Annotated in this window: 53 protein-coding genes (2 of these 53 running past the window's edge); 16 read left to right on the forward strand and 37 right to left on the reverse strand. The window is 72.2% G+C overall.

What is annotated here, in order from left to right:
* The 4 genes in view from AB0B35_RS05950 to AB0B35_RS05965 are tightly spaced (at most 10 nt apart) and all read right to left on the reverse strand, a layout consistent with a single transcriptional unit that may run on beyond the window.
* Positions 1-348, reverse strand: partial view of an ABC transporter ATP-binding protein gene (locus AB0B35_RS05950; RefSeq protein WP_361041225.1) — the 5' end (the start) only. The gene continues 429 nt to the left of window position 1, outside the view; only the first 348 of its 777 coding nucleotides appear in the window; it begins with the start codon at positions 346-348; its stop codon lies off the left edge, out of view.
* Positions 345-1,403 (reverse strand): iron chelate uptake ABC transporter family permease subunit, encoded by a 1,059-nt coding sequence (locus tag AB0B35_RS05955; RefSeq protein WP_361041228.1) that lies wholly within the window; start codon positions 1,401-1,403, stop codon positions 345-347. Before AB0B35_RS05955 ends, AB0B35_RS05950 begins: the two co-directional genes overlap by 4 nt.
* A gap of 1 nt (position 1,404) precedes the next feature.
* On the reverse strand, positions 1,405-2,430 hold the full coding sequence (locus tag AB0B35_RS05960; RefSeq protein ID WP_361041231.1) for an iron ABC transporter permease: 1,026 nt from the start codon (positions 2,428-2,430) through the stop codon (positions 1,405-1,407).
* 10 nt (positions 2,431-2,440) lie between these two features.
* Positions 2,441-3,445, reverse strand: a complete 1,005-nt coding sequence (locus AB0B35_RS05965; RefSeq protein WP_361041234.1) for an ABC transporter substrate-binding protein — start codon at positions 3,443-3,445, stop codon at positions 2,441-2,443.
* A 366-nt stretch (positions 3,446-3,811) separates the two neighbouring features.
* Between AB0B35_RS05965 and AB0B35_RS05970 the strand changes: the two genes are divergently transcribed.
* On the forward strand, positions 3,812-6,553 hold the full coding sequence (locus tag AB0B35_RS05970; protein WP_361041237.1) for an AAA family ATPase: 2,742 nt from the start codon (positions 3,812-3,814) through the stop codon (positions 6,551-6,553).
* A 71-nt stretch (positions 6,554-6,624) separates the two neighbouring features.
* Here the strand turns inward: AB0B35_RS05970 and AB0B35_RS05975 are convergent, their stop codons facing one another.
* Together AB0B35_RS05975 and AB0B35_RS05980 are read right to left on the reverse strand one after the other, a co-directional pair.
* Positions 6,625-7,431: a GNAT family N-acetyltransferase gene (locus tag AB0B35_RS05975; protein ID WP_361041240.1), complete on the reverse strand. Its 807-nt coding sequence runs from the start codon at positions 7,429-7,431 to the stop codon at positions 6,625-6,627.
* A 97-nt stretch (positions 7,432-7,528) separates the two neighbouring features.
* Positions 7,529-8,416, reverse strand: a complete 888-nt coding sequence (locus AB0B35_RS05980; RefSeq protein WP_361041573.1) for an aminoglycoside phosphotransferase family protein — start codon at positions 8,414-8,416, stop codon at positions 7,529-7,531.
* A 138-nt stretch (positions 8,417-8,554) separates the two neighbouring features.
* Between AB0B35_RS05980 and AB0B35_RS05985 the strand changes: the two genes are divergently transcribed.
* Together AB0B35_RS05985 and AB0B35_RS05990 are read left to right on the forward strand one after the other, a co-directional pair.
* The gene (locus AB0B35_RS05985; protein ID WP_361041243.1) at positions 8,555-9,079 is read left to right on the forward strand and encodes a GNAT family N-acetyltransferase; all 525 of its coding nucleotides are present in this window, start codon (positions 8,555-8,557) and stop codon (positions 9,077-9,079) included.
* Positions 9,080-9,216: 137 nt separating this feature from the next.
* Positions 9,217-10,770, forward strand: a complete 1,554-nt coding sequence (locus tag AB0B35_RS05990; protein ID WP_361041246.1) for a glycosyl hydrolase 53 family protein — start codon at positions 9,217-9,219, stop codon at positions 10,768-10,770.
* A gap of 108 nt (positions 10,771-10,878) precedes the next feature.
* On the opposite strand, the gene AB0B35_RS05995 is transcribed toward AB0B35_RS05990, so the two are convergent.
* Complete coding sequence (locus AB0B35_RS05995; protein ID WP_361041249.1) at positions 10,879-12,864, reverse strand: beta-galactosidase; 1,986 nt, start codon at positions 12,862-12,864, stop codon at positions 10,879-10,881.
* A gap of 312 nt (positions 12,865-13,176) precedes the next feature.
* On the opposite strand from AB0B35_RS05995, the gene AB0B35_RS06000 reads away from it, so the two are divergent.
* The 5 genes from AB0B35_RS06000 (at position 13,177) to AB0B35_RS06020 (ending at position 19,979) form a co-directional block, all read left to right on the forward strand.
* Positions 13,177-14,472, forward strand: coding sequence for a sugar ABC transporter substrate-binding protein (locus AB0B35_RS06000; RefSeq protein ID WP_361041252.1), 1,296 nt, complete (start codon positions 13,177-13,179; stop codon positions 14,470-14,472).
* A gap of 4 nt (positions 14,473-14,476) precedes the next feature.
* Positions 14,477-15,403, forward strand: a complete 927-nt coding sequence (locus AB0B35_RS06005) for a sugar ABC transporter permease (RefSeq protein ID WP_361041255.1) — start codon at positions 14,477-14,479, stop codon at positions 15,401-15,403.
* The gene (locus AB0B35_RS06010) at positions 15,400-16,248 is read left to right on the forward strand and encodes a carbohydrate ABC transporter permease (RefSeq protein WP_361041257.1); all 849 of its coding nucleotides are present in this window, start codon (positions 15,400-15,402) and stop codon (positions 16,246-16,248) included. The genes AB0B35_RS06005 and AB0B35_RS06010 overlap by 4 nt, the downstream gene beginning before the upstream one ends.
* The gene (locus AB0B35_RS06015; protein ID WP_361041260.1) at positions 16,248-17,261 is read left to right on the forward strand and encodes a LacI family DNA-binding transcriptional regulator; all 1,014 of its coding nucleotides are present in this window, start codon (positions 16,248-16,250) and stop codon (positions 17,259-17,261) included. Before AB0B35_RS06010 ends, AB0B35_RS06015 begins: the two co-directional genes overlap by 1 nt.
* Before the next feature lie 402 nt (positions 17,262-17,663).
* A complete protein-coding gene (locus AB0B35_RS06020) occupies positions 17,664-19,979 on the forward strand; it encodes a DNRLRE domain-containing protein (RefSeq protein ID WP_361041263.1) in 2,316 nt (771 codons plus the stop codon).
* 82 nt (positions 19,980-20,061) lie between these two features.
* Here AB0B35_RS06020 and AB0B35_RS06025 read toward each other — a convergent pair whose 3' ends face one another.
* Positions 20,062-20,763, reverse strand: a complete 702-nt coding sequence (locus tag AB0B35_RS06025) for a hypothetical protein (RefSeq protein WP_361041266.1) — start codon at positions 20,761-20,763, stop codon at positions 20,062-20,064.
* Between the two features lie 89 nt (positions 20,764-20,852).
* Positions 20,853-21,518 carry a TetR/AcrR family transcriptional regulator gene (locus AB0B35_RS06030; RefSeq protein WP_361041269.1) on the reverse strand — a complete coding sequence of 222 codons (666 nt, stop codon included), beginning with the start codon at positions 21,516-21,518 and terminating at the stop codon, positions 20,853-20,855.
* 61 nt (positions 21,519-21,579) lie between these two features.
* Between AB0B35_RS06030 and AB0B35_RS06035 the strand changes: the two genes are divergently transcribed.
* Complete coding sequence (locus tag AB0B35_RS06035) at positions 21,580-22,743, forward strand: FAD-dependent monooxygenase (protein ID WP_361041272.1); 1,164 nt, start codon at positions 21,580-21,582, stop codon at positions 22,741-22,743.
* Positions 22,744-22,830: 87 nt separating this feature from the next.
* Here AB0B35_RS06035 and AB0B35_RS06040 read toward each other — a convergent pair whose 3' ends face one another.
* Positions 22,831-23,403 carry a helix-turn-helix domain-containing protein gene (locus tag AB0B35_RS06040; protein ID WP_361041275.1) on the reverse strand — a complete coding sequence of 191 codons (573 nt, stop codon included), beginning with the start codon at positions 23,401-23,403 and terminating at the stop codon, positions 22,831-22,833.
* Between the two features lie 152 nt (positions 23,404-23,555).
* On the opposite strand from AB0B35_RS06040, the gene AB0B35_RS06045 reads away from it, so the two are divergent.
* Entirely contained in the window at positions 23,556-25,073 is a 1,518-nt protein-coding gene (locus tag AB0B35_RS06045) for an MFS transporter (RefSeq protein WP_361041278.1), read from the forward strand.
* Positions 25,074-25,136: 63 nt separating this feature from the next.
* On the opposite strand, the gene AB0B35_RS06050 is transcribed toward AB0B35_RS06045, so the two are convergent.
* The 4 genes from AB0B35_RS06050 to AB0B35_RS06065 form a co-directional block, all read right to left on the reverse strand.
* Positions 25,137-25,517, reverse strand: a complete 381-nt coding sequence (locus AB0B35_RS06050) for a hypothetical protein (RefSeq protein WP_361041280.1) — start codon at positions 25,515-25,517, stop codon at positions 25,137-25,139.
* Between the two features lie 90 nt (positions 25,518-25,607).
* Positions 25,608-26,270 carry a transposase gene (locus AB0B35_RS06055; RefSeq protein WP_361041576.1) on the reverse strand — a complete coding sequence of 221 codons (663 nt, stop codon included), beginning with the start codon at positions 26,268-26,270 and terminating at the stop codon, positions 25,608-25,610.
* A complete protein-coding gene (locus tag AB0B35_RS06060) occupies positions 26,207-26,437 on the reverse strand; it encodes a hypothetical protein (RefSeq protein ID WP_361041590.1) in 231 nt (76 codons plus the stop codon). Before AB0B35_RS06060 ends, AB0B35_RS06055 begins: the two co-directional genes overlap by 64 nt.
* Positions 26,438-26,610: 173 nt before the next feature.
* Positions 26,611-27,777 carry an ROK family protein gene (locus tag AB0B35_RS06065; RefSeq protein WP_361041282.1) on the reverse strand — a complete coding sequence of 389 codons (1,167 nt, stop codon included), beginning with the start codon at positions 27,775-27,777 and terminating at the stop codon, positions 26,611-26,613.
* 74 nt (positions 27,778-27,851) lie between these two features.
* Here AB0B35_RS06065 and AB0B35_RS06070 point away from each other — a divergent pair, with 74 nt between their 5' ends.
* Positions 27,852-29,123 (forward strand): Gfo/Idh/MocA family oxidoreductase, encoded by a 1,272-nt coding sequence (locus AB0B35_RS06070; protein ID WP_361041285.1) that lies wholly within the window; start codon positions 27,852-27,854, stop codon positions 29,121-29,123.
* Between the two features lie 74 nt (positions 29,124-29,197).
* Here AB0B35_RS06070 and AB0B35_RS06075 read toward each other — a convergent pair whose 3' ends face one another.
* From AB0B35_RS06075 to AB0B35_RS06095, 5 genes are all read right to left on the reverse strand, one after another.
* Positions 29,198-30,088, reverse strand: a complete 891-nt coding sequence (locus tag AB0B35_RS06075) for a carbohydrate ABC transporter permease (RefSeq protein WP_361041288.1) — start codon at positions 30,086-30,088, stop codon at positions 29,198-29,200.
* Positions 30,085-31,053, reverse strand: coding sequence for a sugar ABC transporter permease (locus tag AB0B35_RS06080; protein WP_361041291.1), 969 nt, complete (start codon positions 31,051-31,053; stop codon positions 30,085-30,087). The genes AB0B35_RS06075 and AB0B35_RS06080 overlap by 4 nt, the downstream gene beginning before the upstream one ends.
* Positions 31,054-31,240: 187 nt before the next feature.
* Positions 31,241-32,281, reverse strand: coding sequence for a substrate-binding domain-containing protein (locus AB0B35_RS06085; protein WP_361041293.1), 1,041 nt, complete (start codon positions 32,279-32,281; stop codon positions 31,241-31,243).
* 215 nt (positions 32,282-32,496) lie between these two features.
* Positions 32,497-32,991 carry an NUDIX domain-containing protein gene (locus AB0B35_RS06090; RefSeq protein ID WP_361041296.1) on the reverse strand — a complete coding sequence of 165 codons (495 nt, stop codon included), beginning with the start codon at positions 32,989-32,991 and terminating at the stop codon, positions 32,497-32,499.
* A 133-nt stretch (positions 32,992-33,124) separates the two neighbouring features.
* Positions 33,125-35,566, reverse strand: a complete 2,442-nt coding sequence (locus tag AB0B35_RS06095) for a DUF6493 family protein (protein ID WP_361041298.1) — start codon at positions 35,564-35,566, stop codon at positions 33,125-33,127.
* A 191-nt stretch (positions 35,567-35,757) separates the two neighbouring features.
* On the opposite strand from AB0B35_RS06095, the gene AB0B35_RS06100 reads away from it, so the two are divergent.
* On the forward strand, positions 35,758-38,334 hold the full coding sequence (locus AB0B35_RS06100; protein WP_361041300.1) for a LuxR C-terminal-related transcriptional regulator: 2,577 nt from the start codon (positions 35,758-35,760) through the stop codon (positions 38,332-38,334).
* Between the two features lie 66 nt (positions 38,335-38,400).
* Here the strand turns inward: AB0B35_RS06100 and AB0B35_RS06105 are convergent, their stop codons facing one another.
* Entirely contained in the window at positions 38,401-39,873 is a 1,473-nt protein-coding gene (locus AB0B35_RS06105; RefSeq protein ID WP_361041302.1) for a thrombospondin type 3 repeat-containing protein, read from the reverse strand.
* An 885-nt stretch (positions 39,874-40,758) separates the two neighbouring features.
* On the opposite strand from AB0B35_RS06105, the gene AB0B35_RS06110 reads away from it, so the two are divergent.
* Together AB0B35_RS06110 and AB0B35_RS06115 are read left to right on the forward strand one after the other, a co-directional pair.
* Positions 40,759-41,292, forward strand: a complete 534-nt coding sequence (locus AB0B35_RS06110; RefSeq protein WP_361041304.1) for a hypothetical protein — start codon at positions 40,759-40,761, stop codon at positions 41,290-41,292.
* Positions 41,289-41,825, forward strand: a complete 537-nt coding sequence (locus AB0B35_RS06115) for a DUF5994 family protein (RefSeq protein ID WP_361041306.1) — start codon at positions 41,289-41,291, stop codon at positions 41,823-41,825. Before AB0B35_RS06110 ends, AB0B35_RS06115 begins: the two co-directional genes overlap by 4 nt.
* A gap of 88 nt (positions 41,826-41,913) precedes the next feature.
* Here the strand turns inward: AB0B35_RS06115 and AB0B35_RS06120 are convergent, their stop codons facing one another.
* The 16 genes from AB0B35_RS06120 to AB0B35_RS06195 form a co-directional block, all read right to left on the reverse strand.
* Positions 41,914-42,534 (reverse strand): SRPBCC domain-containing protein, encoded by a 621-nt coding sequence (locus AB0B35_RS06120; protein ID WP_361041308.1) that lies wholly within the window; start codon positions 42,532-42,534, stop codon positions 41,914-41,916.
* The gene (locus tag AB0B35_RS06125; RefSeq protein WP_361041310.1) at positions 42,509-42,889 is read right to left on the reverse strand and encodes a metalloregulator ArsR/SmtB family transcription factor; all 381 of its coding nucleotides are present in this window, start codon (positions 42,887-42,889) and stop codon (positions 42,509-42,511) included. The genes AB0B35_RS06120 and AB0B35_RS06125 overlap by 26 nt, the downstream gene beginning before the upstream one ends.
* 31 nt (positions 42,890-42,920) lie before the next feature.
* Positions 42,921-43,937 carry a serine hydrolase domain-containing protein gene (locus AB0B35_RS06130; protein ID WP_361041313.1) on the reverse strand — a complete coding sequence of 339 codons (1,017 nt, stop codon included), beginning with the start codon at positions 43,935-43,937 and terminating at the stop codon, positions 42,921-42,923.
* A complete protein-coding gene (locus tag AB0B35_RS06135; RefSeq protein WP_361041316.1) occupies positions 43,937-44,278 on the reverse strand; it encodes a hypothetical protein in 342 nt (113 codons plus the stop codon). The genes AB0B35_RS06130 and AB0B35_RS06135 overlap by 1 nt, the downstream gene beginning before the upstream one ends.
* A gap of 80 nt (positions 44,279-44,358) precedes the next feature.
* The gene (locus AB0B35_RS06140) at positions 44,359-44,760 is read right to left on the reverse strand and encodes a helix-turn-helix domain-containing protein (protein WP_361041318.1); all 402 of its coding nucleotides are present in this window, start codon (positions 44,758-44,760) and stop codon (positions 44,359-44,361) included.
* A gap of 78 nt (positions 44,761-44,838) precedes the next feature.
* Positions 44,839-45,462 (reverse strand): hypothetical protein, encoded by a 624-nt coding sequence (locus AB0B35_RS06145; RefSeq protein ID WP_361041321.1) that lies wholly within the window; start codon positions 45,460-45,462, stop codon positions 44,839-44,841.
* Positions 45,463-45,490: 28 nt separating this feature from the next.
* Positions 45,491-46,651, reverse strand: a complete 1,161-nt coding sequence (locus AB0B35_RS06150) for a globin domain-containing protein (protein ID WP_361041324.1) — start codon at positions 46,649-46,651, stop codon at positions 45,491-45,493.
* Between the two features lie 2 nt (positions 46,652-46,653).
* Complete coding sequence (locus tag AB0B35_RS06155) at positions 46,654-47,052, reverse strand: group 1 truncated hemoglobin (protein ID WP_360538197.1); 399 nt, start codon at positions 47,050-47,052, stop codon at positions 46,654-46,656.
* 282 nt (positions 47,053-47,334) lie between these two features.
* Positions 47,335-48,981 carry a hypothetical protein gene (locus AB0B35_RS06160; protein WP_361041326.1) on the reverse strand — a complete coding sequence of 549 codons (1,647 nt, stop codon included), beginning with the start codon at positions 48,979-48,981 and terminating at the stop codon, positions 47,335-47,337.
* Positions 48,982-49,062: 81 nt separating this feature from the next.
* A complete protein-coding gene (locus AB0B35_RS06165; protein ID WP_361041328.1) occupies positions 49,063-49,446 on the reverse strand; it encodes a VOC family protein in 384 nt (127 codons plus the stop codon).
* A 47-nt stretch (positions 49,447-49,493) separates the two neighbouring features.
* Positions 49,494-50,498, reverse strand: a complete 1,005-nt coding sequence (locus AB0B35_RS06170) for a hypothetical protein (protein ID WP_361041331.1) — start codon at positions 50,496-50,498, stop codon at positions 49,494-49,496.
* Between the two features lie 20 nt (positions 50,499-50,518).
* Positions 50,519-52,366 carry an ABC transporter ATP-binding protein gene (locus AB0B35_RS06175; RefSeq protein ID WP_361041579.1) on the reverse strand — a complete coding sequence of 616 codons (1,848 nt, stop codon included), beginning with the start codon at positions 52,364-52,366 and terminating at the stop codon, positions 50,519-50,521.
* Between the two features lie 184 nt (positions 52,367-52,550).
* Entirely contained in the window at positions 52,551-52,967 is a 417-nt protein-coding gene (locus tag AB0B35_RS06180; protein ID WP_361041333.1) for a hypothetical protein, read from the reverse strand.
* Positions 52,968-52,978: 11 nt separating this feature from the next.
* Positions 52,979-53,401, reverse strand: a complete 423-nt coding sequence (locus AB0B35_RS06185; RefSeq protein WP_361041335.1) for an Imm10 family immunity protein — start codon at positions 53,399-53,401, stop codon at positions 52,979-52,981.
* 225 nt (positions 53,402-53,626) lie between these two features.
* Positions 53,627-54,094, reverse strand: a complete 468-nt coding sequence (locus AB0B35_RS06190; protein WP_361041337.1) for a GNAT family N-acetyltransferase — start codon at positions 54,092-54,094, stop codon at positions 53,627-53,629.
* A gap of 10 nt (positions 54,095-54,104) precedes the next feature.
* Positions 54,105-54,638: a GNAT family N-acetyltransferase gene (locus tag AB0B35_RS06195; RefSeq protein ID WP_361041339.1), complete on the reverse strand. Its 534-nt coding sequence runs from the start codon at positions 54,636-54,638 to the stop codon at positions 54,105-54,107.
* Between the two features lie 112 nt (positions 54,639-54,750).
* On the opposite strand from AB0B35_RS06195, the gene AB0B35_RS06200 reads away from it, so the two are divergent.
* Positions 54,751-55,716, forward strand: a complete 966-nt coding sequence (locus AB0B35_RS06200; protein ID WP_361041342.1) for a GNAT family N-acetyltransferase — start codon at positions 54,751-54,753, stop codon at positions 55,714-55,716.
* On the opposite strand, the gene AB0B35_RS06205 is transcribed toward AB0B35_RS06200, so the two are convergent.
* The gene (locus AB0B35_RS06205; RefSeq protein ID WP_361041344.1) at positions 55,713-56,429 is read right to left on the reverse strand and encodes a GNAT family N-acetyltransferase; all 717 of its coding nucleotides are present in this window, start codon (positions 56,427-56,429) and stop codon (positions 55,713-55,715) included. The two genes, AB0B35_RS06200 and AB0B35_RS06205, sit on opposite strands and share 4 nt — an antisense overlap.
* Positions 56,430-56,558: 129 nt before the next feature.
* Here AB0B35_RS06205 and AB0B35_RS06210 point away from each other — a divergent pair, with 129 nt between their 5' ends.
* Positions 56,559-56,767 carry the 5' portion of a hypothetical protein gene (locus AB0B35_RS06210; RefSeq protein ID WP_361041347.1) on the forward strand. The gene runs 4 nt beyond the window's last position, so the window shows 209 of its 213 coding nt (coding positions 1-209); it begins with the start codon at positions 56,559-56,561; its stop codon lies off the right edge, out of view.

Raw genomic sequence — 56,767 nt, forward strand, 5'->3', positions numbered from 1 at the left:
GTCGCGGTCGTTCCAGGTGCGGAACCAGCCCTGGTGCGGGTACCGGCCCCGGCCGACCAGGTCGGCGACGGTGATGCCGTCCGGGGCGATCGGGGACTGCGGCAGCAGCCCGAGCACCTTGGCGACGTCGAGGGTGCTGAGGCCGGCCATGGCCTTGCCGTCGAGCAGGACATTGCCCGAGCGGGGGCGCAGCAGCCGGGCCAGGCCGCGCAGCAGCGTGGACTTGCCGCAGGCGTTCGCGCCGACGATCGCGGTCACCTTGCCGTCGAGGATGGTGACGTCGAGGTCGCGGACGATCGGCTCGGCGTCGTAGCCGAGGGTGAGGCCTTCGGCGCGCAGTCGGCTCATCCGCCCGCTCCCTTCCGGTTGGTCGTGGCCAGCAGCCACAGCAGGTACGGTGCGCCGACCGCGCCGGTCACCACACCGGTCGGCAGCGCGGTGGGCAGCAGGTGCACGGCGACGAGGTCGGCGGACAGCAGCAGCATCGCGCCGACGAGCGCGGCCGCGACGATGCCGCCGGTGGCGGGGCCGAGCAGCCGGTTGGCGATCGGCCCGGCGACCAGCGCGACGAAGACGATCGGGCCGGCCACCGCGACGGCCAGCGCGACGAGCAGCACCGCCGTGGCCAGCAGCGCGGCCCGGGTCAGCTCGACGCGGGAGCCGAGCGCGCGGGCGGTGTCGTCGCCGAGTTCGAGCACGCGCAGCTTGCGTGACAGGACCACGGCCAGCGGCAGCAGCACGACCAGCGCACCGCCGAGCAGTTTCAGCTCGTCGTCGCTGGCCTGGCCGACCGATCCGGTCAGCCAGTGCATGGCCTGGCGGGCCTCGAACAGCTCCGCCTTGATCAACATGTAGCCGGTGAGGCCCTCGAAGAACACGGCGACACCGATGCCGATGAGGATGAACCGGTAGCCGCTGACCCCGTCGCGCCAGGCGAGCAGGTACATGACCAGGGCCGCGGTGACCGCGCCGCCGAGCGCCAGCAGGCAGACGGCGAGCCCGCCGACCTGGAACAGGACGATGCCGCTGACGGCGGCCAGGCTCGCCCCGGAGGTGATGCCGACGAAGTCGGGTGAGGCGAGCGGGTTGCGCAGCAGCTGCTGGAACACGGTGCCGGACGCGCCGAGGGCGAGGCCGACGGTCAGCGCCGACAGGGCGGTCGGCAGGCGCAGGCCGCGTACCACGAAGTCGACGCTGGGCACGTCGGCCAGGTGCAGCACCGACGTGACGACCTCAACGGCGGTGAGGCGGAAGCTGCCGACCATCATGGTGAGCACGAACAGGGCGGCGACGGCGGCGGTGAGGCCGGTGGTCGCGGCGAACGCGCGTACGGCGCGCCGGCGGCGGGTGGTGCGCAGGGCGGCCGCGGTGGCGGCGCCGGTCCGGGTGGCGGTTGCTGTCATCTCAGGCCTCCGACAACCTGCCGTAGCGGACGATGCCGACGAACACCGGCGCGCCCAGGACCCCGAGCACGACCCCGACCTGCAGTTCCCCGGGCGCGGCGACGACCCGGCCGACGACGTCGGCGAGCAGCAGCACGATCGGGGCGAGCAGCATCGAGTACGGCAGCATCCAGCGGTAGTCGGGGCCGCAGATGAAGCGGGCCAGGTGCGGCACGATCAATCCGACGAACACGATGGGCCCGCAGGCGGCGGTCGCGGCTCCGGCGAGCACGGCCACGACGGCGAACGCGGCGGCGCGGGTGAGCCCGACCCGCTGGCCCAGGCCGCGGGCGGTGTCCTCGCCGAGGGCGAGGCCGTTGAGCGCCCTGCCGCAGGCCAGCGAGAGCACCAGACCGGCGATCAGGAACGGGGCGACCCCGGACAGGATCGGCGCGTACCGGCCGGCGAGCGAGCCGACCTGCCAGAACCGCAGCTCGTTGAGGGCGTCCACATTGGTCATGACGATGCCCGTGGTGAGCGAACCCATGCCCGCGGTGACGGCGGCTCCGGCCAGGGCGAGCTTGACCGGGGTCGCGCCCTCCCGGCCCAGCGACGCGATGGCGTAGACCAGCAGGACCGCCAGGATCGCGCCGCCGAACGCGAACCAGATGTAGAGGTTCACGCCGCGTACGCCCAGCACGGTGATGGCCAGCACGACGAACGCCGCGGCGCCGGAGTTGACGCCCATGATGCCGGTGTCGGCGAGCGGGTTGCGGGTGACGCCCTGCAGGACTGTCCCGGCGACGCCGAGGGCCGCGCCGACGAGGACGCCGAGCAGGGTGCGCGGCACCCGCATCTCGACGGTGACGGTGTGCTCGATGGAGCTGCCGTCCAGCCCGGCCAGCGCGCGCAGCACGTCGGTCAGGCCGATGTCGCGGGAGCCGAGGGTGATGCTGAGGAAGGCGACCAGGGCGAGGATCACGCAGAGCAGGGCGAGCCCGGGCCCGAGGGCCAGGGCTCGCCGCGCACGTACTGTCGAGGTGCTCATGTGCGGAGGGTCAGCTGCCGATGTTCTCGTCGGCGGCCTTGATCGCCGTGGTGAGCTTGTCCAGCTCGGTGGCGAAGTGGCCGAAGGTGTGCAGCCAGTACGCGGGCCAGGACACGACCGCGTTCGCCTTGGCGGCCTTGATCGCGAACCACGTCGGCTGCTTCTTGCCCCACTCGGCGTTGGCGGTGTCGGTGTAGGAGCGGCCGTCCCACAGGATCAGGTCGGGCTGGTACTTGTCGGCGTTCTCCCAGCTCAGGTTCTCCCAGTACGGGAAGCCGGGGTCGGGCTTGTCGGGGTTGACGACCTTCAGGCCCCACTTCTGGAAGTCCAGCAGCTCCGGCGCGTACTCGGGGTTGGCGACGTAGACCTTGTCGTCGGCCGGGGACATCGCCAGCGCGGTGAGGTTGGGCTTGGCCGCGACGGCCGCCTTGAACGCGGTGACGGCGTCCTCGTACTTCTTCTTGGCGGCGGCGATCTCCGGGGCGTCCACCTTGGCGCCGAGGCTCTGCGCGAGGTCCTCGTAGCCCTCGGCGAGGTCGGCGATCGACTTGCCCTGCGCGACGCCGACGATCGGGGCGAGCTCCTTGAGCTTCTTGCTCTTCTCGTCGACGCCCTCCTCGAGGCCGCTGTGGGCCTTCTCGGCGGGCCACCAGTCGGCGACGATCAGGTCGGGGCGCAGCGCGGCGGCCTTCTCGACGTCGATCTTGCCCCACTCCTCGCCGAGGATCTCGATGCCGGTCAGGTCGAGGCCCTTGAGGTTCGGGTCGGTCTTGACCGACTCGTCGGCGTAGATGCCGACCGGCTTGATGCCGAAGGACATGAGCGCGGCGGCCTCGCCGGCGTGCGCGATGATCCGGCTCGGCGTCTTGTCGGCCTTGACGAGCTCGCCGTTGCCGTTGGTGAACTGCCAGGGACCGGACGACGTCGGCGTCGCCGCGGGGGTATCGGTCGAGGCGCAGGCGGCGAGCGTCAGGCTCAGTGCCGCGGCGGCAACGATCGGGCGCCAGATGCGCATGGGGGAAGTCCGTTCTCGCTTAAGGAAGGGCAACCTAAAGTTAGGTAAGGCTAACCGCGCTCACCGCCACGGGGAAGGCCCCGGGTGACTCGGGTCACCTACCGTCCGCTCACCCTCGGTAACCTTGTCCGAAAGCGACACTGGCGCTCACGGTCCGCAGCAGGCACACCACGTGCAGGTATCGGCCGCACCGAATGCCCGGGTCCAACCCCGAGGCTGCGCGGGCTCACCCCGCACGTCGCGACCCTTCTCCCCCGCCGGCCCGGCGGCACCGGTTCGCGGCGCATCGTCTGAGAGCGAGCACACAGGCCAGGACGCCCGAAAAGGGCCCCGGACCTGTCCGGCCGCGCCGGTAAGGTGTCGGCCGTGGGAAGTCAGCGAGGTGGGGTGAGCTCGACGATGGTCGGGCGTGACCGCGAGCTGCGGCAGTTGACGCAGCTGGTGGCGGCACGCCGTCCGGCCGTCGTCTTCGTCGGCGGCGAGCCTGGCATCGGCAAGACGCGGCTGGTCCGCGAGCTGCTGCCGACCCTTCCGGAGCAGGCCGTGGTGCTGGTCGGCCAGGCCGAACCCGACTCCCTGGCCCGCCCCTACGAGCTGCTGCTCGACGCGATCGACGGCGCCGACGGCGCGCAGGTCGACGCCGAGCGGCTGGCCGCGCTGACCGACCCGCGCCGCAGCCCCGTCGAACGGCTGCACAGCGGGCTGGCACTCGTCGCCGACCTGGTCGGCGACGACCCCTCGGTGATCGTGTTCGAGGATCTGCACTGGGCCGACTCCGAGAGCGCCGCACTGTTCGAGCGCCTGGCCGACACCGACGGCCCGCGCCTGCTCATCGGCACGTACCGGCCGGACGAGGTCAGCAGTCGGCACCCGCTCGCCTCGCTGCTGGAGCGGATGGAACGCCGGCACGCCGTGGCGCACCTGCGGCTGGAGCGGCTGACCGAAGCCGAGACCGCCGCGCTGCTGGCCACGGTCACCGGCCGCCCGGTGTCGTACCGCACCGCCGCCGCGCTCTACCACCGCACCGGCGGCAACCCGTTCTTCCTGGAGGAACTGCTCGGCTCCTGCCGGCCCGAAGACCTGGACTCCCTGGTCGAGCAACCGCTGCCGTGGAGCCTCGCCGAGGTGCTGCGCCGCCAGGTGGCCAGCCTCGACGCCGACGCCCAGCGCGTGGTCGAGGCCGCCGCGGTGCTCGGCAGGCGGGCCCCGTTCGACCTGCTCGCCACCGTCACCGGGGCCGGTGAGGACGAGCTGATCGGCATCCTGCGCGACCTAGTCGTGCGCGGGGTGCTGGTCGAGGCCGGCGAGGACGAGTTCAGCTTCCGGCACGCGCTGGTGCGCGAGGCGATCACCGGGCAGATGCTCGGCCGCCAGCGCCGCCGCCTGCACGAGAGCGCCCTGGAGGCGCTGCTCGACGGCGGCGACGCCGACCCGGCGCTCGTCGCCCACCACGCCCAGGCCGCCGGCCGGTACGCCGACATGGTGTCCGCCGCCCGCCGCGGCGCGGTGCTGTACCTGGCCATCGGGTCGGCGTACCAGGCGCTGCAGCTGGCCGAGATGGGCATGGCCGAAGACCCCGAGGACCTGACCCTGCTGTCGGCCGCGGCCCGCGCGGCGTGGCTGGCCGGACTGCTCGACGACGCCGCCGGGTACGCCCAGCGCTGGCGCGACCTGTCCACCGGCCCCACCGACCGCGCGGACGCGCTCTACCTGCTCATCCGGCTCGCTTGGGAGGCCGACGACGAGCCGTGGATGGAGCGGGTCACCGCCGACATCGAACGGCTCATCGCCCAGCTGCCGCCCGGCGCGGACAAGGCCCGCGCGATGACCGCGGTGGCGCAGTCGGCGATGCTGCGCGACCATGACGACGCGGCCCTCGACTTCGCGGACCGAGCCCTGGCGCTGGCCGACGAGTTCGACCTGCCGCAGATCCGGCTGGCCGCGCTGGTCGAGAAGGGCACCGTGCTCACCGGAGACCCGAACCGGTCCGAGGAGGGCCGGACCATCCTGTCCGGACTCGTCGACGAGGCCGAGAAGCTCGGCGAGTGGGTGCTCGCGGCGCGGGCGCTGAACCGGCTGGTCAACATGCCACAGACGTCCTCGCTGACCCAGCAGGCCGAACTGCTGGAACGGATGCGCGGCGACGCCGAGCGCGCCGGTTTCGAGTCGCTCGCGGTCGCCGCGTACTTCCAGGGCCTGGCTCGCCTGGCCATGCGCGAAGGCGACCTGCAGGCCGCGATCGGCGCGCTCGACGAGGGCCGCTCCCGCGACCGCGGCTACCTGCACTCGGGCCGCAGAGCCGACTTCCACGCCGTGTTCCTGGCCGGACTGTGCCTGGAGTCCGGCAACCTCGACCGGGTGCGGCGCCTGATCAGCGACCTGTCCGTGATCGAGAAGGTCGACCCGATGGTGCTCGACGGCCTCGGCTTCCACCTGGCCTGCCGCCGCGGCGACCTCGACGCCGCCGACGCGCTGCTCGACCGGGTCCTCGACGACCTGCGCCGGCAGGCGTGGCGCAGCGGCGAGCAGGCCCACGACCTGCTGTCCGCGGCCCTGCACGCCGGGCTGCCGCTGCCCCGCCTGCGGCAGCTCGCCGACGAGCTGCTCGACGGGCAGGTCTGGGACCACTGGCGGGCACTGGTCGAGGCGCAGCTCGCCGAGGTGTGCGGGCAGGACTCGGCGGCCCTGGACGGCTACCGCTCCGTCGCCGAGTCACCGCTGCTGGCCCTGGCCGTACGCGGCACCGCCCACCTGGGCGCGGCCCGCTGCCTGCTCGCGCTCGGCCGCGACGCCGAGGCGGCCGGCTGTGTCGAACGCGCCGGCGAGCTGCTGCGCCGCTGGACCGGCTGGCGGGTGGAGCAGCTCGGCCAGCTGCGCGCCCAGCTCGGTCTGGCCCCCGCCGACGGCCGCCAGACGGTCACCGGCGTGGCCGCGCTGACCACCCGCGAACGCGAGGTGGCCCTGCTGGTCGCCGACGGCCTCACCAACGCCGAACTGGCCCGCAGGCTCTACATCTCCCCGAAGACCGCCGCGGTGCACGTCTCCAGCATCCTGCGCAAACTCGGCGTCACCTCCCGCACCGAGGTCACCACCGCCCTCACCCGCTGACCCCACCCCCGCTCGCCACGTCCCGCCGCAGCGCGGCGCGCGTGCACCGGTGGTCTGGCGGCGCGGGTGGGTCAGCCGGGCACGCGGCAGAACAGGTGGGTCACTGCCAGCTCGCGGTAGCCGATCTTGGCGTAGAAGTGCCGCGGCCAGTCGTCGGCGCTCGCCTCCAGGAACACCAGGTCGCATCCGGCCCGCCGGGCATGCTCCAATCCGGTGGCGAGCACCGCCCCGGCCAGGCCCCGACCCCGGTGAGCGGGCTGAGTGTGCACGTCCTCGATCTGCGCGACGCCCGCACCCGCGTCGACGTACAGGTCGGCGCGCGCGACGACCTGCCCGCCCTCGCGCACGCCGAGGAAGGCCACCCGCGGCGCGGCCTGCAACCGGGTCACCCGGCGGTCGACCAGGTGATCGATAGCCTCGGCGCTGGCCTGCGGGAGTTCGGCCAGCCAGGACTCGCGGTCGGGTGCGCGCAGCTCGTCCAGGGCGATCTCGTCCACCGCGACGGTCACGCGGGACTCGGGGGTCCGGCCGTCGTGGCGCATCAGCACGTTGCGCTCGTGCACGTGGCCTGACTCGGTCAGGGCCGGGGCGAGCGCCTCGCCGAGCTGCTCGTCGTGCACGACGATGTAGCGGTGGGCGAGGCCCTCCTCGGCAAGCAGCCGTTCCGCCGTTTCCAGCACGGTCGGCACGTCGCCGCCGGTGACCACGAACTTGTTGTGGTCGTAAGAGTGCCGGTAGCGGTTGCTGAACACGGCGAAGCCGACCGGGGTGTCGACGACCCGCTCGGCCTGCCGCCGTTGCGACGCGCGCTGGAAGTCGATCATCCGTACCGTGTCGTGCCGGTCCTGTTCGCTGACCGGTGCCTGCTCGGGGTTCATCTCGCCGCTCCGTCCGTCGGTCCCCACGGTGACGATCCGCCGTGGCCGGCACCATGCTGCCTGTCATGACGGTGGGGGCGCACCCGTGTTTCCGCCGTCACTCCGTGGCCAGGATGCGGGCCAGGGTACGCCGGCCCATCAGGCTCATCGCCGGATTGGTGTCGACGTAGTACCAGGCCGCGCCGAGTGCCTGCTCGAAGGCCCAGGCCTTGCCGCGTTCCCAGGTCAGGTCGTCGCAGCCGAGTCCGGCCCGCAGCACCTCGCGCGGTCCGGCTTCGAGCAGGTGCCACGCGCTCACCAGGTCGAGCGCGGGATCGGCCGGGCCGAGTCCGCCGACGTCGAGCACCCCGGCCAGGCGGCCTTCGCAGACGAGCACGTTGCCGGGGATGAGGTCGCCGTGGTTCATCACATCCGGGGCCTCGCGCGGCAGGTCACGCAGCCGCGCCCAGATCCGCCGCAGTCGCGGCACGTCGAACAGCCGCTCGCTGCGGCCCAGGCAGGTCTGCACCCAGTCCTCGTGGCCGCGCAGGTCACCGCCGCGACCGCCGCCCGCGAACCGGCGGCCGCCGGTGCCGATGGCGCGCACCTCGGTGATGAACCGGACGAGGTCGCGCGCGAACGCCTCCGACTCGCCGGGGTCGTCCTCGGTGGCGATGACCCCGGGCACCCAGGTCTGCACCGCCCACGGCAGCGGGTATCCCGGACCGGGCTCACCGAACGCGACGGGCTCCGGGGTCGGGAAGCCCGTCCGGGACGCCAGCATGCGACCCGCCTCGGCCTCGACCTCCAGCCTGCGGCGAGCCTCCGGGAGGTCGAGCGGCTGCAAGCGCAAACGGGCGGTGAGGCCGTCGCCGATCCGGAAGATCGCGTTGACCGTGCCCTGCGACCGCAGCTCGGTGACCGCCAGGTCCCGCCACTGCGGGAACTGCTCGGCGATCAGGGCACGGACCGCGTCCGGGGACACGGTCAGCTGGTCAGGATGCATCTGCACCGGGGCAGCATTCCCGAACCGGCGACGTGCGGCAACCGCATTCGCGCAGCCCGGGGCACGCGGCGACCCTGGCCCAGCCGGTGAGCCGCAAACCGATCGCCGGTTCGAGGCGATCGCCGTAGGGTCGCGTCCGTGACCGAGGACATGTTCAGCACCGAGCGCCTGCGGGTGCGCCACTTCACGCCCGACGATCTCGACGACTTCGCCGCGCTCTGCGCCGACCCGGCGGTGATGCGGTACGTCGGCGACGGCGACACGCTCGACCGGGCGGGCGTCGCCTACTGGATCGAGGTCTGCCAGGGCAAGTACGCCGACCGCGGGTACGGCACGTCTGCGGTGTTCGAGCGCGCGTCGGGCGACTTCGTCGGCTACTGCGGCGTGGTCCGGGCCCCGGGCAACGACTTCGACGAGCTGATCTACGTCTTCCATCAGCGTTTCTGGGGCTGCGGTTACGCCACCGAGGCGGGCCGGGCGATGCTCGACCACGTATTCGCGATCTCGTCGCTGGACGAGATCGCCGCGACGATCGACCCCGGCAACCACGCCTCGATCAAAGTCGCCGGCAAGCTGGGCATGGTCGAGCAGCCGGGCCGGGTCGTCGACGACGAGCCGACGGCGTTCTTCGCCATCACGCGGGAGCAGCACGCCGCCCGCTGATCCGCCGCAGGTGGCGGTGCCGGCTCTTGACAACACGCCTTCGTCGATGTTTTCTGTGAACGTTCACAGTCGGCCGCCCGGTTCCGCTGTGGACGCTCCCGATGTGTCTGTGAGCGACTCACACATCAGGAGGAATCATGCACAGAGCAAAGGCACTGCTCACCGCGGCGGCCCTCGCCGCGGTGACGGCGCTGGCCGCGCCCGCGTCACCCGCCGCGGCGGCCTCGACGGTCACCAACCCCGGGTTCGAGTCCAACGGGGCGAGCCAGACCCCTACCGGCTGGTCGGAGTCGGGCACGGTCGCCGCGTCGAAGAGCGAGGCCGGTGGGCGCAGCGGCAGCTACCGCGGCACGCACTGGTCCGCGTCGGCGTACACCGTCGAGACGTATCAGACGCTGACCGGCCTGACCACCGGCTCGTACACGCTGAGCGCGTGGGTGCGCTCGGGCGGCGGGCAGTCGGCGGCGTACCTGGCGATGAAGAACTGCGGCGGCGCGCAGGCGCAGGCCGGCATCCCGACCAGCAGCAGCACCTGGGTGCAGGTGTCGGTGACGGCGAACGTCAGCTCGACGTCGTGCACGCTGAGCGTCTACTCGAACGCCGCCGCCAACCAGTGGATCAATGTGGACGACGTGACCTTCACCAGGAACAGCGCGGGCACGTTGCTGCAGGTCAAGGGCGGTGACCTGTCGTCGCTGAAGAAGAACGAGGACTTCGGCGCGCTGTACTACACCAGCTCCGGCACCCAGGGCGACGCGATCGCCATCCTGAAGAACGCGGGCATGAACTACGCCCGGCTCAAGGTCTGGGTGAACCCGGCCGACGGGTACAACAACAAGGCCCGGGTGCTGACCATGGCGCAGCGGATCAAGGCGCAGGGCCTGAAGCTGCTGGTCGACTTCCACTACTCCGACTCCTGGGCCGACCCGGGCAAGCAGGTGCCCCCGGCCGCGTGGTCGGGCTACTCGCTGTCGCAGCTGAACACCGCGGTCTACAACCACACCTACGACGTGCTCAACGCGCTCAAGGCGCAGGGCACCACGGCGGACATGGTGCAGGTCGGCAACGAGATCAACCCGGGCATGCTGCTGCCCACCGGCAGCACGTCCAACTGGGGCAACCTGTCCCAGCTGCTCAAGTCGGGCATCAACGCGGTCAGGGCGGTCAACTCCTCGACGCTGGTGATGCTGCACCTGGCCGAGGGCGGCGACAACGCCGGCTTCCGCTGGTGGTTCGACCAGGCCGTGGCGTACGGGGTGCCGTTCGACGTGATCGGGGCGTCTTACTACTGCTACTGGCACGGGCCGATGTCGGGCCTGCAGAACAACCTCAACGACATGGCGTCCCGGTACGGCAAGCCGGTGATCGTGGCCGAGACGGCGTACGGGTTCACCACCGCACAGGACGACGGCGAGTCCAACATCTTCACTTCGTCACTGGCGAACACCTGCGGCTACCCGGCTTCCGCGACCGGGCAGCGCGACGCGTTCCAGGCCGTGGTCGACATCGTGAAGAACGTGCCCAACGGCCGGGGCATGGGCGTCTTCTACTGGGAGCCGGCGTGGACCGCGCAGGCCGGCGCCGGCTGGGACCCGACGAACCCGTCGTCGGGCAACGGCTGGGAGAACCAGGCCCTGTTCGACTACAGCTCCCGGGCGCTGACCGCGATGTCGGTGTACGGCTCGATGTAGAAAGCGACGCCGCCGGGTGGGCACACACCCGGCGACGCCGCCGTTGACAGCCGACGCGACTGTTGCGAACATGTGAACGCTCACAGACACATCGGCCACAAACCGCCCTCACTTCGAGGCGATCACCCGCACGCCTCCCGCGGGGACGGCGGCCTCCGCCGTGAAGACCGTGCCGTCGAGCACGTCCACCCCCGACACGTCCGGCACGGTGACCGGCTCGTCGCCGTGGTTGAGCAGGAACAGGAACCCACCCCGGCGCACGGCCTCTACCGTGTCGGGCAGCCCGCGCGGGCGCGACACCCCGGCTGTGTCCAGGGCCTGCGACAGCAGCGGCCGCAGCCCGTCGACGCTGGTCGCGACGTACCAGGCGGTGCCGCGTCCCAGCTCGTGCCGGGTGACCGCGGGATGCCCGGCGTCGGGACCGGTGGCGAACTCGGTGACGGTCACCGCGCCGGCCGGGCGGACCCGCTCCGACCAGACCCGGGCCGTGCCTCCGTCGGACAGCGCGACCGTGTCGTGCTCGCGCAACGGGTGGAACTCCTCGACGGACAGTCCCAGGACGTCGCGCAGCACGCCCGGGTATGCCCCCGGGTGCACCGCATCGTGCTCGTCGACGATCCCGGAGAAGTACGACACCAGCAGGTGCCCGCCCGACTCCACGAAGCACCGCAGGTTCTTCGCCGCGGCCTCCCCGAGCAGATAGGCACTGGGGGCGACGATCAGTTTGTACGCCGACAGGTCCGCCGCCGGATGCACGAAGTCGACGGTCGCGTGCTCGCGCCACAGCGCCGCGTAGTACGCCTCGACCCGCTCCCGGAAGCGCAGGTCCACGCTCGGCCGCCACTCCAGATCGAGGGCCCACCAGGACTCCCAGTCCCAGACCACGGCGACCTCGGCGGCCACCCGCGCACCGCGTACCTCCGAAAGGCCGGCCACCTCACCGCCCAGCGCGACCACCTCGCGCCACAGGTCCGAGTCGGTGCCGGCGTGCGGCAGCATCGCCGAGTGGAACTTCTCCGCCCCGGCCCGCGAGGCCCGCCACTGGAAGAACAGCACCGAGTCCGATCCCCGCGCCACGTGGGCGAGGCTGTTGCGGCGCATCTCCCCCGGCCGTTTGGCGATGTTGCGGGGCTGCCAGCTGACCGCGCCGGTCGAGTGCTCCATCAGCAGCCACGGCCGGCCGCCGCCCAGCGAGCGGCTCAGGTCGGCGGCCATGGCCAGGTCGATGTGGTTGTCGGGCTGCTCGGCGTTGAGGTAGTGGTCGTTGGAGACGACATCGACCTCCGGCGCCCAGCGCCACAGGTCCATCGACTTGCAGTTGGTGACCATGAAGTTGGTGGTGACCGGCAGGTCCGGGGTGGCCGCGCGGATCACGTCGCGCTGCGCGGTGAAGCAGGCCAGGTTCTCGGCGGAGCTGAACCGGGCGAAGTCGAGCCGCTGCGCCGGGTTGACCACGGTGTGGTTGGCGCGCGGGGCGTCGATCTCGTCCCAGTCGCCGTAGCGCTGGCTCCAGAACGCGGTGCCCCAGGCGGCGTTGAGCGCGTCGAGGTCGTGATAGGTCTCGCGCAGCCAGTCCCGGAACGCCTGGACGCTGGTCTCGCAGTAGCACTCGCCGAGCGGCGCGCCGTACTCGTTGTGCACGTGCCACATGACCACGCCCGGGTGGTCGCGGTAGTGCTCGGCGAGCCGGTGGGCCAGTTCCACGGTGGCGTGCCGGTACTCGGGTGAGCTGGGGCAGGCGGTCTCCCGGCTGCCGAAGCCGATGCGTACGCCGTCGCGGTCGACCGGCAGGGTGTGCGGATACTTGCGCGCGAACCAGGCGGGCGGGGCGGCGCTGGGCGTGGCGAGGTCGACGCTGACCCCGCCCGCGTGCAGCCGGTCGATGATCTCGTCGAGCCAGCCGAAGTCGTAGCGGCCCTGTTCCGGTTCCAGCAGCGCCCACGCGAAGATGCCGAGGCTGACCAGGTTGACCCCGGCCTGCCGCATCAGCGCGACGTCGGCTTCCTGCACCTCGCGCGGCCACTGCTCCGGGTTGTAGTCGCCGCCGAAGGCCAACCCGCGCAACCGCGGCACCACATGTTCGCTCTCGGACACCACTCCCCCTGACAACCACGGCACGTCTGTGAACGTGCACAGTAACGGACCCGCTCCGTCCCGCAAAGAGCCCGCCGCCCCCGCTCGGCGCGCGGTCCCCCCATGATCGCCCGACTTGCCAGGCAGGTGGGCGAAAAGTCGTTCAAGATACACACAATTGCCAGGCAAGTCGGACGATCATGCGGACCGCGCGGCGCGCCGCCGCGGGCGTGTAACGCCTCGGACACGGGGTCTTGACGGGCTGGATACGTGGCGCGCAGACTGTGCCGCACTGTGAACGTTCACAGAGAATTCGCCTTTGACGGAGGACCTATGCGTACGAAGCGGCTCAGGTTGGTGATGTCCGCAGTGCTGGTCGGCGCCCTGGCAGCGGGCTGTTCGAGCGGCGGGCAGGAGGAGACCCCGCAGGAGACCGGCCCGGTCGAGCTGACGTTCTGGACCTGGGCCCCCAACATGGACAAGATCGCGGCGGTGTGGAACGCGGCGCACCCCGACATCAAGGTCACCGTCAGCAAGCAGGCGGGCGGCGACGAGGCGGCGGCGAAGTTCCTGACCGCGGCCAAGGCCGGCACCGCGCCCGACCTGGTGCAGGCCGAGTACCAGATGCTGCCGTCGTTCGTGGCCGCCGAGGCCGTCGCCGACATCAAGGGCGAGGTCGAGGCCGTGCGCGGCCAGTTCTCCGACGGCATCTGGAACCTGGTGACCCTGGGCACCGACGGCGTCTACGGCCTGCCGCAGGACAGCGGCCCGATGATGCTCTACTACCGCACCGACCTGTTCACCAAGTACGGCATCGCGGTCCCGAAGACCTGGGACGAGTACGCGGCCGCGGCCCGCACCGTGCACGCCAAGGACAAGACGGTCTACCTGGGCGGCTTCTCCAGCAAGGACCCGGGCTGGTTCGCCGGGCTCGCCCAGCAGGCCGGCGGCAAGTGGTGGTCCATCACCGGCGAGGCCTGGAAGGTCGGCATCAACGACGACGCGACGAAGAAGGTCGCCGACTTCTGGGGCGGCCTGGCCAAGGACGGCGTCGTCGACACGCAGGCCCCGTGGACGCCGGAGTGGAACGCGGCGCTCAACGGCGGCAAGATCCTGAGCTGGGCGTCCGCGGTCTGGGCACCCGGTGTGCTGACCAGCAACGCCCCCGACGGCAAGGGCAAGTGGGCCATCGCACCGCTGCCGCAGTGGAGCGCCGGGGAGAACTACTCCGGCTTCTGGGGCGGCTCGTCGATCGCGATCGCCGAGGGCAGCAAGCACAAGAAGGCCGCCGCGCAGTTCGCGTCCTGGCTGAACACCGACGCCAAGGCCCTCGACCTGCTCATCAAGGAGGCCGCGATCTACCCGGCGGCCAAGAGCGGCCAGTCCCTGATGACCACCGCGCCGGAGTACTTCGCCAACCAGACCGACTTCTGGCAGCAGGCGACCACCATCGCCGGCACCGCGCGGGGCTTCACCTTCGGCCCCAACGTGAACGTCGCGTACAGCGCGTACAAGGACGCCTTCGACAAGGCGCTGCAGAACAAGTCCTCCTTCACGGACGCGCTGGGCGCGATGCACGACGCGACCGTCGCCGACATGAAGAAGTCCGGCTTCACGCTGGCGAGCTGAGCGAATGACCAAGGCACACCGGGGCGCCCGCGCACATCGCGCGGGCGCCACCCCCTACCTCTACCTGTTCCCCGCGGTGGTGCTGTTCACCCTGTTCATCGCCGCGCCGATCGGGTACACCGCCTACCTGAGCCTGCGCCAGGTGAAGTTCTCCGGGCTGGGCCTGGGCCGCAAGTCGCGCACCGAGATCTTCGTCGGCCTCGACAACTACCGCACGGCCGTGGCCGACGGGGAGTTCTGGGCAGGATGGCTGCGCGTGCTCGGATACGCCACCCTGGTCCTGGTCCTGATGCTCGGCCTCGCGCTGGTGTTCGCGCTGCTGCTGGACTCGGCGCGGGTGCGGCTGGCCCGCTTCTCCCGCATCGCGATCTTCCTGCCGTACGCGGTCCCAGGCGTGGTCGCCACCCTGCTCTGGGGCTTCCTCTACCTGCCCAGCCTCAGCCCGATCCACGCCACGCTGCGCGCCTTCGGGTTCGACAACGTGGACCTGCTCAGCCCGAGCACCGTCATGTTCTCCATGGTCAACGTGGCGATCTGGGGCGGCACCGGCTTCAACATGCTGGTCCTCTACACCCAGCTGCGGGCCATCCCCCGCGACTACTACGAAGCCGCCCGCATCGACGGCGCGGGCGAACTCGCCATCGCGCTGCGGGTCAAGGTGCCGATCCTGGCCCCGGCGATCGTGCTGACCACGGTGTTCTCCATCATCGCGACGATCCAGGTGTTCACCGAGCCGATGACGCTGCGGCCCATCTCGAACGCGGTCAGCTCCACCTGGAGCCCGCTGATGAAGGTGTACCGCGACGCGTTCGTCACCGGCGACCTCTACAGCGCCGCCGCCACCTCGCTGGTCATCGCCGCGATCTCGGTGGTGCCGTCGCTGCTGTTCATGCGCCTGGTGCGCCGCCAGGCCTTCGGGGAGGAAAGATGACGACCAAGGGGGTACGCAGGCCGCTGGGTCTCGCGCCCACCGCGGTGCTGCTGCTCGGGGCGCTGTACTGCCTGCTGCCGGTCTGCTGGGTGCTCGCCGCGTCGACCAAGACGCGCGGGGAGCTGTTCACCACCAACGCGTTCGCACCGGGCACCGGCCTGTTCGACAACATCGCCGACCTGTCCGCGTACCGGGACGGGATCTTCTGGCAGTGGATGGCCAACACCGCGCTGTACGCCGGCGTCGGCGCGCTGCTGTCCACGGCCGTGTCGGTGCTGGCCGGGTACGCCCTGGCGAAGTTCCGGTTCTTCGGCCGCGACGCGATCTTCACGGTGCTGATCGGCGGCATCCTGGTCCCCGCGGTGGTGCTCGCGGTGCCGCAGTACCTGCTGCTGGCCAAGGCCGGGCTCGCCAACACGTACTGGGCGGTGCTGCTGCCCAGCATCCTGCACCCGTACAGCATCTACCTGGCCCGCATCTACGCCGCCGCGGCGATCCCGGACGCGCTGCTGGAGGCCGGGCGCATCGACGGTGCGGGCGAGCACCGGCTGCTGCGGGTGGTGGCGGCGCCGCTGATGCTGCCCGGCATGGTGACGATCTTCCTGTTCCAGTTCGTGGCGATCTGGAACAACTTCCTGCTGCCGTTCATCATGCTCGCCGACGACGAGCGCTTCCCGCTCACCGTCGGCCTGTACACGCTGCTGGCCACCGGGGCCAACCAGCCAGCCCTGTACAACCTCGTCATCACCGGCGCCCTGCTGTCGATCATCCCCCTGATCGCGCTGTTCCTGACCATGCAGAGGTACTGGCGAACGGACCTGTCCGGCGGGTCTGTGAAATCCTGATGCCTGTGACCAACAAGCGGCGTCCCACGATCCACGACGTGGCCCGTGCCTCGGGAGTCTCCCGGGGCACGGTGTCCCGTGCCCTCAACGGCGACCCGTACGTGAGCACCGCCGCGCTCGCCGCCGTCCGCCGCGCCGTCGCCGAGACCGGATACGTCGTCAACCGCGCCGCGCGCAGCCTGGTCACCCAGCGCACCGGCACCGTGGTCATGGTGCTGAGCGAGCCGCAGGAGAAGCTGTTCGAGGACCCGAACTTCAGCGTCCTGCTGCGGGTCGCGACCCGGCGGCTGGCGCAGCGCGACGTCGCCCTGGTCATGATGGTCGCGGGCGACGACGGCGACCGCGAGCGGGTGGTCCGCTACTTGCGCGGTGGTCACGCCGACGGGGTGCTGCTGCTGTCGGCGCACTCCGGCGACCCGCTGCTCGGCGAACTGGAAGGCCTGTCCATCCCGGCCGTGGCCTGCGGCGCGGTCCTCGGCCGCGAGGGCGTGATCCCGTACGCCGCCGCCGACGATCGCGAGGGCGCCCGCCAGATGGCGCAGTACCTCGTCGACCAGGGGCGTAAGAAGATCGCCACGATCACGGGCCCGCTCGACACCCCCGGCGGGCTCAACCGGCTCGAAGGCTTCTGCGACGTGCTCGGCCGCAAGGCGGTCAAGAAGCTCATCGCCCACGGCGACTACTCCCGCCACAGCGGCGAGGCCGCCATGCGTGAACTGCTCGACCGCGTCCCCGACCTCGACGCCGTTTTCGTCGGCTCCGACCTGATGGCCGCCGGGGCCCTGGCCGTCCTGCGCGAACGCGGCCGCCGCGTCCCCGAGGACGTCGCCGTGGGCGGCTTCGACGACTCCGCCATCGCCGGGTCCACCCACCCGAAGCTGACCACGGTCCGCCAGCCGCTGGAACAGGTCGCCACGGAGACCGTCCGCCTCCTGCTGGAACTGATCGACGGCGCCGACACCGTCGAGAACGTCGTCCTCGCCACCGAACTCGTCCCCCGCGACTCCGCGTAAGGAAGGGCACCTTCCCATCGCCATACGTAGAGGAAGGGCACCTTCTTAACCAGGCTCGGGTGTCTTCGCTGCTCACGGCCAGGGCCGCGGACATCGGCGCGGCGTCTGCCCGAACCTCGACGCTACGGGAAACGAACGGTCCCTCGGGTGCCCGCTTCGCATCGCGGCTGGTCAGGGCTACGAGCAGCCAGAGAGTGTCGCTGCCACGTTCGGTTATCGGTCAATTACTCTGCGTGCGGGCTCGCCGATAGCGAGCGGGCCGAACCACGCCCGTCCATGCGCGTGGACGCCGCATGGACTGAACGGAGCAGCCCTATGTCACTTACGAAACCCGCAGGCAGGTCGCGGGTGCCTCGCGCCGGAGGACAACATCCCGGGGTCGCGCTGCGGCGCAGGCTGCCGGTGGGCGTCTCGCTCGCGGTCCTGGCGGCGTCGCTGGTGGCCGTGCCAGGCAGCCCGGCGTGGGCCGCCACGTACGACACCGCCCTGGTCAGCCGTGCCACCACCGGCACGGCCGGAAACGGTGACTCCTCGGCCCCGTCATTCTCCGCCGACGGCCGCTACGTGGCCTTCGCCTCCGACGCCGACAACCTCAGCGACGCCGACGCCGACAACCACACCAACATCTTCGTCCGCGACCTGACCACGGGCACGACGACCTACGTCAGCCGCGGCGACGGCGCGAACGGAGCGGCCTCGAACGGCCCGTCCACGGATCCGTCGATCTCCGCAGACGGCCGCTACGTCGCGTTCAGCTCGACCGCCGCAAACCTGAGCACGCAGGACGAGGACACCTGCATGTCCCTGTTCTGGGGCCTGCCCGAGCCGTGCTCGAACATCTTCCTCCGCGACCTCCAGGCCGGCACGACCACGTTCGTCAGCAGGGCGAACGGCGCGCAGGGCGCCGCCTCCGACGGCAGCTCGTACTACCCGACCGTGTCCGCGGACGGGACCAAAGTGGCCTTCACCTCCGGCGGGGCGAACCTCAGCACCGAGGACGAGGACGAGTGCTACATCGACGGGGGCGGCCCGCACCCGTGCACCGACTTCTTCGTCCGCGACCTCCAGGCCGGCACCACCGTGTACATCGGCAACGCGCCCATCTACCGGATCGGGCCCTGCGGTCCGGCGATCTCCGCCGACGGGCGCAAGGTCGCCTTCGAGACCGACGGCATCTCGATCGATGACCACAACGGCTACCTCGACGTCGTCGTGTACGACCTGCAGACCGGCACGGCGAGCTACGTGAGCAGGGCCGACGGCGTCGACGGCGCGCTCGCCTCGGGCGGGCCGTCGAGCTGCCCGTCGATCTCCGCCGACGGCCGCCACATCGCGTTCGTCTCCGACGCGTACAACCTCAGCGCCGACGACATCGACTCGTTCGACACCGAGAGCATCTACGTGCGCGATACGCAGGAGGGCCGGACCACGCTCGCCAGCAGGGCCAACGGGGCCGCCGGGGCCGTGGCGGAGCTGCGCTCGTTCGACCCGTCGATCTCCGCCGACGGGCGCTACGTCGCGTTCATGTCGCGGGCCATGAACCTCAGCGCCGACGACCTCGACACCTGCTACGACCCGGGGCAGGGCACCAACCGGCCGTGCCCCGACGTGTTCGTCCGCGACCTCCAGTCCGCGACCACCACCTTCGTGAGCAGGGCGACCGGGGCGGGCGGGCCGGGCGGCGACGAGCGCTCCACGAATCCGTCGATCTCCGGCGACGGCAGGCTGATCGCGTTCGAATCGCCGGCCCGCAATCTCAGCGCCGACGACTCCGACGCCCACCGCGACGTTTTCACCCGCGACTGGGGCGCGGGCCTGCCTCCGGCCCCGATGACCGACCTGTCGTTGACGGTGACCGGTTCGGCCGCCTCGGTGCCGGTCGGCTCCAATGTCACCTTCACGGTCCGGGTCGCCAACGCCGGACCGGCCGGGGCCACGGGCGTGGCCGTCACCGACCAGCTCCCGTCGGGACTGACGTTCGTGTCCGCGACCGCGACACAGGGGACGTACACGGCGGCCACCGGCATGTGGTCGGTCGGCAGCCTGGCAGCCGCCGCGAACGCGACGCTCCAGCTCGTCGCCAGGGTCGCGACCACCGGCCAGAAGACGAACACCGCGCAGGTCACCGCCGCGTCCCCGGCCGACGCGGACTCGACGCCCGGAAACAGCGCGCCCGGCGAGGACGACCAGGCGTCGGTGACCGTCAACGGCACCGCGAGCTGCACGGCGGGCACGGCGACCCGGACCGCCGACTACGACTCGTGGATCACGACGAGCTGGCCCACGACGAACTACGCCAAGGACACGATCCTCAAGGTCCGCAGCAAGGCCAACGCCGACGCGCGTACGCTGGTGCACTTCGCACTGCCGAGCCTGCCCGCCGGTTGCAAGGTCACGAACGCGAAGCTGCGGATGTACGTGTCCTCGGTCGCCGGCACCCGCACGCTGCGGGCGGTTCGGCTCGCCGGGGCGTGGACCGAGACCGGTGTCACCTGGCGCAACCAGCCCGCGACGACCGGCACCTCGGCCACCGTGCCCGCGGTCAAGGGCTGGGTGGAGTGGACCGTCACCGCACAGGTCGCCGGCCTGTACACCGACGGCAACCACGGCCTGCAGATCCGCGACAACACCGAGGGCGCAGCCGGATACGAGCAGCGCCTGCACAGCCGGGAGTACACCAACAAGCCCACGCTGACCGTCACCTTCGGCGCGGCCTGACCCGTATCCCGTGCACCGCCTGCCCGCCGATCGACCGGTGGGCAGGCGGTTCTTCACGTCGGCGTCGCGGCCGCCGCAGGCGTCACACCCGGTCGAGCGCCGATACGAGCCGGTCGTGTTCGTCCTGGGTGCCGATGCGGGCACGGTCTTCGGGGTGGTCGACGTACCACCTGATCGCGTCCACCACGAGATACGGGTGGGTGTCCCAGCCGAGCGGCATGAAGGCTCGGCCGCGCATACGCGCGGGCAGGAGATCGGGCCGGGCGACGGTCAGCGCGAGACTCCAGCTCGACGGCGCGGGACGGTGCGGGAATCCGGGAGTCAGCGCCTCCCAGGGGATGTCCGCGCCGCCGGGTCCGGTCAGCCTGATGCCTTCGGCACGCAGTTCCAGCGCGGGCAGGCCGCGCCAGATCAGCACCGCGACGACCGTGACGCACACGACGGATGTCGTGATCAGCAGTGTCATGCCGGGTCCGTGACCGTCCCACTCACCGAAGGCGGTGCGGCCCGACACGAGCAGCAGCCCGAAGCCCAGCAGCCGCGACATGTGCGACGACGTGACGAACGCCTGCCCCGTCACGGTGAACGCCGCGGCGCTCCCGGAACGGCGGATGAACATGAAGACCAGCACGCCGAGTCCGCCCAGCGGCGCGGCCGCCCGCAACGGCCCTTCCCACAGACTGCCGGCAAGCACGCCGTCAGCGAGCAGCTGACTCGCCAGCATCGCCGCCAAAGTCAGCACGAGCAGAACACGGATGCGCTCCAGCGGCCGGATCGAGATCACGGTGCGCATCGTACCGATCCCCCACCCGCCCCGCCGCCCTCGAAGGAAGGGCACCTTCTTATCGGTATACGTAGAGGAAGGGCACCTTCTTAACCGCGCGCTGCGCGGCGCTCGCGTCGGGGCTGGTGGTGGGCGGGTGGGGTGGTGGTGAGGGCGTGGAGGAGGGATCGTACGGCGGTGGTGAGGTCGGTCCGGCTCTCGGGGGTGCCGGGCGGCGGGGCCGTCAGTGCGCCCGCCCCGGCGAGGCGGTCGAACAGCAGCCCGTCCACAAAGGCCACGAAATGGTCGCCGGCCCGGTCCGGGTCCGCGGCACCCGCGGCGGCCAGCATGGCGCGCGCCTGCACGCGTGAAGCGGTGCCGTGGCCGAGGATGTCACGCAGCTCCGGATGGTGGGTCGCTTCGAGCACGCAGGCGTACCGGGCCAGGGCACGGCTGCGCCCGTCGGTGAGCCACCGGTCCAGCAGCGCGCCGGTCGCGGCCGCGATCCCGTCCAGGTCCGCCTCGCTCAGTTCCGGGGCGTATGCCGGCACGTCGTCGCTCGGCAGGCTGCCCGCCGAAAGGTCGGCCGCGTCGAGGTCGGCGAGCCGCTGCACGAGCGCCTCGATCAGGGCCTTGCGGGTCCGGTAGTACGCGGAGGTCGTGCCCGCCGGAAGTGCCGCGCGCGCGTCGACCGCCCGGTGGGTCAGGCCGCGCATGCCCTGCTCGGCGACGAGCGCGATGGCGGCGTCGGTGATGACGGCGTACCGGGTGACCACGTGGACCCTCGCTTTCTACGCCTGTAGTATGCCCTTTCTACAGGTGTAGAAGAGGAGTGGCATGGACGCGATCGTCATCGGCGCGGGCATCGGCGGGCTGTGCGCGGCCATCGGACTGCACCGGCGCGGCCGGCAGGTCACCGTGCTGGAGCGGGCGACCGCCTTCGGCGAGGTCGGCGCGGGCCTGACCCTGATGGCCAACGGCCTGCGCGGGCTCGACGCGCTCGGTGTCGGCGACGCCGTCCGGGCCGCCGGACAGGCCGACGCGCCGGGCGGCACCCGCACCTCGTCCGGCCGCTGGATCTCGCGTATCGACGCGGAAGAGATGACCCGGCTGCTGGGCACCACCGCGCTGGGCATCCACCGGGCGTCGCTGCACGAGATCCTGCGCGCGGCACTGCCTGCCGGGACGATCGTCACCGGAGCGCAGGTGACGGGACTCGCCCGACAGTCCGACGTCGGGCATCACGTCGTCTACCAGTACGAGGGCAGGACGGTGACCGCGCAGGCCGCGCTCGTGGCGGCCGCGGACGGCATCGACAGCGCGGTACGCGCACAGCTGTGGCCCGATCACCCGGAGCCGGTCCACTCCGGCTCGACGGCATGGCTCGGCGTCACCGGACCCTGGACCGGTGAACGCGCCGCCGCGATCAGCTGGGGACCCGGTGCCGAGTTCGGCACCGTCCCGCTCGGCGACGGCCGGATCTACTGGTTCGCCGCCGTCAACGCCCCCGCCGGCTTCCGCGTCGACGACGAGATGGCGGCCGTCCGGGCACGCTTCGGCGACTGGCACGCTCCCGTGCCCAGCTTGCTCGATGCCACCGACCCGGCCACGGTGATCCGCACCGACCTGCGCCATCTCGGCACTGCCCTGCCGTCCTATGTACACGGCAACGTGGCACTGCTCGGCGACGCCGCGCACGCCATGACGCCGAACCTGGGGCAGGGGGCCAACCAGGCCATCGAGGACGCGGTGGTGCTCGCCGCGCTCTGCGGACCCGAGGACGACATCCCCGCCGCACTGGCCGAATACGACCGGCAGCGACGTCCCCGGTCGCAGCAGGTCGCCCGCGCCGCCACGCAGATCGGCCGGATCGGCCAGCAGCTGACGAACCCCGTGGCCGTGAGACTGCGCAACACCGTCATGCGGCTGACCCCCGCCCGGGTGGCCCTGCGAGCGATGGCCAGACACGCGGACTGGGACGCGCCCCCGATCCCGCGATGACCGCGGAGATTCTCTGCTCGGCCTGGTAGCCGGGCCTGCCGCGATCACCTGTCGGCCGCCGCTCGACGCCCGTTCCGGATGGGCCTGCTAGGGCTTGTCGCCGCCCGTGAAACGAAGGCCGTCGAGCGCCACCGCCAGCACCTTCTCACGCCGGTCAGGATCGCCGCCCACTCCCGCGACCCCACTGACCAGCCACATGACGTCGACGATGGTCACGTCGGGGCGCACCGCGCCGTCCCGCTGGGCCCTTTCCAGCAGCGGGCTTCCCGCCGCGAACAGTTCGTCGCGGCAGGCCTGGAAGGTCGCCGAGTCGCGGTTCAGTCCGGTGATCAGCGCCCGCTTGGCCCCGACGTAGTCGACATAGCGGCGCAGCCACCTGGTCAGACCCCCCCACGGGTCGAGGCTCGCGCCGTCGACCGCGGCCTGGGCGACCGCCTCCACCTCGGTGATGTAGACGTTCTCGATGAGCTGCTCACGCGTGGGAAAGTTGCGGTAGAGGGTGGCGATGCCGACCCCGGCCCGCCGGGCGATCTCGTCCAGCGGCGCGTCCGCACCCAGCTCGGTGAACGCCGTACGCGCCGCGGCCAGGATCGCGTCGAAGTTGCGTCCGGCGTCGGCACGGTGCGGCCGGGGTGTCCTGAGCCGGGCCAGGTCGTTCACGGTGTCCTTCCCCTCATCGCGTTTGCAAACGGAGACCGGCTATCACTATAGTGATAGTAACCCTCCGGATATGTGGAGGACCACTCTCAGTATATCCGCGGCCGGACGATGCGCCGACGAGCGCTCCCCGCCGCGAGATGAGGACACGCACCATGGCAACTTCTCCTGACCGCTCCACCACCGTCACCTTCAGCCTGCTCGCGCTGGCCGCGATCTCCCTGTCGATGCTGCAGTCGCTGGTCAGCCCCGTGCTCCCGGTGATCCAGCACGACCTCGCGACGACCCAGTCCGCGGTCTCCTGGGTGCTGATCTCCTGGCTGCTGGCGGCCGCCGTCGCCACCCCCATCCTCGGCCGCCTCGGCGACCTGAACGGCAAGCAGCACAGCCTGGTCATCGTGCTGATCGCGATCGCCGTCGGCAACGTCGTCGCCGCGCTCGCCCCGAACCTCGGCGTGCTCATCGCCGGACGGGTCATCCAGGGCCTCGGCGGCGCCGTGTTCCCCCTCGCCTTCGGCATCATCCGCGACGAATTCGCACCCCGCCGCGTGCCTTCCGCGATCGGCGCCCTGTCCGGCGTGATCGCCGTGGGCAGCGGACTCGGCACCGTGCTGGCCGGACCGATCACCGAAGCGCTCGGCTGGCGCTGGCTGTTCTGGATCCCCGCGATCGTCGTGACCGCCACCGCGATCCTGTGCCGCCTGTTCATCCCCGAGTCACCCGTGCGCTCGGGCGGCCGGATCAACCTGACCGCCGCGGCCCTGCTGGCCACCTGGCTGCTCGCACTGCTGCTGCCGGTCAGCCAGGGCCGGGTCTGGGGCTGGGACGCCCCCGTGACCATCGCGCTGTTCGCACTGGCCGTGGTGAGCTTCACGCTCTGGGCCGTCGTCGAGACGCGCACCGCCAACCCGCTGATCGACATGCGGATGATGCGCCAGCCGCTGATGCTGACCACCAACACCGTCGCCCTGCTGTTCGGCGGCGCGATGATCGCCGCGTTCACCTTCCTGCCTCAGTTCCTGGAGACCCCGGCCAGCGCCGGATACGGCTTCGGCGCATCGGTCACCGCGGCAGGCCTGCTGATCCTGCCCATGCTCGTGGCCATGGCAGTCGGTGGACTGGTCAGCGGCCCGATCCACCGCACCGTCGGGTTCAAGGCGCAGCTGGTCACGGGCTCCGCGCTCATCTCCGCCGCGTGTGCCGGCTTCGGTCTGCTCAACGACGCCCCGTGGCAGCTCGCCGGCGGCGGCGCCGTGTTCGGGCTCGGGCTCGGCATCGCGTACGCGGCCCTGACGAGCCTCATCGTCCAGGGCGCCGACCCCGCCCAGACGGGCATCGCCACCGGCATGAACACCAACATCCGCACCATCGGCGGCTCCATCGGCATCGCCGTCGTCGCCGCGATCGTCACCTCGCACACCCAGCCCGGCGGCCTGCCCACCGCGGCCGGCTACACCACCGGTTTCCTGGTGCTCGCCGCCGTCGCCGCGGCCGCGGTGATCGTCGCCCTGCTGGTCCCGACCAACCGGACGACGCCCGAACCGGACCAGCCCACCCGCGGCGACCGCTTCCACGAGTTCGGCCTGTCCGCTCCGGACCGGGACGAGAACCCCGCCCTGGTCCCCGGCCTCGCGACGGCGACCGCGACACCCCCCGGCCGCCACCGCGCCTGACCCGAGGAAGGGCACCTTCCCATCGCCATGCGTGGAGGAAGGTGCCCTTCTTGACCTTCGGGGTCAGTTGAGCAGGGTCACCGTGGGGAAGGTGCCGGTTGCTGCCGGGAGGCGGTCGGTGGTGTTGTTCTTGATGTAGCCGAGGCGGAACTGGGCTCCGGGCGCGAGGCCCACGCTCGCCAGCGGTACGGCGGCCTCGATGACGGTGTCGTTGCGGACGAACGTCATCGCCCCCAGCGGGGTCCAGGACCAGCCGCTGCCGCCGTGGTCGTACAGGTTGGCGTTCTCCAGCATGTAGTCGCCGCCGGACGGGTTGGTCCAACCGGCGGCGTTGTAGCCGGTGCCGGTGTTGTTGTCGGTGTTGAGGAAGAACTGCCCGAGCACGTTCAGGCCGGTGCCCTTGACGCACAGGTAGAGCGTCGTGCCGTTGTTGGTCACCGACACCGACCGCACCCCCGTGCCACTGCTTTCCACATGTCAACTACCCGGCCCTGATGGCCGGGTTTGCGGGTCTCCTCCTCGCTGGCTGCGAGGTCAGGCCGCGTGCGGGCGATTGACTGCGCCCCAGTCCTCAACGCCGCGTCGGGCGATGTTGAGGGCTGCATTGTGATCGGCACGGGCAACGACCCCGCACGATCGACAGGCGAATGTTTCCTGGTCGGGACGGTTGCGTTTGTCGCGGTGCCCGCACCGATTGCAGGTCTGGGAGGTGTATCGCGGGTCGACGTGGACCAGCGGTACACCTGCCCGGCACGCTTTGTAGGTCAGGAACGCGCCGAGCTGGCCGAACGACCATGAACTGAGTGTGACCCGTTGGGGCTTTCGGAGCCGGACCCGGTCGCGGATCCCCGTCAGCTTCTCGACGGCGATGCCGCGGCCGGTGCGTGCAGCCTCGGTCACGATGGTCTTGGCGATGATGTGATTGACGTTCGCGGCGTGCCGCGCTTCCTTACGGCGGTGTCGGGCCAGCAGCCGCTTGGCCGATTTGGTGCCTTTGCGTTGCAGCCGGGCACGCAGTCGTTGTTGCCGGCGGCGGTAGGCGTTGAGGCGGGTCCCGGCGTGGCGATTGCCGTCGGAGTCGTAGGCGATGTTGGCGATGCCCATGTCCACGCCGAGAAAACCGACGGGATCGATCAGCTGCGGATCGGGTGCCTCGACGCTGGCATAGAGGAACCACCTGCCGTCGCGGTGGACCAGGTCGGTCTCCCCGCCCTGATGTTCGCTCTCAACGTCCTGTAGGCGTCGCTGACCTTCTTGATGACGTGCTGGGCCGCCTGCGCACCGAGCCGATAATCGTCCTTGACGGCCTGGTAGACGTGCCTGCGCAGGTCGTAGTTGCGGTACACGCCGGACTGGCGGGCCACGACGGCCACCTGCGACGCCGCGGTGTTGCACGCCCGCAGCGTCGCCGCTAGCGCAGCCGCCTGCTCCGGCGAGGGCTGGAGTTGACCTGCACCACCAGCGTCACCTGGTCACCGTAGCACTCCCGGCGTGCAATGTGGACGCCGGTCCGTTTTCAGCTCTGCGTGCCGATGCATCAACGCCCTGGTCGCACGGGTGCGGCCACTCCGGTGCGCACGTCGAACAGGTGCTCCTGCAGATGTTCCAGCGAGAGTTTCACCGCGCCGAGCGCCACCGACTCGTCGCCGAGCGTCGAGGTGACGATCTCCGGGATGCGTACGCAGCGCTTCTCGATCTCCCGGCGCAACGGTTCGAGCAGCACGTCGGCCGAGCGGGAGAAGCCGCCACCGAGCACCACCAGCTGCGGGTCCAGCGCCAGGACCAGCGCCGACGCGCCCAGCGCCAGCTCCTTGGCGTAGCGGCGGACCACGGCCACCGCCTTGCGGTCGCCCTCGCGGGCGCTCGCGAACACGTACCCGGCCAGGTCGTCGGGGTCGGTGCCGGCGGGCGCGCCGGTCCACGAGCGCAGATGCTCCTGCGCCCGGATCCAGCCCAGCTCGGGCAGCGCCCCGATCTCGCCCGCCGCCTGCGCGAAGCCCCGGTGCAGCTTGCCGTCGATGATCAGGCCGGTGCCCGTACGCAGGCCCGCCAGCAGGTAGACCACGTGCTGGGCGTACCGGGCGACCCCGCGCCAGGTCTCGGCCAGCGCGGCCAGCCGGCTGTCGTTCTCCACCAGCACCGTGCCGCCGACCAGCCGCCCCACGTGCTGGGCCAGCTGCACGCCGGTCCACTCCGGGAACGCCACCGACAGCACGACCCGGCCGGCGGCGTCGACCAAACCGCTGGTGCCGACCGTGGTCGCCCAGATGTCCGCGCCGGTCAACCCGGCCGCGGACAGGCACTGCTCGACGGCCGCGTCGACCGCGCGCAGGCGCTCGGCCCGGCCCGCGGTGATCGCCACGGGCACGCGCACCGTGTGCCCGACCTCGCCGTCCAGGTCGGCGGCCAGCACCCGGATGGTGTGCCCGCCGATGTCGACGCCGAGCACCCGGCCGGCGTCGGCGCGGAACCGGTAGCGGCGGGCCGGGCGGCCCATCACCCCGGGCGCGGGCTGCACCTCCTCCAGCCAGCCCTGGCTCTGCAGCTGCAGCACCACGTCCTCGGTGGAGGGCCGGGACAGGCCCGTGTCGCGCGACAGCTCGGTCAGCGTCAGCGCCGGCCGGCCGCGCAGCACGTGCACCACCGCAAGGGCGTTGAGCTGCCGCAACCGCGAGAGATCCCCACCTGCGAGCTGTTCGGTCACCACCGGCCCCCTTTTGCGCACCGCGTTGCCATGTTACTAATTATGGAGACCTTCAAAAGTAACTCCTCCACGGGATGGCTGAGGTGACTGTAGACGGGGTGCGGCTGGTCGTGGCAGGTGCCGGACTGCGCGGCATCGGATACGCCCGCCGCGCGGCCGCCACGGGGGCGGCCCGGGTGGTGGCCGTCGCCGAACCCGACCCCGCCCGCCGCGCGGCCTTCGCCGCCGAGTTCGGGCTGCCCGCCGACCAGGTCTTCACCGGCTGGGCCGACCTGGCCGCGGCCGGGCCGCTCGGCGACGCCGCGGTGATCGCGACCCAGGACCGCATGCACGCCGACGCGGCCGTGGCCTTCGCCGCGCTGGGATATCACATACTCCTGGAAAAGCCGATGGCCACCACGGAGCCCGACGCGTTGCGCATCGCCGCCGCTGTCGAAGAGGCCGGGGTCATGCTCGCCGTCTGCCACGTGTTGCGCTACACGCCGTACACCCGGGCACTGAAAGGGCTGCTCGACGGCGGAACCATCGGCAAGCTCGTCAACGTGCAGCACCTGGAGCCGATCGGGTGGTGGCACTTCGCGCATTCGTTCGTCCGCGGGCACTGGAACAACTCGGAGACCTCCGCGCCACTGCTGCTCACCAAGTCATGCCACGACATCGACTGGCTGCTGTACCTGATCGGCGCGGCCCCGAGCCGGGTCAGCTCCTTCGGCGGGCTCTCGCACTTCCGGGCCGAGCAGCGCCCGGCCGAGGCGGCCGACAACTGCCTGGACTGTCCCCTCGAACGGACCTGCCCGTACTCGGCTCCCCGGCTCTACCGGTCCTGCCTGGGCGACCCGGCCCGCGAGTTCTGGCCGCTGTCGGCGGTCACGACCGACCACACCGAGGCCGGTATCGACGCCGCGCTGCGCACCGGCCCGTACGGGCGCTGCGTCTACGGCAGCGACAACAACGTCGTCGACCACCAGGTCGTCGCGATGGAGTTCCCCGACGGCGCGACCTGCACATTCACCATGACCGCGTTCACCCCGATGGAGCACCGCCGCACCCGCCTGTTCGGCACCCACGGCTACGTCGACGGCGACGGCCGCCTGCTGCACGTCACCGACTTCCGCACCGGCGAGCAGCACACCATCGACACCGGCACGCTCGACGGCGCGAGTGCCGGTGACGGGCACGGCGGCGGCGACGAGGGCATCATGGACGCCTTCCTGAAGGCCGTGGCCAGCGGCGAGGCGTCGGCGCTGCACTCCGACGCGGCCGCGAGCCTGGCCAGCCACCGCGTGGTCTGGGCGGCCGAGCAGGCCCGCACGTCCGGCACGGTTCACCCGTTCCACGCCGGGTGACCTGACGCGCCGGCCGGGTTCCGGTATCGCACGGAACCCGGCCGATCCTGCGCGAGCGGCCGCCGGACGGACCGCTACCGGCGACCGCGGGGGCGCGGCAGTTGAGCCGCCATCCGGCCGGAGGTCGCCGAGGACGTCGTCAACAGTCGTTGGAAGGCGAGGAAGAACAGCAACACCGGCAGCAGGGACAGCACGCACATCGCGAACATCGGCCCCGGCGAGCTGAGCCCGCCCGCGATCGCGTACTGGTGCAGCCCGGACGGCGCCGTGGAGTCCTCCACCAGCGGCAGGTAGACCAGCTGGGGGAAGAAGTCGTTCCAGGTCCAGATGAACGACAGGATCGCCGTGGCGGTGATCGCCGGGCGGCTCAGCGGCAGGATCACGTGCCGGAACAGCTGCAGCGGGCTCGCGCCGTCGGTGCGCGCGTACTCGTCGTAGTTCTCCGGCAGCGAGCGCAGGAACTGCACGATGAGGAAGATGAAGAACGAGTCGGTGGCCAGCAGCTTCGGCACGATCAGCGGCAGCGGGGTGTTCAGCCAGCCGAGTTCCCGGAACAGCATGTACTGCGGGACCATGAGCACGTGCTGGGGCAGCAGCAGCGTGCCGATGACGACGGCGTACCAGAACCGGCGCAGCGGGAACCGCAGCCGGGCGAAGGCGAACGCGGCCAGCAGGCAGGTGACGACGTTGCCCACCACCGCCCCGGCGGCGACCACGGTGCTGTTGACGAAGAATGTGCCGAAGCCGACCCCGTTGCTCCCGGACCAGCCGGCGGTGTAGTTCGACCAGGTGAACTCCTGCGGCCACAGGCTCAGGCCGGTCGCCGTCTCGCCGACGGACCGCAGCGACGAGGCCAGGATCCACAGCAGCGGGTAGACGAGGACCAGCACGACGGCGACCGTGGCGGCGGTGGCCGCGGCGCGGGCGAGCCGGCCGGGGCCCGGCGTGACGGCGGAGACGCTCACGGTCGGCCTCCCGGGTAGTGGACCCACCAGCGGCTGGTCCAGAAGATGAGCGCGGTGAGCGCCCCCACCGCGACCAGGAACACCCAGGCCATGGCCGAGGCGTAGCCCATCTCCAGCCCGGCGAACCCGCGCAGGTACAGGTACAGCGTGTACGTCAGGGTCGCGTCCTCGGGACCGCCGCCGCCGTCGCCGAACACGAACGCGGCCGTGAAGCCCTGGAACGCCGCGATCGTCTCCATGACCACGGTGAGCAGGATGACCGGGGACAACGTGGGCAGGGTGACGCTGCGCAGGATCCGCCACCGGCCCGCCCCGTCGATGCGCGCCGACTCGGCGTAGTCGGCGGGGATCTGCCGCATGGCGGCCAGGTAGATCACCATCGGACCGCCGAACTGCCAGGCGGCGAGCAGGATCAGCGTGAACAGCGCCGTGTCCGGCTCGGTGGCCCAGGACCGGTCGGGCACGCCGAACACGCCCAGGACCTGGTTGACCGCGCCGCCCGTGTCGAACATGGTGCGCCAGGTGATGGCCAGCGCGACGCTCACGCCCAGCAGGGACGGCAGGTAGACCATGGCCCGCAGCGTGCCCGCGCCGCGGCGGCGGCCGTTGAGCAGCGCCGCGACCGCGAACGCGACGAGCAGTTTCAGTGGCACCGACACGGCGACGAACACGACCGTGACCTGCACCGAGCGCCAGTACCGGGGATCGGCGGTGAACATCCGCTCGTAGTTGGCCAGACCGATCCAGGTGAGTTCGCCGGTGATGACGTTGTAGTCGGTGAAGCTCAGGGCGAGCGAGTAGAGGACCGGCGCGACGGTGATCGCGGCGAGCCCGGTCAGCCACGGGGTGAGCAGCAGGTAACCCGCGACGCTCTCCCGGTGCAGGAGGCTGCGCCGGGGCGGACGGTGCGGCAGCGGCGGCGGCTTGGTCCAGAGCCGGGCGGTAGGCCGGTCAACGACGGTCACAACCGGCTCCCAGGACACGGCCGGCCGTGATGGCAGGGCAACACATGGATCGGTGCTCTCTTCCCGCAGTACGAATACCGACAGGGCGTGCGCCGATTCACGCCGGTTCGCCGCGCGGCGGATCCGCGGGCGTCTTGCTGTGCCGTGCATTCCGGCCGGGGCGGCCGGTCGTCGTGAGGCCGGCCTATCAGAATCCGAAGTGGAGATAGGCGTCGGCGTTGTCCCTGGTGATCGTCTCCGATGCCAGCACGATCTCCTTGGGCACCTCGAACTCGGCCAGGTCGGCCAGGCCCCGCTGCTGAGCGATCAGCCTGGCCAGCAGGATCGCCGACGAAGCCATGGACGGGCTGTAGGTGACCGTGGCCTCCAGCACCGTGCCACCGGCCTTGATCGTCTGCATCGCCTGCCGCGACCCGGCGCCGCCCACCATGAAGAACTCACCCCGCTTGGCGGCCTCGACGGCGGCCAGCACGCCGACGCCCTGATCGTCGTCGTGGTTCCACACGGCGTGCAGGTGCGGCAGGGCCTGCAGCAGGTGCGCGGCCTCGCGCTGGCCGGTGTCCGCCGTGAACCCGGCAGCGCGCCGGTTCGCGACCGACAGGCCCGCCGCGGCCAGCGTGTCCCTGAACCCGCGGGATCGCTCCTGGGTCAGTTCGAGGAAGTCCAGCCCGGCGATCTCGCCGATGACCGGCCGGTCCACCTTCCGGGTCGCGAGCCGCCCGATGATGTACCGGGCGGCGGCCACCCCCATGCCGTAGTTGTCGCCCTTGATCTGCAGCCGGAACGCCGCGGGGTTCGGGAAGGCCCGGTCGAGGTTGACCACCGGCACGCCGGCGCGCATGGCTTCGACGCCGAACCCGTCGAGTTCCTTGCCGTCGTACGGCAGCACGACGATCACGTCGGGCCGTTCGGCGATCAGCGTGGACAGCGCCGCGCGCTGGGCGGCAACGTTCGCGCCCGCCGCGACCATCTTGAACTCCACGTCCGAGAACGTCCGAGCCTGCCGCCTGGCATTGTTGGTGATCGCGGCCAACCAACCGTGATCGGCGGCCGGCGCGGAGAAACCGATCACGACACGCCTGCCCGGGGCGGCGTTCGGGTTGGCGGCGTCACCGGCCAGGATCTGCGCCGCCGGCGGGGCCTGCCCGCCGGTGCATCCGCCGAGCAGCGCCGCCGCACCGACGGCGGCCACGCCGGACACCACCGCACGCCGCGAGTGGCCTGCCATGACGGCCTCCGATTCATCATGATCGAGGCGCCGCCGCGACCGCGCCGACGGCCACCGGGGCGATGGACGCGCCGGACCGAACTCGACCTTGATCAGGACAGACTCGGCTGGGTGTCGCACACGTTACGAGCTTTCACTCACCGTGTCCATATCTTCTACTGCAAATGTTCGAACTTTTATATAGATCGACAAAAGTGCCGGTAGCCTGTGCCGTCCTAACCGGCGGACCCGCCGAAATAGCGGGCCGCGACGGCGGTGTGCAGGCTGAACGCGAGCGGAGTGGTCGCCGTGACCAGTTCCCAGCCCGCCGACTCGGCATTGGCGACCGGCGCGGGCAGGTCGGCGACGTCGCGGGGCGGCAGCAGCCCGAACACGAGCAGGGTGCCGTCCGGGGCGCTGAGCGTGTCGTACAGGCTCACCTCGGCCGCGCCGGCGCGGATGCCCGTCTCCTCCCACAGCTCGCGGACGACCGCCGCCTGCCACGACTCGCCCAGATCAATGAAACCGCCCGGCAGCGCCACCTGGCCCGCCCCCGGCGGGATGAGACGCCGCACGCCGAGCAGGCCGTCGCCGACCGGCAGCACGGCGACCGCGACCGGCACCGGATTCACATAACTGACCTGCTCGCAGGCAGCACACCGGCGCGGCCAGGCCAGGTCTGCGGCGAAGGCGCTCCCGCAGTAGGAGCAGTGCGAATGACGGGCCGACATGCCCGCCACGCTAGCCCGCCCGCGCTCACACCCACCGCTCGGGCCGCCACATTAATAGGCCCGTCGCAGAGCCGGGCAGCACCCCGCTGGCGACGTGACCGCCCCGCCGCCGGATCAAGGGCCGGAACCGCGGCTACGGGGCCAGTGCCGCGGCGAGCCTGCGCGCCTCGACGACCACCCGGCTCGAACCACCGCGGGCGGCTGCCGCGTCCACCGCCGCGATCGGACCGCGTACCCCCAGCGCCACCGCGCAGCGGCAGGCGACCTCGACCACGTCGGCGACCCCGGGCAGCGGGCTCTCGGCGCGCAGCAGCTCCGGCAGCGCGGCCCGGCACAGTTCCCACACCCCAGCGACCGCACCGGCCCGCGCGGCGTCGCCGAGCGCGGTGGCGGCCCGCTTTGCCTTCACCAGCCCGGCCGCACCGAGCCAGCCGAACTCCCGGCCGACCGCGGCGCGGTCCAGGGCCGCGTCGAAGCCGAGCAGGGCGTCGACGACCGCGGCCCGGTCCACGGCATGCCCGGCCGCCAGCGCGTACGCGACCGCCAGCGGCAGCGCGGGTCCGATGGGCCCGCTCATCTCGGCGAGCATCGGCAGCAGCACCGCCATGCCGCGGCCCTCGATGTTCGGCAGCAGCCAGGCGGCCACGGCGTCCCGGTGCGACGGCATCATCGCCGCCCAGGTGGCGGGGTCACCGGACGGCTGGCGGCACACGCGCTGCGGCGGGATGAGAGTGAACAGCCTGCGTTCGACCGGGCCGGCGTCGGCGGGCGGGGCCAGCGCCACCACGCCCCGGGCCGCCGGTCCGACACCCCACAGGTTCGGGGCCTGCACCACGCGGGTGGCGACCGGGTCCGGGTGGCCGTCGCGCAGCCGCCGGGCCAGCGCGATCCCGGCCGGTGAGCGCAGCCGCCCGGCCGCGGCGGCCGCAGCCGGGTCGGCAGACCTGGGCAGCCGCAGCAGCGCCTGCGCCAGGTCGGTCGGCCAGGGCTCGTGGCCCGCCTGTTCGTACCGGGCCAGCCGGCCGGCCAGCTCGGCCGGATCGAGGTGACCGTTGGCCTCGGTCGGGGTGGCCAGCAGAACCGGCACCGGCGCGGCGGGGCCGTGCGCGGCGATCTCGGCGAGCCGGTGCTGCAGCAGCCAGGCGGGGGTGAAGTCGCCGTGCGGGTGCAGCGGCGCGAGCGGGCCACCGGCCTGCGTACGGCGCTGCGCGTCGGCGACCGCCGGCCGGGCCTTGGCCGCCAGCTGCGGCGAGCCGCCCATGACGGCCAGCGCGCACCAGATCAGGGTCTGGTCCATGTCCCGCAGGGGATTCAGCCAGTCCTGTTGTCGCGCTACGACGGGGCCCAGCGCCCGCGCCGCCGCCGTCCTGTCCCCGGCCGCGACCGTCACCAGGCCCGCCATCACCCGCTCCATGGTGACCGGAGTCAGGTCGCCGTGGAGCAGCGCGGCGACCTCCTCGGCGAGCTCGGCGACCGTGCCGACGCGGTGCAGCGCGGGCACGTGCGGCGCGGGCGCCGGCTGCGGCTGCGGCTGCTCGGCGGCCGTTGGCGGGTCGGGCAGGGCGAGCAGCTCGGCGCGGTGGGCGGGACGGCGGCGGGCGGCGGCGCGCAGCCATACCTGCTGGGTCTGGCGCAGTTTCTTCTCGTCGCGGGCCAGCATCGTCGCCGCGACGTCGCGCAGCGTGTCGAGTTCGAGCAGGCCGGCCTCGTCTGCGGCGCACAGGGCGCGTTGGGCCAGCCCGGCGACGGTGCTGTGCGGCGAGTGCAGCAGAGAGAGGTAGTCGGTGAGTCCCGCCGCGAGGTCACCGGTGTCGGCCGGGATCGCGTCGTGCAGGCGTACGTACGGCCGCACTGCGGTGGGCGTACCGCCGAGCAGCAGCCGGATCCGGCAGCCTGAACGCACCACACCCGCGGCCGCCGGGTCGGCGGCGGCGAGCCGGCGCAAGGTGTCCTCGATCCGTGCGCCGTTGCGAGCCAGCGCTTCGCCGAACCCCTCGTGCCGCAGGACCAGCGGGAGCAGCACGGGCCGCCACGGGTCGTCTGCCAGCGCCTGATGTGCGTGCTCGCCTCGGTGGACGTGCCGCCACCAGCCGATCGCGAATGACGGCTCAGCCGGCACCGGCAGCCCGGCCTCCCGGACGAGCGCGTCGGCCAGCGGCCACTCGTCCCAGGGGCGCGCGTCCAAACCCGCCACGACCCCGGCGGCGAGCTCGGGCAGCCAGGTGATGGGGCGCGCACGCAGCACCGTGACGGCTGACTCGGCCGGGAGGACGTAGGTGCCTTTCCGCCACGCCCCGTGGGCGAACACGGCGGCCGTGGCCCGGCGGGCGTCGGGCGCGCAACCGATCCCGGCCAGTGCCAGGACCGCCGGCTTACGGGGGTGCCACCAGGACGGCTGCTCCTTGTTGCGCCTGACGTAGCTGGTGAGCTCCGTGAAAGCCGCCAGCCGCTGGACTTCGGCCGCGCCGGCCACCCAGCCCATCACGTCCTCGACCGAGTTGCGCTCCAACGCCGCCTCCAGCACGGCCCAGCCACCGGAACTCTGGTCGGCGGCGTACGTGGCGGCAGTCGGCATGGCGCGCAAGCTACACCAGCCGACGGACACCGCGCCCAGCCACCACGACGATCTTGCGCGAACTGTTGCCGTTCTGCCCGATTCAGGCGTGTCGTACCCACAGTTCACGCAAGATCGCCGCTGAGTGCGCGGTCGGTGGTGGTCCACATGGGATCACACTCGGCTCACCTGGGGTGCGGGAAGATTCCGGCATGACGATGGTCGGCCGGGCGCGGGAGTTCGGTGAGGTCCTGTCCGCGGTGCGTGATTCGCGGACGGATGTGGTGCTGGTTAGCGGCGAGGCCGGGGTGGGCAAGACGTGGCTGCTCGACGCCGTGTGCACCGCGCTGCCCTCGGTTCGCGCCTGGGGTACGCGGGGGCTGTCGCACGTCCCGCTGGCGGCGCTGGCGCACCTGGTCGACCCGGCTACGACGTCGCTCGCGGAGATGGTCGCCCAGGTGCTGCGCGCGGTCCCGGCCGGGGCGGTGCTCGCGGTCGACGACCTGCACGGATGCGACGAGGTCTCGCTGGCGGTCGCGGTGCGGGTCGCCCGGGACGCCGGCCGCACGCTGGTCGGCACCGTACGGACCACGGACGGTCGGGTGCCGCATGTCGTGGCCGAGCTCGCGGCGTCGTCGGGCACCGTCGTGTTGACTGTCGGGCCCTTCGACCGGACATCGACGGAGGAGCTGGTCCACACGATGCTCGACGGGCCCGTGGACGCCGGTGTGGTCGACGACGTGTGGCGCCGTACCGGAGGGAACGCGCTTTTCGTCACCCAGCTGCTCGACAGCGCACGCCACAGCGGCGCGCTGCACCGCTCGACCGTCGGCTGGCACGCTGTCCGGCCGCTGCCGATCCCGACCGGGCTGCGCAGCCTCCTGCCGACGCGCCTGCGGGGCCTGCCCGACGACGCCGTGGCCGCCGGGCACTTCCTCGCCGCCACCGGCCGGGCGAACGACGGCGAGGTCGAGCAGGCCGGGCACCTCGCCGGAACGGAGCACCTGGTCACACACGGGATCGCTGCCTGGGCGGCCGAGACCGTACGGTTCGTCCACCCGTTGTTCGCCGAGGTGCTGTGGGAAGGGCTGTCGCCCGCCCGGCGGCGGTCGGTGCTTCGCGAGCACCTCGCGGTCGCCAGGGCGCTCGCGCCGCACGACCACGTGCGGTGCACCGTGCTGAGCCTGGACGCCGGGGAGGTCGTCGAGCCGGGACGGCTGCTGGCCGCGGCCCGGGTCGCGGCCGCGGGCGGTGCGACCGACGTCGCCGTCCGGCTGGCCCGGGCATGCCTGGACCGGGTCGCCGAGGCCTGGACCGCTCACCCGGAGGTCGCCGCCGGCGCCGCTCTCGTCCTCGCGGTCACCCTCTGGGAGACCGGGCGCACCGACGAGGCCGTGACCGTCCTGCGCCACGCGCTGGACCGCACCCCGCCCGGCAGGGACGCCGCCCTGCTCGCGGTGACCCTGCACAAGGTGGTCCTCTGGGGCCGCTACGACCTGCCCGCCGCCCGGGAGGTGCTGCGCCGGCAGTCCGCCCGGTATCCCGCCGGGGCGCCGGTCGGCGTCCTGTTCGCGGTCGCCGAGGCGGACGCGCTGGCCTACGCCGGGCTCCCGGACGAGGCGCTGGCGCTCACGTCCGGCATCGGGGACGGCACCGGGCTGCCGCTGCCGGTCCGGACCATGCTGGCGACCAGCCGCAGCAACGCCCTGGCCCACATCGGACGGACCGGCGAGGCGGTCGCCGCCGTCGAGGAACTGCTCGACCAGGTCACGGCCGCCGGGCCGGAAGCGGTCGCCGGGACCCGCGACAAGCTGCTCGTGTACGCGAGCCACGCCCTGCGCGAGCACGGCCGGCTCGACGACGCCGCCCGCACCGCCGAGCGCGCCTACGACAGCGCGCTGGCCGACGGCGTCGTCTTCGAACGCGCGTGGGCTGCCCTGTGCGTCGGCGCGGCCCGGATGCAGGCGGGGCACCTGGACGACGCGGCGCTCTGGGCGCGGCGCAGCCTCGTGACTGCGGCGGCCGCCGGGATGACCGACTGCACCCGGGTCTGTTTGAGCGTGCTGACCGTGTCCTACAGCTCGCGCGGCCTGCCCCCGGACCCGTCGTGGGTGACGTACCTGCGCTCGCCGGAGGCGGGACTGGGCTTCCTGCGCCACACCGTCCCGATCGCCCTGGCCTGGGCCGCGTACGGCGAGGGCCGGCACGCCACCGCCCGCGACCTGCTGCGGCAGGGCCAGGCCAGGGCCGCACGGGAACGGGCGGTGGCCGCCGAGTCCTGGATCCTGCACGAGCGCCTCCGGATGCACGACGGCAGCGGGGTACGCGCCCGGCTGGCCGCGCTCACCGCGGGCTCCGCGGTCGGCGCGGCGCGCCTGACCCTGGCCACCGGTCTGGAACTCGCCTGCCCCGAAACCCTGCTGGACGCCTCGGCGGCCTTCGAGTCCGTCGGCTCGGCCCTGTACGCGGCCGAGGCCGCGGCCGCAGCCGCACGGTGCGCCTCGGGCCGGGCCGCGGCTGCCGCCCGACGACGGGCCGACGAACTCGCCCACGAGGTGGGCGACCCGGCCACTCCCCTGCTGGCCGGGTCACCGGCACCCGCCGACCCGCTGACCTCCCGTGAGCGCCTGGTCGCCGAACTCGCGGCGGCCGGAGCGAGCAACACCGAGATCGCCGCACGGCTGGTCCTGTCGGTGCGGACGGTGGAGAACCACCTGTCCCGCGCCTACGCGAAACTCGGGATCACCTCACGGGACGGCCTCGTCCGGGCCGGGATCGGCAGCCGGTAGGCACGCGGTCCGGCTGCGGTGCGGCGCCCGTCCGCGACGGGTGCCGCACCGCAGCCGGGCGAGGCCTCAGCAGGTGCCGGGGCCGGATGCGCAGCCGCCGCCGGTGGGGCCGCCGGGTGCACCCTCGATCGGGCTGGGCAGGTCGGGGCGGGTCTCCGGGTGGGCCTTGTTCCAGCCGGCCGCGATGACGATCGCCCCGGCGTGAGTGGCGGTGTCCTCACCCGAGAACAGGGAGATCAGGTCCCGGTGGTGCATGGCCGCGTCGACGTCGTCATCGGTCACCACACCGATCACGTCGGGGGCGTCCTGGACGGGGGTGACCGTCGCGCCCTTCATCGTGAGCATCTTCTCCAGGGCCGCGGCCACCTCCTGGTGCGAGAGCCAGGCCGTGCCTGGCAGCGGCGGGCCGGTGACGTCGTCGCCGGTGGTCATCGCGTCAGTGCAGTTCTCGCCCTTGGCGTCGCACTTCTGGGTCTTCTTCGAGGAGGACTTCTTGCCGTCCTTGTCTTCCTTCTTCTCCTCGTGGGTCTTCTTCGTCTCGGTGACCTTGCCGTTCTCGTCTCGCTTGTACTCGGTGGCGTCCTTCGTGACCGTCTTGTTGCCCTCGCTGTCGGTCCGGTGGACGATGTGCACCTGCTTGGTGACGTTGCCGTTCTCGTCGCGCTGCGCCCGTTCGATGTGGTAGCCGCCGTTCAGGTCGACCCACGTCTTCTCGCTGGAGTACCCGACCGTGTTGAGATCCTTGTCGTAGTACTCGGTCTGAGTGCTCGACGTGCAGGTGAGCTCGCACTCGCCTTCCGTCGTGACCGACGTGGACCCGTCGCCGTAGCTGGTCCTCCTCGTCCCGTCGTCGTCGGCCGGCCAGGAGTCGGCACCGCCGTGGCCGGCCGCCCACCACGAGGTCACACCGTCGTACGCGCTGTACCAGCTGCCGTTGAACCGGCCCAGGTCGATGCCCAGGTCCTTGCCCGCGTCGTCACGGGCGGACAGGCCGAAGGTCAGGCCGTTCACCCACGGCATCTCGATGCCGGCCTGCTTGAGCAGCCCGTCGTCGATCCCGGCGAGCGCCAGGCTGCCCTGGCGCGTGGGGATCCCGAAGACCTCCGACGGCAGGGTCGGCGGGAGACCCCCGGGCAGGTCCTGGCGGGCCAGCCAGTTCTTCTCCAGACCCCGGACGAACTCCTCCGGGAAAACGGCCCACGTGCCGTACCCGAGCTCGTAGGTCGGCAGTGTCCCGGCGATCGTCGCGTCCAGGATGACCTTCAGCGGCGGGGTGCTGGCCGGGTCGAACGGGTCGTAGCCGGCGGTGGTCTCGTCCGCGTCGGACACACCGTCACCGTCGGAGTCCACCACCCGAAGCACCAGGTAACAGGCGGACAGGTCGCACACCCTCAGGTCGGACAGGTCGCCGCCACGCCGGCCGTCTTCGGCCCACGCCGGGGACGCGAGGACCGCGGGAAGCATGAAGGTGCAGGTCAGGGCCGCCAGCGCGGCCCGGAGCCGCGTGCCGGACCCTAGGCCCGATCGATAAGACAACATATGGCCGAACTTAGAGAGCGGCCGCAGACATGTCCTGAGTGGTGTGTACTCAGATGCGCGGGTGCGGACCCGATGTGGCACAACACGAACCGCGTTCACGCCGCTCAGGGGCCTGCCGTTGTCGTCGCGGCCGTCCGTCGGCAGGCGTCGTGACGATTCGATGGCCTGGTGGCGGTGGCGTACGTCGGCTGTCGGTGTGGGCGTCGCCGGTGCGGCGTCGCCACCATTCGTCGATCATCGCCGCCGGCGCCGTCACCGCTGCCGGTGATCGTCGACCGACAACCGGGCGGTACGCGGTGGCCGGACCACTACCGGGAGCGTGCACCGCTTGCCGCCCGCCCAGATCCGTCCCCCGCTCGTTGACGCCAGACGTTCAACGATCAATCGGGTGACCCGGACGTACTCGCGCCCTCACGGCGTGGGCACCGGGGCTGGCGGCTGCGAGCGCAACCGGGTGGTCCGCCACGGCACGTCCAGATCTCCGAGCGTTGATCCTCAGGACCTTCGGCCCCCACCGGTGCCGTGGGCGTCCCCCGGGCCACGCCCCTCGTCCGCCCGGGCCGTCGCCACTACCAGGGCGTACACTGAAAAGGGAATATCGCATTCGTCGATACCGTAACGGGCACTCGCCCGTGCATGTTGAGTCGGCGGCGGCGCGGCATCCGCACCTTGCGGTTTTGCTGAGGGCCACCAGCGTCACGCTCCTGGATCTTCGGAAGAACGGCTCGGCCGGTTCTCACCGCAGACACCCGAGGAGCGATTGTGTACGCCATCGACCTTCCGGCAGCCCCACCAACTGCCCGCTCATACGCCGCGCACCGCGCTCATGACAGGCAGGCCCGGCGGCTGCTGGCCGAACTGGGTCCCCGATTCGCCGGCGGAACCGTGCGCGTACTGGTGGACGGCGACATGATCGCCGTCCACCGCGTCCACGACGGCCCGGACGGTGAGCACGCCGGGTTCGACATCTTCCGCGTCACCGACGGTGCGCTCGCCGAGCACTGGGCCGCGCACCAGCCGGTCATCGCCGACACGGCCAGCGGGCACAGCCAGACCGACGGCCCCGCCGAGGTCACCCGGCCCGGGCAGAGCGCCCGCAGCGGCAGGCTGGTCGACTACCTGATCGACACCATCCTCATCGGGGGCAAGCCCGACCGGCTGCGGCACTTCTTCAGCTCGCGCCTGATCCAGCACGACCCGCTGGTCGGCAACGGCCTGCAGGCGATGGCAGACGACTGGCGGTCCAACCGTACGGTCTATGACCGCCGCCTGATGACCGTCGCCGAGGGAGAGTTCGTGCTCACCGTGTCCACCGGCACCGAGCGCCACGCGCCGCGGTGGTTCTACGACCTGTTCCGGGTCGACCGCGGGATGATCGTCGAGCGCTGGAACGTCGTCACCATGCCGGGCACGCCATGACGGCACGGATCGGCCCGCCGGACCTCATGGGTCTACTGCCCGCGTCGGCGCAGCGTGCCGAACGGCTGCGCGTCGAACCCACCCACACCGCAGCCGGAATGCTCGACGGCGGATGGTGGCCCTACTCGACGGACCCGGCCGAAGCGCTGCCCGGCCTGGCCCTGGCGCTCGACCCGATCCACGGGCCGGTCGTGCGGTTCGTGCTCGGCGTCGGCGGCTGGAGCCCACGTCCCGAGCAGGTCCACGTCGGCGGCCGCCGGATAGGCGTGGACTACCACGCCAGCCAGCCGGCCAGCCTGCTCACCGCACTGAGCGCGCGCGGAACGCGAGTAGATCTGCTGGTCGTGCCACCGTGCACGTCACGGGACGTCGCTGCCAGGTCTCTGCTGCGGGCGGCACAGGCAGGCAACCGCGTCACCGCGCCGCGCGCCACGCGGCACCCGTGCGACGCCTCGACCGACGTCGCGGATGCGCACGCCCTGATAGCCGGGCGATCCCGCCCGCCCCGGACGGGCGAAAGCCCAGCTCGCTGACGAGCCGGGCTTTCGCTGATCGGACATATCCGATATGCGGTGGACTACCCGGGACTCGAACCCGACCTCCCGGATGGCGCAAGCATGGTCAGAGGTCGGGGGCGAAGTGGGTGGCGGCAGCGGTGACCGACGCGGTGATCTCGTCTTCGGTAGCGGTGCCGGAGGCGCGTACGGCGTCGGCCCAGGCCTGGATGGAGCGGCGGGAGAACTCCTGGCCCGGCAGGGAGTTCTGGTCGGCGAGCGGGTCGGCGATGTGCTCACCGCCGAGGTGCCGGGCGAGCATGAGCAGGCCCTGGTCCCAGCCGGGGCCGACGTAGAGCGCCCCCGCACCGCTGCCGGCCATCGCGACGGGCACGGTGTGCTCGACCTCGAGGTCGGTGACGTCTTCGCCAGCCGAGGTCAGCCGGACCTCGACGATGCTGGTCGGGCCGCCGTACGTCATCCGCAGCAGCTTCGGGGGGCGGCACTGGAGGATGTCGCCGGAGGCCATGTTCTCGACCTGGAAGCTGCCGCCCTCGCGGAAGTCGCCCGTGACCGGTGCGAACCAGCGAGGCAGGCGCTCCTTGCTGGTGATGGCGTCCCAGACGTCCTCGACGTCGGCGTGGTAGGTGCGCTTGACCAGCACGGCGACCAGCTCGCCGAGGTCGCCGCCGTCGCGCCGGGCGACCTCGCGCCGGATCGCCTCAAGCTGCTCGGTGATGTCCTTCATCGGGCTTCTCCTTGTCTTCTGATTCGCGCAGGCGGCGTTCGCGGCGGCCCCGGGCGAGCTCGGTGCCCAGCGCGTCGAGGCGCTGGTTCCAGAACCCGCGGAAGTGGTCCAGCCAGTTGTCCACTTCCCGCAGCGGGGCGGCGTCAACCGCGTACAGCCGGCGGGTGCCTTCGGCGCGCACGTTCGCGAAGCCGTTGTCGCGCAGCACCTTGAGGTGCTGCGACACGGCGGGCTGCGAGATGCCGAACTCCGCCTGGACGACCTGGGTGAGGGCGCCGGAGGTCTGCTCGCCCCCGGCGAGCAGTTCGAGGATCCGCCGTCGGACCGGGTCGCCGAGTACGTCGAAGGCGTGCACGGCCCGAAGTTACAGCTGTGACTTATATAAGTCAAACCCGGTATTGGCCGAGCGGCAGGTCGAGCAGGCTGTCGGCAAGCGACGCCGCGCGCTCGGTCTCGTCGTCCAGGGCGACGACGAGCACGCTCAGCCCCCGGTCGGGCACCCGGGCCAGCACGGTGCGCACACCGGGCCAGCCGCCGCCGTGGCGATACACCGTCAGCCCGTGGCGCTGCCGCACGCCCATACCCCAGGCGTAGTCCAGCACCGTGCCGTCGTCGAGGCGGCCCGGGGCCTGCATCAACCCGCTGACGCCGAGCCGGCTGTCGTTGAGCGCGTCGGCCCAGCGCAGCAGGTCGGCGGGGGTGCTCCAGAGCCCGCCGTCGCCCAGCGACAGCGGTGCGGGCGACAGCGGTTCGGCGTCCGGCGGGGCCGCCCCGGGCCCGTCCCAGAGGCGCGTGTCGGCAAGTCCCAGCGGCCTGAACAGCAGTTCCTCGGCCAGCGCGGGCAGCTCGGTCCCCGCGGCGCGGCGCACCGCCTCGGCGAGGCAGACGTAGCCGGCGTTGGAGTACCCGTACGCGGTGCCGGGTGGGCGCGCGGGTTCGGGCAGCGCCCGCAGCGCGGCCAGCACCCCGGGCCCGGTGCGGTTCCCGGTCAGGGCGCGGTCGACCAGGTCGTCGCCGGGCAGGCCGCCGACGTGGTGCAGCAGGTGGCGCAGGCGCACCGACTCCGCCCACGCGGGCAGCTCGGGCAGCCGCCGCGACAGCGGCTCGTCCACGGCCAGGCCGCCCTGGCGCATCACCAGCGCCACCAGCGCCGCGATGACCTGCTTGGACAGTGAGGCCGCATAGACGGGAGTGCGCTCGCCGAACGGCCGCCCCGCCGGGGTCGAGCCCGCGCACGCGTACACCGGCGGCACGTCCCTGCGCGAGACGCCCGCCACCAGCGGCTCCGCCGCGTCGTAGCCCGCCTGCCGGGCAAGCAGCCCGACCTCCCGCACGGAGACCGGGCGCAACCCGCGGATCTCCCGCGCAGGTGCGGACGAGCGACGGGCATCCTGCGGGGGCATCAGGCGCAGCCGCTGGGCAGGTTCGCGATGTAGCTGGAGGTGGCGGCGGCCAGCATGCCGAACGGGACCAGGGTAAGTGCCCAGCCGGCCAGCATGGCCCACCGGTTGCCGTTGGTACGGCGCAGCGCGCCCGCCAGCAGCGCCCCGCCCAGCAGCAGGTCCAGCAGGACGGCGAGGCCCCAGCCCGCGGCCAGCCCGTCCGCCCTGTCGCAGCCCTCCAGCCGCAGCAACGACAGCAACCCGTAGACGAACGCGGCGAGCACGTGCACGAGCGCACCGATGGTCAGGTTGGCCGTCAGCCCCTGCGGTCCGGGGAGCCGGTGCACCGTGTGATCCGCCACGTGTCCGCCTCATCACTGCCGTCGCGCCGGCTCCGTCAGCCTGCGGCGAGGCAGTGTCCCACCGGCAGGTTACCGTTCGTTTACTCGTCGTCGTAGAGCCCTTCCAGCAGGCGCAGGCGTTCCACGACCTCGGCGGCGAGGTCGAGGCTGGCCGGGGACAGGCCGCTCACCCGCTGCAGCAGCCGGCGCACCTTGGTGTCGCGCAGTGCGCCGAGCAGCTCCAGTTCCCGATCGACGGCCGCGGCCCGCTCGGGGTCGAGGAAGTAGGCCACGTCCACGCCGAAGTGCGCGGCGATCCGCCCGACCAGCTCGTGGCCCGGGTTGGTGCGCTTGCCGGTGCGCAGCATGCCGATGTACTGCGCGGACACGTCGACGGCACGGGCGACCATCTCGTCGGTCTGGCGTACGCCGCCGGGTTGGATCGCGTCGAGCAGCCGGTTGTAACGCAACGCGAACATCGGCAACACGGGGCGTGATTGCATCTGGACATCATCTGACGGGCAGGCCGGGCCGGACATGTTCACTCCATTTAGGACACGACGCCGTCGGCGGTCCCAGGGTCAGTCGGGCGAGGGACTCAGGTGCTTCAGCTGGTGCGCGAACGCCAGGATCACGGCGTCGAACTGCGCCTCGATGGCGGGCAGGTTCGACCGGGCCGCCTCCAGCGAGCGCAGGCAGGTCGCCAGCATGGCCACGTCGCGGGCCTCGCGTTCGCGGTCGGGGCTGTACGCGCCCCCGGCACTCGCCCGGTAGCTGGCCGCCGCCCGGTCGGCGTCGCGGCGGGCGGCGTCGAGGATGTGCGCGGCCTGCTTCTCCGCGCTCTCCACGATCAGCCGGCTCTGCTGCTGCGCGGCCGCGATCACGGTGTCGGCCTGGGCCTGCGCGCGGGCGGTGAGGGTGACCGCCTCCGCGGCGACCTGCCGAGCCCGCACCGCCGGATCGACGGGCTGCAACCGGTCGCCGAGCCGCTTGACCCGGTCGAGTTCGGCCTGCTGGGCGGCGATGTAGGCATTGAGCGCGTCGACGTCCTCGGCGAGCGTGCGCCGCAGCCGGTCGACGGCCTCCTTGTCGTATCCGCGCCGCCGGCCGGTGGCGTCGGGCAGGTGGTGGCGGACGATCGACTCCGGCGTGTGCGGCACCCGCTTGCGCAGGTCCGGCTGCTCGTACGCGCTGACTGTGGTCACTGCTCCCCCTGTGCTCATCGGATCGTGCTCATCGGATCGCGGCGGCGCTCGCCGCGGGTGCCTGGGACGGCTGGTAACGCGCGCCGTCGTAGTCCTCGAGGTGGATCTGCGCGGCGGGCACACCCGCGGCGGCGAGCGCCTCGCGCGCGTTCCAGACCAGCGCGGGAGGCCCGCACACGTACACCTCACGCTCGCCCAGGCGTGTGGTGCGCAGCGCCGCGCCGAGCACGTCGTCGCCGCCGCGCTCCTCCGGGGTCACCGGCAGCACGCTCAGCCAGCGGTGCGCCGCCTCCAGCCCGCGCAGGGTCGGCAGGTCGTAGAGGTCGCCGACGCCGCGGGCGCCCGCGAACAGCTGCACGGACCGGGCCGGCACCCCGGCGGCGGTCTCGACCTCGACCTGCTCGACCAGGGCCCGCAGCGGGGCCAGGCCGGTGCCCGCGGCGATCAGCAGCAGGTCGCGGCCGCCGCCCGGGGTGAGGGTGAGCCGCCGGCCGAGCGGTGCGCCGAGCCGCACCTGGTCGCCTTCGCGGAGCTGGTGGACGAGCGCCGGGCTGAGCTCGCCGCCGGGCTGGGCGCGTACGTGGAATTCGATGGTGCCGTCGGCCCGCGGGGTGTTCGCGGGCGACAGGTAGCGCCAGACCCGGGGCCGCAGCGGGCATTCCAGGGCCACCGACTGGCCGGGCCGGTAGGTCAGCGGCATGGTCGGGCGCACGGTGAACACGGCCAGGTCGGGGCCGCGGCGTTCGTGTTCGAGCACGTCGGCGGTCCACCAGGCGGGCTGGCTGCGGGCGGCGTGCTCGGCCGCCCGCAGCATGGTGCCCGACACCAGTTCGTACGCCGCCGACCACTGCGCGGCCAGGTCGTCGGTCCACTCCTCGCCCAGGAAGTGCTCCAGGGTGGCCAGCAGCGCCTGCCCGACCTGCGCGTAGTGCGCCCCGACCACCGAGAACCTGCGGTGGTCGCGGCCCAGCCCTTCCAGGTACGGCACGGCCTGGTCGAGCTGGTCGACGTGGGACACGACGTGCCCCAGCGCCTGCAGCAGCCGGTCTCGCTGGCCGGCCATGGACACCGGGAACAGGTCGCGCAGCTCCGGATACGCCACGAAGAGGAAGGCGTAGAAGTGCTGCGCGGCCCGGTCGCCGTGGGCTTGCACGGCGGCGAAGCTGCTCTGCAGGCGCTGCGCGTCCATCCTCAGACCGCCGCCGGCTCGGCGACGATCAGGGGCTGCACGCTGGCCAGCACCTGTCCGACCTGGAGGATGACGTCCATCGGGACGTGCAGTTCGAACAGGACTCCGGCGGCGTACTGCGCGACCCGCTGGTAGTGGGCCGCGCTGATGTTCAGCCGGGCGTGCGCGGGCCCGAGGTTCTCCACCGGGTATCCGGTGGGGCCCCCGAGCACGTGGGTGAGCAGCGCGACCATGTGGCTCTTGAGCCTGGGCAGGTCGATGCCGTCGAAGTAGTCGGCGAGCTGCTCGTCGGCGAGCAGATAGGTGTAGAGCCGGTCCACCGCCTCCCGCACCGACGGCGCGCCGCCGATGAGGTCGTATGCACTGGTGGCCGTGGTGGTAGCTCCTGGACTGTCTGACATTGTTCCGCCTCCGTCATCGCAGTGGTGAGCTGCGCGGAGCCGGCATTCGCCCGGTCCGGGCCCGCACCCGGTTCGGACGTGGTGGAGCACACCGGCACAACCAGCGGTTTGCCCGAAGGCCGCCAATCAAACCACTGGTTATCCGCGCACCATCAGGATATATAGATGCGTCACTTTGGTGTCAACCAGTAGTCGGTTAATATACGGCGTGTGTTTTAGAACACATGTTCGACAACTGTCCACATCGTACGGTGCAGCTCATCGATGGTGTGCGGCGGCCCGTCATCCGGCGCTGGTGGCCTCGAACCGTGCGGTGAGCGTGCCGCTGATCCCGTCGGCAGCTCGGGTGCCGCGCACCGTCAACGACAGGTCACCGGTCAGCGTCGCGCAGTCCCCGGCACGCGGCGTGAACCGCCCCTGGACCACCGTCTTCACCGGATCGAACGACTGGTCGCCGATAGCCCGTTCCAGCGTGCTCGTGGTGTACACGAAGGTCGCCGCGCCCGCACCGCCCGCCGGTGGGCCCACCCCGTCGAGCGTGGCGACGACCTGCCGGTCACCCACCGAGCCGGTCAGATCGACCACCTGCTCCACCTCGCCGTCGACGACGTTGCCACCCGCCACGACCAGCCGGAACCTGACCTGGCCGCCGTGGGGGCGCAACGTCGCACCGGCAACCCGGACCGTACCCGACATCGTCGCGGTGCCCGACCACTCGCCGTCGGTGAACGTGGCGCAGTCCTCCACCCCGTGCCAGGTCACGGTCACCGGCAGCGTCGCCGCGGGCCGCGGCATCGGCGCCAGGAACGCGGCCAGGCCCTGCGGCGCACTCGTGAACACAGCCTGGAACAGTCCGAGGTCGTCCGCCGCCGTGGCCCGCACGACGCCCAGCACGGAGCGCTCCGGATCGGACGGCGCACCCGGGTCGGCCGCGGCCCGCAGACGCACGGTCGCCCGGCCCGCGGCGTCGGTGGCGGCCCGGTGCGGCGACAGCCCGCCCCCACCCAACTCCACATGCCCGGCCAGGTGCGCGGGCGGCGAGAACACCAGCCCGACCGCGCCCGGCGCGGGCGACGCCGCCACCAGCAGCGGCGCGGGCCCGAAGGCCGTCGCGGCGGCCTGCGCGGTGTCCACGGTCGCGACGACGTCGAGCTCGCCACCGGAGCCGCCGGCGCCCTGGGCCAGGCGCGCGTTCTGCGGCGACAGCCGGATCCGCACACTCTGCCAGCGCAACATCGCCTGGGTGTACGCCGTCGCGGGCGCGCCGCCCAGCGACAGCTCCCGGCCACCCGCCGCGTACACCACGCCCCAGCCGGCGGCCTCCGGCGCGGGGCGCTCACCGGCCCGCTCGGGCACCCGGCTCGCCACCACCGGGGCCACGAACCCGTCGAGCAGCATCAGCCACTCCGACAGCGCGTCGACCGAGGGCCCCAGCTCGCCGTCGCCGGAGAAGTCCACCTGGCGGGCCTGCAGCAGCCGCACCAGCCACCGGTCCCGCGCCTGCCAGTACGCCGTCCGGTACAGCTCCAGCAGCTCCGCCGGCTCCCGCCGCACGCCCAGCGCCGACAGCCGCCTCGTGAAGTCCAGCATCGGCTCCCGGGCCGTGCCCGCCATCTCGGCAAGCGTGTCCACCTGCGGTTCGAGCACGTGCACCCCGTCCGGACCCGGGCTCACCCCGGCCAGCACCTGCTCGCCCGCCGGGGTGTACACGGCCACGCCGAGGTTGGCCAGCACCGACCAGGCCCCGCGGCGGCGCTCCGCCGGATCCGGTGACGCCAGTGCGGCCGCGGTCTGCTCCGGCGACAGCGCGACCGGTTCCTCGTCCCGGCCCGGCAAACCGCCGGTGCACGCGAGCAGCGGCAGCAGCAGCGCGAGCACGAGTCCGCCCACGATCGCACGCCGGGCCACGCCCGGTCCCGCCCCGGCCATGCGCTACTCCCCGTCGCCGGTGGACATCCTGGGCCGTCACCGTAGTGGCCCGGAAGGCGGACACGCCAGAGGCGGCGGCGTTCAGTCCTCTTCCAGCACCGACAGGATGTTGCCCGCCGGATCCTTGAACCAGGCGATCCGCGGCCCCGCGTCGTCGTCGGACACCCCCGCGGCGTCGGTCTTCAGGTCGTCGGTGTCGTAGTTCTCGAACTCGACACCACGTTCCCGCAGCTCCCCCATCGCGGCCTCCAGGTGCGTCACCGGGAAGTTCAGGATGGTGTACGTCGCCGGCACGTGATCCGGCTTCGGATAGATCAGCACCTGGCCACCGCCGGCCAGTTCCAGCCGCAGCAGGCCGCCGCCGAGGTCGGTGACCTCCAGACCCAGCGTCTCGCCGTAGAACCGCCGGGCCGTCTCGGTGTCGTCAACCGAGAACCCCGAGAACGCTCGCGTCCTGCCGAACATCGTGTGCTCCTCCTGCTGTGTCGATCCGGCCCCGGCCGGGGCCCGCGTCATGCCGTCGCGCTCCGGGCGTCGATCGCCGCCTGCGCCTTCGTCGTGCGTCGCACGGCCGCGGCAAGCGCCCGCTCCGCCGCCGTACGGGCGGCCCGCCGCCCGTTGACCTCCTGCTGCGCCCTGGCCCGCCGCTCCTCCAGCGCCGCCAGCGTTTCCCTGAGCCGCGCCAGCTCGTCGGCGCCCGCCGCCTCCGCCGCGCGCGCCCGGTCCGCCTCGTCCCGCGCCCGCTGCTCGGCCTCCCGCGCCGACGCCAACTCCCGCCGCAGCTCCAACGGCACACGGGGCGGCTCGGTCGCGCGGGTCTCCCGCTCCGGCCGCACGTCATCGGCTGACCGGTCGCGCTGTGCCACCGCTCTGCGGGCGACGCGACCCCCAGCCGGTGCCGCCGCGCCGTCGTGTGCCGGGACCGGACGTGTCGGGGCCGGGCCCGCCGGTGCCTTACGGGCCGGCCTGCGCGGCAGTACCACCACGTCCGCGTCGTCCTCGTCGCCGGTGTCCGCGCCGCCGAACGCCGAAGCCGCGCCGAACCCGGTGTACGACACCGCTTTGACGACCGTGCCCGCCCGGACCTGCGCGGCGATCTCGTCGTCGGCGAGCGCGGCGGCCAGGGTCTGCTCGACCTCGGCCTGCGGGAGCTTCGCCGGAGTCAGGCCCGGCTGAGCCCGTACCCCCAGGTCGACGGCTCGTTCGGCCAGGGCCGAGAGCAGCTCGCGGCGCTGCACGGTCAGCGCGCGCAGGTCCGCGCCGCGCAGTTGCCGCTGGGCGTCGCGCAGCGCGGCGGACAGGGCGGTCAGCTCGGCGATGCGCTCGGGTGCGCGGTGGGCCAGCAGGTTGACCAGCCACGCGGCGACGGTGGGGCGGCGCAGCCGCTTGATCGCCGTGGCCTGCGCGGCGTGCCCGGCCGCCTTGGCCGCGGCCGCCGCCGCGTCACGGGCCGCGGTGAACTCCTCGGGCAGGGCCGTATACAGCTCACGCACGGTCTCCTCCGGCACCTCGCCCACCTTGTCATGATATGAGGAGATCAGGCGGCGTCCAGGTAACCGCTGGCCTGGAGCGTGAACAGCTCCGCGTACCGGCCGCCGGCCGCCATCAGCTCGTCGTGGCGGCCGGACTGGATCAGCCGGCCCTCGTGCAGCACGTAGATGACGTCGGCGTGGCGTACGTTGGCCAGCCGGTGCGTGATCAGGATGGTGGTCCGCCGGCCCTGCCGGTCCCGGATCGCCTGGAACAGGGCGTCCTCGGCACGCGGGTCCAGCGCGGAGGACGGCTCGTCCATGATGAGCAGGTCCGCGTCGCGCAGGAAGCCACGCGCGGCGGTGATGCGCTGCCACTGCCCGCCGGACAGGTCCTGCCCGTCGGCGAAGGTGCGGTCCAGCAGCGTGTCGTACCCGAACGGCAACTGCATGATCATGTCGTGGGCGACCGCGCGCTGCGCCGCCGCCTCGATGCGCTCGCGCTGCACCGGCGCGCCCGCCTCGCCGAGGCGGATGTTCACCTCCGCGGTGAACGGCCACTTCCAGTAGTCCTGCGACACCACCGCGATCCGCGCCCGCAGCCCGTCGGCGTCCAGCTGCGGGAGCGGCACACCGTTCCAGCTGATCGTGCCCGCCGACGGGGCGCGCAGCGCGGCTATCACCGCGGCGAGGGTGGTCTTGCCCGAGCCGTTCTCCCCGACGAACGCCACGGTCTGCCCGGCGTGCACGACCATCGACACGTCGTCGACGGCCGGGGTGTCCCGGTCGGGGTAGCTCAGGCTGACCGCGTCGACCCGCAGGGTCCGCAGTTCGTCCGCGGGCAGCGAGCCGTCCGCGGCGGGCACGTGCGCCTTCGCCCGCTCCATGAACCCGGTGTAGTCGTCGAAGTGCCGCCCCTCCATGTAGAGCGCGTCGACCTGGTAGGTCACCGTCGCCAGCGAGTGCCGGGCGGCCTGCAACGCGATCACGGCGGTCGCCGCGGCCGACAGCGGGATCGCCCCGTCCAACAGCAGCCAGCCGAGCAGCGCGTACACGGCCCCGGTCGCGACGCCGCCCGCCATCGCGCCGAGCGCGTTGGTGGTGGTGACCCGGCGCGCCAGGTCGAGCTGGATCCGGGTCTCGGTGTCCATGACCGTGTCGTACTGGCCGAGCAGGAACCCGCGCAGCCCGTACGCGCGCAGCTCCGCCGCGGTCATCCGGTCGGCCATCAGCCGGTTCAGGATCCACATGCGCCGCCTGCGCACCGACCCGGCCAGGTACGTCTGGTACTCCAGGTGCCCGGCCCGCAGCGCCGCCCACGCGTTCGGCACCGTCGCCAGCAGCATCGCGCCCAGCAGCAGCGGGTGCACCACGACCAGCGCCACCGCCACCGCGAGCACCCCGATCGCACCGGCGGCCAGCGCCATCATCGCGTTGACCAGGCCGATCACCGACTCCATGCCGCGGGCGGCCCGTTCCATGTCGTCGGCGAACGCGTCCTCGTCGAACGCGTCCAGCCGCACCGCGGTGGTCGCCTCGAACAGCTGCCGCTGCACCGTCCGGTCGACGCGGGGCGTCAGCCCGTTGAGGGCGTAGCCGGTGGCGATGCCCATGCCCGCCCGCAGCGCCGCCGCCCCGGCCAGCACGATCAGCGCGGGCAGCGCCGTGGCCACCCGGTCCGGGGTCGGCGCGGCGGAGAACAGGCCGACCAGGACCTGCTGGGTCGCGAGCAGCCCGGCCGTCGCCATGACCCCGGCCAGCACCGTGCACGACAGCACGATCGCGGTGCGGGCCCGGTCGGCGCGCCAGGCGATGCGCAGCGCGGTGCCGACCAGCCGGGGCAGGGCCTGGGCGAGGGTGCGCAGCCCGGCGTCGGCGCGGGCGCGGACCCCCTCCTCCCACCACATCGTGCGCATCTTCGGCAGCACGGAGGCCGTGGCGGGTGTCGTCTCGGCGGCGGTCACGGTGGCGGCTTCGGACGGTGCGGACACGGTTTCCTCCCCTGAGCCGCGACCCCACCGGCGGCCTGAGGCAAGCGTATGCCCAATCAGGAGTGAGCAGCCGATTCGTTCCTGCCGGGCACCCGACAACCGAGGACGGTCATGCGCTGTGCGCTTCGACGAGGCTCGTGTTGACCTGGTACACCAAGTCCCACAACGGACCTGCCGTGACGATTCCAGCGCCTAGTGCTCGCTTGTTGCCAGAAGCCTGGTACAGCGTCCGCACGGTGTCGCCGAAGCCGATGACGACCCACCACTCGCCATTCGGGTAGCGCCGCCGCCATGTCGTCGACACGAACTTGCCTGTGTCCTGCCGGGCCTCGACGAGGATCAGATCCCACGCCGCCGGGTCGAAGGCCCGCAGGTCGGCCAGCGGAGCGTCGGTGCCGACAGTCCGCTCGGCCAGATGCCCGCCGTGCAACCGCAGCTCACGTACGCTCGACAACACCTGCCGTACACGGACGAACAACGGCTCAGGACCCGTCTCGGCATGGAAGCGTGCAATGACCGGACTCATGGCATTACCCCTCAGACCCCGAGCAGTTCGGGCCGTGCGGCCGGGCTACCCGAGGTCAACACTCGTGTCAGCCCACGGGCGAGCAGGTCGATCTGCTCGGGAGCAACGTCCAGGACCAGCATCGCATCGACTGGCATGCCCAGGGTCAGGGCAGCGTCCTCGGTCAACCTCAAGCGCAGCCGCCCACCGGCGAGGACGCATTCACGAACGCCGCCGTAGTAGGTTGCCTGTCCGGGGTCGACGACCAGACAGTACGTGTTCATGCCGAGGTCGATCTCCTGCTCATCGTCCGCGTCGTAACACTCCGTGAATAGCAGCGACCAGGCATCAGCCTCGGTGGTCTCGCGAATCCCGACCACGTAAACCCCGCTGTCGTCCTCGCCTACGTCGCGAACGACCGCCGGCGCCCACCCGGATACATCATGATCTCGCATGTTCCTCCTTGCGCCGCCCATGAGAAGGCAGAGCTTAAGCCCCTGGCCGACCGCCGGTGGTCTCGCTGCCATGGCAGGTGACCAGATCATCGACATCCGCGGTGTACGGCTCGCCTACCGAGTGCTCGGGGCTCCCACCGCACCGGCGATGATCCTGCTGCACGGCGGCAGCGCCGACAGCTCCGCCTGGGCGGAGGTGGCCCCGGCACTCGACCGGACCGAGCACTACTCCTTCGAGCTCATTCGCGACGATGTCATCGGTTCGCGTTTCATGAACACGTCCACCGGGTCCTCGGACTCGACGGTGAACCCGTGCCGCTCGTACAGCCGCCGGGCCGCGCTGCCCTGTAGCACCTGCAACCGGACCACGGTGCCGTCGCGATCGCACTGCTCCAGCAGCTCGGTGAGCACGGCCGTGCCGGTCCCGCTGCCGTGTAGGTACGGGGCCAGAAGGAAGTTCTCCAGCCAGTGGGCGTCTTCGGCGGGACGCAGCGTCACGCATCCGGCGAACTCGCCGCCGACCTCGATCACCTGGGTGTGCTCCGGCACGAACTTGTCCCGCAGCCGCTGGCGCACCCGGTGCTCGTCGTAGCGCCCGAGCCGTTCCAGGTCCGGTCGCAGCACCACGGCCCGCAACTCCGCCACCGTCTCGACGTCGGCCGTCGAAGCCCGCCGGGTAGCCCAATCTGCCATGATCGTCAGACTAGCGGGCCGTGGTCAGCCGGAACTTCTCGTATCCCAGGATGGTGATGTTCCGGGCCGGGTTGAGGCGGCAGGGCACGACCTTGCCGGTCCCGGTGAACCCGATGCGCCGGTAGAATGCCTGCGCCCGCTCGTTGTCCTCGTGCACACCCAGCGTGAGCCAGGACGCGTCGGTGACGTCGCGGGCCCACGTGATCGCGGCGTCGACCAGCCGGGCCGCGAGTCCGGCCGCCCGGCCGCGGTGCGCGGGCGTGACGTAGACACCCTGGATGCAGTAGGTGCCGGCGACGACCTCCACCGGAGCGGAGCCCGCCATGCCCACCCAGCGGCCGTCCGCGGCGACGGCGATGAACGTCGCCGTGGTCGGTGAACTCGCGGCCTGCTCGGCCTGCTGCTGCCAGACCTCGTCGGCGAGCGCGGCGGCGTCGGCGGGTGTCGTGCCGAAGGCGGTCGGCGAGTCCTGCAGCGCTTCCAGGCGCAGGGCGCGCAGCTGACGCCACTCGCCCGGCTCGATCCTGCGTACTGCATAGGTCATGGTCTGCCCCCGCCGATCATGGTTCGCATGGTTCCACGCGCCATCCTGCCCTGGACAGCGGTTGCCGCGTAAATCACTCGCGACCGGCATCACGCGTTCATAGGCTTCCGCGATGCGATGGGAACCGCTGCGGGTGGGCGACGCCGCCGCCTGCGCCGAGGTGATCGCCGAGGCGGAGCTGGTCGATCGGACCGGTGAGCACTACGACGCCGACGACGTCGCCGAGCAGCTGGCAGACCCGGACCTCGACCTGGCCTCGGCGACCGTCGGCGTTTGGGAGGGCGACCGCCTGGCCGCGTATGGAGTGCTGGCGTCCAACGGTTCGGTCCCCGTGCACCGCTTCATCTTCGGCGGCTACGTGCGCCCGGCGTACCGGCGGCAGGGTCTGGGCGGGCGGCTGGTCGACTGGGCGATCGAGGCGGCCCCGGCGATAGCCGGGCACCCTGCCCCTCCGTTGGAGCTGCATGCCGAGGTCAGCGACGCCAACGAGGGCAAGCAGGCCCTGTTCGCCCGCGCGGGTTTCGCGCCGCAGCGATGGTTCTTCGCGATGCGCCGCCCGCTGACCGGCGACCTGCCCGAGGTCGCCGTGCCCGCCGGGTACCGCGTCGAACGCTTCGACCTGGAGCGTCACGACGAGGCGGCGCGGCTGGTCCGCAACGCGGCGTTCGTCGACCATTGGGGCTTCTCGGAGAAGGCGCCCGACATGTGGAAGCAGTGGTACACCGGCACCCGCGCGTTCCGCCCCGGACTGTCGTTCGTCGCCACCGTCGAGCACCCGCCGGCCGGCGAGGGCGACACGCCGGCCGCGATCCTGCTCACGCACTACTACGAGGCCGACACGCAAGCGACCGGCCGTGCCGAGGCGTGGATCTCCGTCCTCGGCACCCGGCGCGAACATCGCCGCCGCGGCGTCGCGGGCGCGCTGCTGGCATCGGCGCTGCGGCAGGCCCAGCTGGACGGGTTCGCGCAGGCCGGGCTCGGGGTCGACGCGGCCGGCCCGACCGGCGCGCTGGGGCTGTACCGGTCGGCCGGGTTCGCCGTCGAGCACCGCGACGCCCGCTACGTGAAGACGCTCTAGTCGGGGGTGGACTGCTCCGAGCGCGGGTCGCTAAGCGGGCGGCCGCCGACGCCGATGATGTGCCAGCCCAGGTCCGGGAAGCCGGCGCTGCGCGCGGTGCGGTCCGAGGCGGTGTTCGCGGGGTCGTGCAGGTAGATCGGCACCGCGCCCTGCGCGACGATCCAGCGCGCCGCCTGGGCGACCAGCCCCGTGGCCAGCCCTCGGCCGCGGTGTGCCTCCTCCGTGCCGACGGAGATCTCCATGCCCGCGCTGTTGTGCCGCTTGACCCCCACGCCCGCCGCGTACCGGCCCGCGTCGTCGAAGCTGATCAGCACGTGGCCGCCGAACGGGTGCAGCCACTCCGGCACCCGCGGGTCGAGCGCCGGCACCCACTCGCCGGCGTCCGGCAGTTCCGTGGGCGCGTCGGTCCACCGGAACACCCCGCGGTAGGCGGTCGCGTCGGGCCGCCCGAGCGCGGCGGGCAGCCGGTCGGGCACGTCGTCCCAGGTCCGCACCGCCTCGCGTACCGCGTCAACGGCGTCCGGCGCGACGGACAGCACCCCGCCGTGCGGCGTCGACACCCCGACCACGTCGCGGACCTGGCCGTCCCACCCCGGCCGGGTCCGCGCGGGGCTGCCGACCACGGTCAGGCCTTCCGCCTCGGTCCACCCGCCCAGGTACGCGACCAGGAACTCGGTGAGACGTCGGTCCGTGCAGATCTCGCGGCTGTCCATCGCCCGAAGAATACGTCGCGCGGCCCGCCGCCACTCGCAACCGTCCCGCGCGGAGGGCCGCGCCGCACCCGCGCGGACGACGCCGTCGCGCGGGCACCACGTGCGGCCGAGGTTGTGTAGCGTGCGCGCGTGGACAACAGACCTGGCACGGCAGTACGCGCCACCGGCACGGCGGCCGCCGTCATCGGCGTGATCGTCATCGTGATCTCGTTCCAGGGCCGCCGCTACGGCTTCCTGGGTGACGACGGGGTGTTCGTCGGCGCATTGCTGCTGGTCAGCGGTCTCCTGCTGCGGATAGAGGCGGCCGTCGCGGCGGGCCGGACCACCGGCGACGGCCG

Origin of the sequence: Catellatospora sp. NPDC049133, from assembly GCF_040648455.1 — a bacterium.
GTDB lineage: Bacteria > Actinomycetota > Actinomycetes > Mycobacteriales > Micromonosporaceae > Catellatospora > Catellatospora aurea.

Bases quoted from the DNA above. Each gene is read 5' to 3' on its own strand.
- AB0B35_RS05955 (WP_361041228.1), bottom strand. From the start codon at position 1,403: ATGACAGCAACCGCCACCCGGACCGGCGCCGCCACCGCGGCCGCCCTG.
- AB0B35_RS05960 (WP_361041231.1), bottom strand. From the start codon at position 2,430: ATGAGCACCTCGACAGTACGTGCGCGGCGAGCCCTGGCCCTCGGGCCC.
- AB0B35_RS05965 (WP_361041234.1), bottom strand. From the start codon at position 3,445: ATGCGCATCTGGCGCCCGATCGTTGCCGCCGCGGCACTGAGCCTGACG.
- AB0B35_RS05975 (WP_361041240.1), bottom strand. From the start codon at position 7,431: ATGAACCCCGAGCAGGCACCGGTCAGCGAACAGGACCGGCACGACACG.
- AB0B35_RS05980 (WP_361041573.1), bottom strand. From the start codon at position 8,416: ATGCATCCTGACCAGCTGACCGTGTCCCCGGACGCGGTCCGTGCCCTG.
- AB0B35_RS05990 (WP_361041246.1), top strand. From the start codon at position 9,217: ATGCACAGAGCAAAGGCACTGCTCACCGCGGCGGCCCTCGCCGCGGTG.
- AB0B35_RS06000 (WP_361041252.1), top strand. From the start codon at position 13,177: ATGCGTACGAAGCGGCTCAGGTTGGTGATGTCCGCAGTGCTGGTCGGC.
- AB0B35_RS06005 (WP_361041255.1), top strand. From the start codon at position 14,477: ATGACCAAGGCACACCGGGGCGCCCGCGCACATCGCGCGGGCGCCACC.
- AB0B35_RS06010 (WP_361041257.1), top strand. From the start codon at position 15,400: ATGACGACCAAGGGGGTACGCAGGCCGCTGGGTCTCGCGCCCACCGCG.
- AB0B35_RS06015 (WP_361041260.1), top strand. From the start codon at position 16,248: ATGCCTGTGACCAACAAGCGGCGTCCCACGATCCACGACGTGGCCCGT.
- AB0B35_RS06035 (WP_361041272.1), top strand. From the start codon at position 21,580: ATGGACGCGATCGTCATCGGCGCGGGCATCGGCGGGCTGTGCGCGGCC.
- AB0B35_RS06045 (WP_361041278.1), top strand. From the start codon at position 23,556: ATGGCAACTTCTCCTGACCGCTCCACCACCGTCACCTTCAGCCTGCTC.
- AB0B35_RS06070 (WP_361041285.1), top strand. From the start codon at position 27,852: ATGGCTGAGGTGACTGTAGACGGGGTGCGGCTGGTCGTGGCAGGTGCC.
- AB0B35_RS06085 (WP_361041293.1), bottom strand. From the start codon at position 32,281: ATGGCAGGCCACTCGCGGCGTGCGGTGGTGTCCGGCGTGGCCGCCGTC.
- AB0B35_RS06090 (WP_361041296.1), bottom strand. From the start codon at position 32,991: ATGTCGGCCCGTCATTCGCACTGCTCCTACTGCGGGAGCGCCTTCGCC.
- AB0B35_RS06095 (WP_361041298.1), bottom strand. From the start codon at position 35,566: ATGCCGACTGCCGCCACGTACGCCGCCGACCAGAGTTCCGGTGGCTGG.
- AB0B35_RS06100 (WP_361041300.1), top strand. From the start codon at position 35,758: ATGACGATGGTCGGCCGGGCGCGGGAGTTCGGTGAGGTCCTGTCCGCG.
- AB0B35_RS06105 (WP_361041302.1), bottom strand. From the start codon at position 39,873: ATGTTGTCTTATCGATCGGGCCTAGGGTCCGGCACGCGGCTCCGGGCC.
- AB0B35_RS06115 (WP_361041306.1), top strand. From the start codon at position 41,289: ATGACGGCACGGATCGGCCCGCCGGACCTCATGGGTCTACTGCCCGCG.
- AB0B35_RS06120 (WP_361041308.1), bottom strand. From the start codon at position 42,534: ATGAAGGACATCACCGAGCAGCTTGAGGCGATCCGGCGCGAGGTCGCC.
- AB0B35_RS06130 (WP_361041313.1), bottom strand. From the start codon at position 43,937: ATGCCCCCGCAGGATGCCCGTCGCTCGTCCGCACCTGCGCGGGAGATC.
- AB0B35_RS06140 (WP_361041318.1), bottom strand. From the start codon at position 44,760: ATGCAATCACGCCCCGTGTTGCCGATGTTCGCGTTGCGTTACAACCGG.
- AB0B35_RS06150 (WP_361041324.1), bottom strand. From the start codon at position 46,651: ATGGACGCGCAGCGCCTGCAGAGCAGCTTCGCCGCCGTGCAAGCCCAC.
- AB0B35_RS06155 (WP_360538197.1), bottom strand. From the start codon at position 47,052: ATGTCAGACAGTCCAGGAGCTACCACCACGGCCACCAGTGCATACGAC.
- AB0B35_RS06160 (WP_361041326.1), bottom strand. From the start codon at position 48,981: ATGGCCGGGGCGGGACCGGGCGTGGCCCGGCGTGCGATCGTGGGCGGA.
- AB0B35_RS06165 (WP_361041328.1), bottom strand. From the start codon at position 49,446: ATGTTCGGCAGGACGCGAGCGTTCTCGGGGTTCTCGGTTGACGACACC.
- AB0B35_RS06175 (WP_361041579.1), bottom strand. From the start codon at position 52,366: ATGCGCACGATGTGGTGGGAGGAGGGGGTCCGCGCCCGCGCCGACGCC.
- AB0B35_RS06180 (WP_361041333.1), bottom strand. From the start codon at position 52,967: ATGAGTCCGGTCATTGCACGCTTCCATGCCGAGACGGGTCCTGAGCCG.
- AB0B35_RS06185 (WP_361041335.1), bottom strand. From the start codon at position 53,401: ATGCGAGATCATGATGTATCCGGGTGGGCGCCGGCGGTCGTTCGCGAC.
- AB0B35_RS06190 (WP_361041337.1), bottom strand. From the start codon at position 54,094: ATGGCAGATTGGGCTACCCGGCGGGCTTCGACGGCCGACGTCGAGACG.
- AB0B35_RS06195 (WP_361041339.1), bottom strand. From the start codon at position 54,638: ATGACCTATGCAGTACGCAGGATCGAGCCGGGCGAGTGGCGTCAGCTG.
- AB0B35_RS06200 (WP_361041342.1), top strand. From the start codon at position 54,751: ATGCGATGGGAACCGCTGCGGGTGGGCGACGCCGCCGCCTGCGCCGAG.
- AB0B35_RS06205 (WP_361041344.1), bottom strand. From the start codon at position 56,429: ATGGACAGCCGCGAGATCTGCACGGACCGACGTCTCACCGAGTTCCTG.